Raw genomic sequence first — 57,671 nt, forward strand, 5'->3', positions numbered from 1 at the left:
GATCAAGCTGACCCATCAAAACATGATAATCGCCAAACTGCAGTAAATTTTGTTCCAATTGATCCGAGAAGGATTCTTTTTTGGGTAAGGGCTTTATTAATTCAACTAAACGATTTGATGTAGCGTTATAGACATAAATTAGATAACCTGCAGCAATAGCACCCGCAAAATACCAAACACCTAGATACTCCCATCTCCGCTTATTACGTTGTTTAATTTCGGAGTTTAATAAAGACATGGGTCGGATGAGAGAGAGTTGTATTTGATCTATAAAATCATAATAAAAAACACTTTCTTCTTTGCCATTGTGCTGATATTCACCCAGCAAATAAACCCCATGCAGTACTGCGGGCTCTGTATAGGGTGAGGAAGCAAAAAATAAACTGGTAAATCTTGAATAGTTTTCTTCAAGTTTTCTTAAAGTTGAGGGAAAGTTAAATACCGTTACATCGATTGGCTTTTGAGTATCAAATAAAACAATATCAATCACCTCATCCGCACGATTGCTGATGTAATTAAGTGGCTCTACTGAAGTTGAATCTTTTAATGGATTGGTAACAATATAACCCATGGCTTGACTCCACAAGTTGTCAGGCATGAGTTCTACGTATTCATCAAAGCCGTTCAAGTCATTGCATTGGGTAATGCAAAAAAGTACTTGCTGGCGATAACCAGTCATAAGACTGACTTGATCCACTCTATCTTTCAATGTTCGAGCATGATGGGCAATATCTGATTTATCGTCATTTAAGAGCTTGGTGGCGGGTAGTTCGATAACAATTTGATCAATAGGTGTAATTGTTTTCTTTTGACTCTTAATGTACTTAAGGAAATCAAGCCATTGTTTTTCTACTTTCTTTGATGTGTTGGATTCTAGGAGTTCTGCATCAACACACCATATGGCAAAATTATCGAGAACATAAACTTGATTGCGTTGCAGGGCTTCGTCTTCAGCATCACCTACCATAAAGTGGGTATGTAATTTCAATCCATTAGAAAGAAGAATTGTTGTTTTACCAAAAAAAATAATCCAGGGCATTTGCCAAAAACGCTTTGCTCCACCGGCGATATGATTTGTTTCTATATGATTCAGCGCATTTTCCAGGGTTAAGCGTAATCCTTCCGTCTCAATTTTTTCGCCGCTTTCTTTTGCTTTCGTAGCTTTTCTATTTTTATACCATTTTCTAATAGCCCAGGTAATGCTATCGAGTATTATAAATCCCAAAAGCATTGCCAAGAAAATGAGTACTCCTACCCAAATTGGATAATCAAGATGAAATGTTATAAAAGTGGCATAGGCCCCCAAAATAACCACAAGCAAGATCCAAAAAATGATATGTCCTAATCGTCCCATTTGACTCTCTTGCTTACTTAATTAAATGTAAATAATTAGTTACTGTATTATTAATTACAAAATAAAAAAAGAAATAAATGATTAAAATCACTGGAATAGGTAACAACCACCAAAGTACACTTCGATACTGATCTAATTTTGGAGGGATAATTTGTAAATTATCATTCTTATAAGCCAAAGGAAATGCAACAAATTCAGAAGGGTAGTTTGTCATGTTTAACCCATGACTTAGTTGTTCTAATGCAAAATTTTTATATTTTAATAAATCAGGTTTATCCAGGGGTTTATGATAAACACCTTCAAATCCTAGGACCAAACATCGGTAATAAATTCTAACCAGGTCTTCTTGTTTGCTTGGGATCTTGCTTAAGCGGACAAAAAACTCCTCCCCGGCGCTTGTTGTATTAAAATACTCAGCTTGTAATAATTTGTCTTGCCACTGTCTAACACCGGACCAACTTGTTTTTTGTACCAATTCATCAATCCAGGCACAAACCGCAAATAAAGCGGAATTCAGATTATGCTTATCAACTTCATTTTCTTTTAATTTAATCTGAGCAATTAAAGAAGTAACTTTGCCCCTGAATTCATCATAGCTCACTGTCGCGAACTGATTTGTATTTAAACCCCAGACGTATTTAAATAATTCATAAAAAATAGTTTGAAGATTCACCTTACCCTCCTACCGCGACAATATCGATCACGATGTCTACAGGTGTTTTTCCAAGGTAAAAGGCAACTTTGCGTTCCAACTCGATTTTGGACCACATTACCGAATTATGATCAATATGATAATAAAGGCAGTTCGCACCTTTAGGTACTCCCTCTGGAGCTGAGATAAGTCTGGAAATCGGTGCTCCAGGTAAAGCAAAGTCTATATAATTTTCAATTTCTGAATGAGCACATAACTTACCAAAATCTTTTATCATTTCAGCAATTTCCTCTTGATCATTTTGTGCATACATAACTAAGAAATAATTTCTGTTTTTTTGGATAAAATTATTACCCAGATCGGCCCAATAATGATTTTTCTCTTTAACCATGCGTCGGATGCGATCGGGATCAGCCGTAATGGCGATTAATAGCTTATTCATTAACTCGATAATCAGGTTAAAACTTTTACTCAAATTACTGTGATCGTAGATAGGTATAGCCGATACATTACCACTCCCACCTTCGAAAAAGTTAATCTCCGTAGAATAAAAACTTAATTCACCAATCATATGCTGAAGCAGACCGAACACTTGCCATGGGTGAACCGTTTTGGCATTGAGATAATGTTCCATAACCGGGACATTTCGTAATAAAGAACGTAAAGAAAATAAACGTCCGAAGTTACTTTTATCTACTTGGGTACTGTATGAATCAAGTGGCTGTTTAAATTTTTCTAATTTACTCGTTGTCTTAACTAAATCACTTAGAAGATGATTCATTAATGAATTGAGATTTTTGTGTGCGGTGAGACTGACACAGGAAGGATAAAAATTAGGATCATAAACAACTTCATCTTTTGTTGTGCGTCTCAATTCTGCTACTTGGATGATCGAGTAATTATGGGTATTTTCAATTTCGAATTCCCAAAATAATTTGACAACATAGTATAAGCATCTCAGATGAGCTTGTGCTCCTTGATGATAGTAGTCTGGAAGTTCATCACCCGCATTCCAACTAATAAAACGAGTATTCACATTGCTTAAATTGTCCAGATTCTCTACAACAGTTACGTTGCCTATATTTTTCGAAAGCTCTTTCACACCGATATACACTTTCAGTGAGTTTGCATTCGCTGGCCATTCCGACATAAAAGAACGAGGTAAAAATTTAGCATTAACATCAATTTCGACAAACTCGCCAGAGGGTAAAAAAAAGGCCATTTTTTCCACGTCGAAAATGCCGCTCTTTAGTGATTTTTCATTAACTACTAAATCAGTAAATCCCCAAAAAAAGGGGGTTATATAGCGTAAAAATTGAGAGTGTATATAATGTTGATTGAGTTCAGTATATTGAAAATGTTGGGGCTGTAAAAAAAGTCCATGTTCCCAATCAATTGGTGTATTCCAAATCATATTTATTTATCCCAATATTTTTTTAAGGATTCACGATTCTTCTGTTTCGTGATTATTGTCTTTTTCGAAGAACTTTCAGTATAGTTAATTCCTTGTGACCCAAATTCAAGATAAATGGCAATTCGTCCCATTTGTTTTGTTTTTTTCCAAAAAGTAAGTGGATTCCATTTTTTAAATACAGGAATTTCATAGACGCGTACTGCATTTGCAGGAGTTAGGTTGAAGTATCCTGCAACAACAACAATTTTCTTGACCGCTGCCATGCGAGCAAGTGTAAAGGTTTGTGTCATACCTGGCGCAATAAAAAAGGTTTGAATATGGACTTTCTTGTTCGTTTGCGTGCTGTTATCTGCTTCCGTATCACCATCAAGCAATTGGCTGATACCTTCGGCATTCACTATTTGATTTTGTACATCTTCTATTTTCTCGACCTGGACTACAGCAAACTTCAACGTGTGCTTTCTATGGTCATACTGGTTCAAGTCCTTACTGGCTACAGCCCGAATAAGGATGGCATTATCTTGGTAGCTGCTTGCTAACTGCGGCTCTTTTTCCTTTCCACCTGTAGTGCATCCACCGATCATCAGAAATAAAATACAAAATATTATTCTTAGCATGACGTTAATTTTATTATCCTTAACATAAGATGAGCGTTAATTAGTAACAAAATGAATATTTATTCCATAGTATCAGAACTCTATAGGAAACAATAGATCCTCTATACGCTTTCCCAAAGTGAAAAAATTATAATTCAATCAATGCAATGAAATCATATATTACAATTCTAAGTTTGATTATTTTAGCCAGTAACGTATTTTAAACATGTCTATTTCTTTCTGTGGTGACAACCAACTGACAACCCCTAAAATACTTGTGGTTTCACAGGTCAACCGTATTGGTTTGAAGCAACCTTTATCTAAAATGACTTCAATAAAATAAGAGAATGGTTCTTTCACATAGAGCTGCAGGAGTAATTTTAATCGAGTTATATTTTCGGTATTTGCTAAAAATGTAGGAAAAATATCCGCGCTTAACGGACCTATAGAAATGAGTAGACTATTACTGTTCGATTTATACTGACTACCTAGATATGCTGTTTTGCTTAAGCAATGATTTTCTTTACCTATAAGACAATATTGCTCTTCAGGTATATCTTGCATTGACCGGAAAAATGAATAGACATTGAATGGTACTTTGAAGTAATCAGTTAATAGATTCTGTAAACTCCAAATTGACTTGGTATCAGAAACCCAATGACTGGCATACCGTAATAGGTAATTGTAATCAGGTATTTTTTCGCGTACCTCTTTGACTGCTAATCCAATAAATCCATAAAGTGCGTCTTTATAGAATTCATTATTTTGTTCAGAAAACTGTTCGAATAATCTGTTTTTTGACCATGCATCGTACAGCAGCTTGTAAAGTCTTTTATGAAGAATATCTAGTAAGCATTTCATTTCATCAGAATCCAGATCATTATCTTGGATTAATTGTTCCGTATAAAATGTAGGTAAGGGAGAGGTTGTTCCATAAAGACTAAAAAAAGTGGCTGTCAGTGTAAATTGATTATCTTTTTGATTTTTTTGGATCTCATGAATATCTGTTTTAGGGAAGGCTAAACTTAATAAAGGAATGATATCTAATGATCCTTTAAGCCCTTTTTTCGCTTCATAAGCCAAGAGATGGCTAATTAAGCGAATTGCCTGGTAAAAATTAAAACTTTTAGGCTCAGTGAGTAGTTTATCTAAGATATTAAGCTCGGGTTGTTCAACCTCGGTTGCCATTTCCATACCTCTTTAGTTCTTGCATTTTGCAAATGTAGTAGAGTAAATGTGTTGAAAGGCGCATTTGATCCAAAAAAAGCATCCATAATGCAGCCAAATAAATACATATCTCCAATGCATCTAAAGCAATCAGGGTCACAGATTAGGGTAATATGTGATCCTGGGATCATTTCTCCATAATAGAGGCGACGTGCTTTATCAACAATTATATTTTCGATCCCTTTTATCCGGCTCATATTCAGTTGATAATTTTCTCCTTTTTCATAGATGTATAAATTAAAAATATGCTTCAGGTGATTTTTATCTAAGAGTTGAAGTAAATTAAGCGCCAATAGGGACTGAAAGTTCCAGATTAAACCGCGATCATAAGTTGGGACCAAAAACGATGATGGCGGAATAAGATTGGTGTAAGTCAGATTCTCAGGTGAGCTGTCCGTAGGTAATATAATATCACCTTTATCCAGGAGCCTGGTTAAAGCGCCATTACTACATACGAGTTCAATTGATAGAGTTTCATCAACAGGAAACTCCTTCTCAAAATCATAAAAAAAACTAATATAGGTATTTCGACCCGGCCCAGTAACAGAAGGTCTGTGGTGATAAATATATTTATAATTTAGATTGAGTTCTTGATTAAAATTTAATAAGTGATCGTATTCGATCCGTTTCCTTTCCTGTTGGCGATAACCGGTAACCTGCTTTACATCATAGACTGAATAGTTTTCATTGAAATCATTACTGGGAATAATTTGATAGTCGGGCTGCTTATGATCAAGGTAAATGGGTTCTGCATGATGAGAAAACAAATTAATTATGGGTACGGCATGCAAGACCAATTGAAAATTATCTAAATTAGCCGCCCATGGAGGCGCTTCGCCTAACTCAAAGTTGATTTTAAAATCAAACCCATCCGTTTCTTTTTGCCATTGTTCCAAGCCGATTAAACGAAGAAATAGAAATTTATAGGGTTGATGGAGATACTCATATAAAACCCGATGAGGATGATGAATGTTAGGAGGTGCTGGGTATAAAGTTTCTTCATTTTCGAATGCACACGGTTGTAGATGCTCAGGTGATAAAACCAGTTTATCTTCTCCAGGTGCTTCAATGGTAATTCTGCGTACATATCGCTGAAGTAAATAAAAGGTATTGCTGGCATCATGCCAATTCTGATTAATAAAAAAGCGTAGGGAAGATGCTTGCCAATTTTTCAAGGTGATGCCGCAAAGATGACAATTAATTTCGATCTGACTTACGCCACTTATTGTGTCTTGAAAATTAATGTCTGTAATTATTACAGGTTCAACGGTGATGGGTACTGCAGTGCGAAAGAGGCACTTTACATCATTAATCGGGATTGATGCTAACTCAGTCCCTTTAGGCACCATGAGGGCCTCTCCCAAGTTGGCCTTAGGAATAAACTGGATCACTGACGTGCTTGGTACTGGTTTTGAGTACTGAGAAAAAAATAACTGTGTTAAATCATCTACCATGCCTGGTAGTTTTTCATCAATTACCATCCGTACCTGGCTCGTAAGAAAAGCAACTCCTTCCAGGATGCGTTCAACATCGGGATCAGTACTTTGCTCTCTGAGCAGAGGGGCAATTGCAGGATAATGCTCGGCATATTCTCTGGCGAGCTTTCTTATTTTATTTAATTCATTCTGGTAGTAATCGATTATCATGTCTCTACCTTGATTTACAACGTAACAAGTACGCGACCTTTACTTGTTAAAATAGTAGTAAAGAAAACCTTGAGGCCATCATATGACTTGTTCAAATGCGCTAAAATATCACAGGTAATGATTTGCTTGCCTGGATCAATTAAGATTTTAGACACTTGTACAGACTCCAGGCGCGGTTCATAACGAAGAATGGTTTCCTCCAAATGAGTCCTCAGCTCTTCTTGATAAGCAAACGAATAATCCTCAACTAGAGTTGGTAATTCGGATAATCCATATTCCCTGTCAATCGGGGCACTACCTTGTCTCGTAGATAGTATTTTTTCAATATGGTCGCGTATGGATTCAAGTAATATCGATGAATCCATTTTGGCTGACAAAGGAGATCCTTGACGAGCATAACGACGTACTCGTTCAGTTAAACGCTCTGCTCTCATTAACCAACCCGCATTAATTTAGTTAAATCCCAACCGAATTCTTGATTATTCTTTTTATCCATTACTTTATAAATTGTTGGACGCATGTCCACAATAAATAATGGGCCTGCTGGATGCGAGTAGGCATAATCTACCTCGAGTACTTTGGCATTTTCCAAGGTGATCTCGACAGCTACTTCAACCTCGCCTGAAGCACTGGAACGCAGGCAATGGATGAGGGCTGTATTTATATTTTCACCTGTGAATATACTTTGAGTATGAGGAACAACGCCTGCTTGATCCCATAATCCAGTAAGGCGAAAATATTTGCAATCGGGAACGCCGATCAGTTGGTTTTGCGCATCGAATGCTCGAGTGATGCGTTGTTTGAAGTCCAGGAGAGCGACCCAACCCTCATATCCTTTTACAGTACTGCCTCCTTTGACAACGCCTGAGGCTTGAGTGGTTATTTTTGCCATTAACTTATACTGAGTTCTGGCAACTTCACTGTCTGGGAGTATAGGTAACATGGCTATGTCATGTCCATCACTTTCTCTTGAAGCCACTTTTATTCTCCTTGTATAAGATCTAGACTACCAGTTAATTGGAGTGTGATATACGCCCCCATGAATTTGAAATGAGGACGAACAATTAATACACATTTATACCATCCAGGTTCGCCAGGAACATCCTCTACATTGACTTTGGCAAGCCTCAATGGTTTTTTTGCTCTGACTTCGGGGACTGGATTATCCATATCAACAACATAACCATTAATCCAGGTATTCAATTCACGTTCTATATCATCACGTTCTTTGGCTAGACCAATTTTTTCACGTTGTATTACTTTTAAGTAATGAGCAAGTCGGCAAATTATAAACATATAAGGAAATTGGGTTCCTAAACTATAATTCGTTTGTGCTGTTTTACCTTCAGGGGTATCTGGAAAATGCTTTGCTTTTTGGATTGAGTTAGCAGAGAAAAATGCAGCATTATCTGCACCCTTACGCATGGTGAGTGGAATAAATCCTTGTTCAGACAATTCATATTCACGTCGTTCTGAAATGAGTAATTCTGTTGGGATTTTTAATTGAATTTCACCCATTGCTTCAAAAAAGTATGAAGGTAAATTCTCAACAGCCCCTCCGCCTTGGGGACCAATAATATTGACGCACCAACGATATTTAGCGAAACTCTGAGATAAGCATCCAGCAAAAGCAAAAGCACTGTTTCCCCAACAAAAAGCATTTTCACCGGAACTTACATTTTCCTCGTAATTAAACGTACGAACACCATAAGTGTCTTTACCATAAGGCATCCGCAACATAAACCGAGGTAGAACCAGACCTATATAACGAGCATCTTCAGATTCACGCAGGCTGTGCCAGGGAATGTAAACAGGGCTTTCAAATATTGCTTCAATGTCATTCAAATGTGGCAACTCAGACATAGATTTGATGTTGAAAAACTCCGGGCTTGCTGCGGCAATAAAAGGAGCATGTGCCATGGCGCAAACTGCAGCGATATTTCTGAGTAAGGTTACATCTTTGTAACTTGGGCCAAATGAATAATTTCCGATGATGGCACCATAAGGCCTACCACCAAACTGTCCATACTCTTTCGTATAAACTTGTTTATATAAGCCGGACTTAGGTATTTCAGGTGCATCAATAAAATCATCAAAAAGCTCATCTTTTGATACATGAATGAACTCCACCAGGCTGTTTTCGCGGAAATCTGTGCGATCAACCAAGTACTTCAAGCTACGCCATGTTGATTCAAGTTTTTGAAATTCGGGATTATGGAGAATCTCATCCATTTGAGCAGATAACTGTTTATCCAGACTTGCGATAATGTCATCAACCAAAGCAGGAGTTACTGTTTCATCAGTAAGTTTGCTTTCGACAATATTGTCTATAAAAGCGAGCAATCCTTTCTGAGTGAGGGCATACTGTTCCTCATCATCAGTAATATTCGTTCCAGCAAATAATTTTTGCAGAGATTTTTCTTCTTTCTTCTTAGCGTTATCTTGTGCATCAGCCATGGCTGTCTCCTTGATTCAGCGACTCGATACTGCTTATTTTTTGTCTTTAATTTCTTTGACCAGTTCTTCGCGTGCTGCGGAATCTTTAACGATCGCATCCAATCTGCGTCGAAATTCTGGAATATTACCAAGAGGTCCCTTCAGTGCTTTTAGCGCTTCGCGTATCTCAAACAGTTTTTGTAACTGAGGGACTTGATGTAGAATCCCATCCGGATCGAAATCTCTCATCGTTTCAAACTTAAGATCAACACTTACGGTGTCGTCTTTGTTTTTACTAAAACGATTCGGTACGCGAACGGATAATTTGATGTTGTGTTCTTTTAGCACATCATTAAAATTATCTTTATTGATATTTACTGTTCGTCGTTTTTCTAAAGGGGTATTTATTCCACCAGGATAGAACTCTCCCAGAACGAGTTGGCGTAAAGGAAGTTCAATTTCCTCTTCAACACCTTCAATGAGGGCTTTATAAACAATATTAATGCGTTCTTTAGGAGCGACAGACTGTTCCTTATTAGTCATTTTTTATTTCCTTATCAAAGGGATGATAAAATAAAAAAAACTTCTCATATATAATTTAAGCTAGCATAAATCCCCAAATTTGCAAAATTATTCGATGTAATTATTAATTAAGTGGCTGAAATTGATAATAAATCTCGAGCATGTCAAATAGGTCCTTACATATCTATTAGTCCTCGTCATATTTAGCTTCATATTTAGGGATTGACATTCCTTGGCCTAATAGTTGGTACTTCGCCGCCAATGATGTAAAATAACCCCCATAAGATATTGTTGGGTAAATAGCCGATTGTTTTGCTATCGCTATGCCTCCCTTGACTTTCCCCACCCCGGTCTTTATTTTCTCAGTTATGGGCTCCGTTTTCTCAACTAAGGAAGATGCTTTGCCAATGAGTGGCTCTATTTCTGATTTAAATGCGCTACCCATGTCAACAAACGCGTCCGCTGCCGCTGTAAATCCTTGTTTGGCAGAACTCCATGTGGCTATCCCCGCCGCGTATAGAGGCGAACTTTTTGCTGCCTTCATAGCTGCATCTGCCATAACTTGAGCCATTGCGACAGCTTTTAAGGGGCCTGCAGGTTCTCCACCTGTAGCACCTAATTCCATCATAGGGCCACCCGATATATTGCCCAATATATTGACGTCAGCACTTGCTAAATTTATTGTCGCGTTAGTAGCCAACGTGATCGCCGCTTCTGATACAAGATCAATAGTAGGGGCGGTGATGGTAATTCCCTCTTCAGTGATGGTAATTGAAGAGGCTCCCACGGTAAGTGAAATAGATACCTCTGCTTCCTGCATAATATCGGGTGCTGTTTTCAAACTTGTCGAGGTATCTTGTTCATATCGCCAACCACCGCCTAATTTTACTTGAAAACCCGATGTAGAGTCGATTATTGCACCAGTTCTTGAAACAAAATCGAGTCCAAGCACGGAAACGGAACGAGCGCCATAGCAAGAGTAATAGTCAGCGCCATAAATGGTGTTCGACGAGGTGCCCGAAACACTCATCATATGATCTCCCCCAACACTCACCGCGTGATGATTAGCTATATCAGTAACCGAGTTTTTTCCAATACTCTGATATATGTTATTGTCTGTTCTGAGACAATAGCCGGCATCTAATTGTGAGTTAAATACATTATCAGTACCGAGTACCATCGTCGTATTATTGTTCGTTGTGGAAAATTGTATTCCTTTTGTCTTACCATCCTGTTCGTTTATGATGAATACATTGTTTTCTTTTGTGTACAGCCCCATATAATTTTGGCTATTAGAGGTAATGATGTTTCGATGAGTGGAGTTGCTCACTGCCCCAAGTATAATCGGCAAGTCTGGATTACCAAATTGAAAACCGATTACCACCTCATCGCCTTTACGAAGCGGCATATCAAATGCGTATTGATCGCCAATGTATGACTCCATTTTCCGCACCCAGGCAGAGCCTTTTCCTGGACTGTCATCACTCATTGCAAAGCGAAATTTATACATTCCTTTGCTATTAATTTGTACCGTATCATCATTTCCTTCATGATCAATAAACGCAGGAAATAAGCCATGAATACGGGGGATACTCTCCTGTAGGGCAGTCCTGTAAGCAATCGATTTATCAATGGCTCGATATTCGCATTTGAAATAATCCTCGGGAGAATGCTCTTCTCCTGAATGAAGGGATAAAAATGAACCTTTTTGTGAGCCTCTGTAGGTACTTTCAATAATCAACATTGGAATATTTAATGAGGCAATTTTGAAATTTTGGTGATGAATTATAGTACCTGGAATGATGAGCGAACCTGAAGAAATGCCTGTTAGAATTTCTTTTGTACATTTATAACTTTCACTAATAAAATTCGCGATTTGCTGGTTTTCTTTATTACTTTTAATGTTTTCTGTCCAAAACGATACTTCACCAGAACCTTGTGGATCGATTATCGCTTTCGAGGTATAGGGTTTGGATGATTGTGCATGATTGTATGATTTTACAGTGACTTTCTGTGGAAGAGCCTTGGTGGTAAGTTGAAAATTATAAACTAGATTTGCAGTGGGGTTCTTTTCACTGGCCAAGGTGTAGGACTGATAATAAATTTCGTTAATATCCTGGTTGTTTTTTAGCGTTGAGTTGCTGTCTGTAATCACCAGTATTTCGCCACTTTTATCTTGACTAAAATAATAAAATAGACCCTCACGCTCCATCCAGCGTGAAATAAAATTCCAGTCCGCTTCATTATACTGAAAAATAAACGCTTTGGGCTGGTGCTCCATCATCAAATCTAATTCAACTTGTGTAATTCCATTTTTATCTAATATCTTTTTAATAATCTGGGGAATCGATTTCTTAAGAAAAATTTCATTTTGTTTTGTATGTTGCAAGCGATTAACTTTGGGCATTAGGCTAATTTTGTACCTATAGTACTCATCGATCCCATCAAGCTGTGTAAAGGATACAACCTCTCCATGCAGAGGAGTCGTTCCACTTATTTTTTTAGGGAAGATTAATTGTGCTTTTTGATTGATTACTTGTTTTGCCAGAATTAAGCTTTTGCTCACAAATTCTATATTAAACTGATATAACTCAGAAATAGCCTGTTTGCCTTCGAATTCTAAAACAATGATTTCGGACGTGTTAGCTCCTGGAATTTCTAGTTGAGGCATCACTATTTGGGTTTTCATTAACACTCCTGTGCCTTGAAATGGTTAGGACTTCTAATGATGATGACAATATCGAAGTACTCTTGCGCCTGTCAAGCGGCATACTTTTGTTAATCCAGCTGATTCATTAATATCACTTTTTTTAATTTTACAACATTGACAATAAATTTTTCATCCATCATATTGTCATCAACTTGTTAAAGTTGATGTGCCGCATCAGGATTACTCTTCAAAGATGAAGATACTTAAAGATAAACCACACACTCTCATTACGTTCAACCACCGCCACAAGGGTAAACCGCAGTTAGCAGTTACGATTATGGCCATGTTTTCCTTTTCAAGAAGTGGTGAATTTCTGAGTTATGCAGATTTTTGGAAGGTTGCCAAAAAATCATTTAACTCCAGCCAGGGCGAATTTATCGATTTATACATGCCCAAAAAAAAAGCGGAGTTTTTTGTTAAAGGGTCTTGTTATGCCTATGACGACGATACCAGCACAAGTTTTGTGAAGGTAACGCTCGATGGCATGCAAAAGCAATTAACTGTTTTTGGCGATAGGCAATGGGTAGAAGTAGATTCAAACTACCATTTATCCAAACCAGCTTGCTTTCGCAGTATACCGATTAGCTTAACGAACGCTTACGGTGGTAAGGGACATGATATCAATCCTGATGGTAAAGGATTTATAACAACCAGTTCCTTCAAAGAAATAAAAGTGCCAAATGTTGAAGTACCGACACAACTGATAAAACAACCATCTGATACCCCTCAGCCGGCCTTATTGCTACCGCACTCACCTACGTGCAAGTACCAACTGGATAAATTTGGAACGTTTAACGAGGATTGGTTGTTAAACGAACGTCCTTATTATCCTACTGACATTGATTGGCTTTATTTTAATCTTGCAGAAGCAGATCAGCAAAATGAGCATTACTTTAATGGTGATGAAGCATTTACTTGTACCAATATGCATGCTGAACAATCAATAATTAACGGTCAGCTGCCTGGTTTGCGTGTACGTTGTTTTTATAAACGCATTGACAGTCCGGAGAGTTTGAGCGAATTAAATCTAAATTTGGATACAATCTGGTTATTGCCTGATGAAGAAAAAGGAGTCCTCATTTGGCATGGTATGCTTGATACTCAGGATATAGCCGCCAATGATATCGATTTTATCTACAGCGTTAGTGAATCTTTAAATGAACCGAAAAAGGATATCGATTATTACGTTAAACTCCGCAATAAACCCAAAGAAATGGCTATGCAAGCCAAGCCCAGAGAATCAAGAACCAAGGCTCGATCAGCTCCTCCGATTGGACTCGGTTTGGATTTAGATAAGGAGTTCCAAGACATTGCTAAAATTTTTCATCCGGACAAGAGCCTGGAAGAAATTGAAGCAGCAAAGATTTTTAAAGGAAAAACCCCACAGGAAATACTACAGGAAGTAGCACAGTTTTATAAAAATCAAAATCAACCAGTACCCGTATTTGATAAATTTACTTTTGCAAACGCTCAAAAGAACATAAACCCACAGCATATAAATCATTTAGACTATCTTAAAAAACAAATCATCAACAATGAGCTGCCGGAAGCGAAACAATCAGAAATATTAAAGAAGCTTGAACCATTTAAACAACAATTTACACGGCTAGATAAAGTCAGTGCTTTTACTCAATTTCGCACTGGGAGAGCTGGAAAATCAGCTTATTCCCGAGAAGATATTATTCGAGCGTTTCAAGAGGGAAAAGAATTTTCCAGTGAAAATTTGGCGGGTATCGATTTATCCGACTTGGATTTATCAGGTATCAATTTATCAGGCTGTAATTTAAGCGAATGCAATTTCACCCGCACCCGATTGGTCAAAGCGAATTTATCAACAACAACCCTGATTAATACCAATTTATCCGAAGCAATATTGGCTGATGCCGATTTATCGCAGGCTTTAATAAAAAATGCTGCTTTAAATCGGACTGATTTTAAAGAATGCGATATGCATAAAACACAGCTTGAAGGGTGTTCAGGGACGGAATGCAATTTTTCTGCAGCTTTTTTAAATTACGCCAAACTTAAAAATTGCCAGCTTGATGGAAGCGTATTTATCAGTCTAAAAGCCAATTTTCTTGATATTTCAGACAGTAGCTTTGATTCGTGTAATTTTTCTGAAGCAAGGCTGCAATTTGCCAATATTAATAGATGCGTTTGGATAAATCCCAATTTTGTTCAAGCCGATTTATCTCATGCACACTTTGATGACACAAAATTATCCAATGTGAGCGGGAACAATGTCCTTGCCCCTAAACTCTCACTAACTAAATGTACTATCGATAATCTAATGATGGAAGATAGCAATTTGGAGCATTTGAACTGTAAAGGAACAATTATTTCTAAGTGTCGCTTTTCCAACTGCTCATTGCCTGGTTTAAACCTGATGAATGCTCAATTAACTCGCGGCGATTTTATAAAATGTGTGATAACGAATTTGCGGGGTAATGATCATACTCACATATCAACTACCAATTTCGAGCAGTGTAATCTGAGCAAAGGGGCAATATTGGGCGGCGGTTATGAACAAATTTCTATTCGCGATTGTGATATCAACTCATCACAGTTTATTAATGGCACTGTAAAAAAATCAAATTTCAGCAAATGTAATGCTAAAAAGTTCAGGTTTGTTAATTGTAAAGTGGACTCCTGCCTCTTTCAGGACATCAATTTTTTTCAAGGCATTTTTCACAGTTCAACTTTTGCAAATACTGAATTCAATCATTGTAATTTATACAGCATACCATTTACCGATTGTCAGAAAAATGATGTGAAAATACTGGATTGCTTGGTGAGAAATATTTCGTTAAAACAAGAAGAGTCCTTATGAACGCCGAAGAGTTAGCAACTAAACTATCCAAAAGAGAGCTAATTAAAAACGTGTCGCTGGACTCCATAACCATTGAACATATTGAATCACACCGTGCTATATTTTTGGATGTTGTATTTAAAAATGTGGTGTTTAAAAATGTCCGGTTCGTTGCATCCGTCTTTGAAAAATGCCGGTTTGAACGGGTTACCTTTGAATCATGCACAATGCAGTTATGTACGATAATTTCCTCTACAATAAGTCAACTAAAAAGCCACAAGTCCAGCTGGATTGCTACGGATCTCCACTCCAATGAGGGCTCTATTGAAATTCGTGCCACCGAATCAGATTTTTCTAACAGCAAATTTCGTGGCCAGGATCTTAAAAATTGTGAGTTCATAAACTGTAATCTGACAAAAATCAATCTTTCAAAATGCGATTTATCCAAGGGTAAATTTATTGATAGTACTATGGAAAAAATAACTGCAAAAAATGCAAAATTTTTTTCAGTCCTCTTTGAACAGGTTAACTTGACTGCGGCAAATTTTGAAGCAAGCGAATTTAATCAAATTCAATTTGACCGTTGCAATCTCCATAGAAGTTTATTTATTGAGGCGAAAATTCAAGAAACAGATTTTTCAATCGCATCTGAAACAAAACACATCAATTTATTTAAAACGACTATAAAACAAACTACGTTTAAAGGAATGAACTTGTCCGCAGTATGTCTTCAGGAGGCTCAATTAGAGGGTGTTGATTTTTCTCAATGTCAATTAAACCCAAGTAATTTTAATCAGTCCAGGATAATAAATTGTCTCTTTGATTCTGCTAACTTAACGCAATCATTATTTGAAGAGTCGGAAATCAGTGATAGCTCATTTATACAAGCTGAACTCAGTTACGCTCGATTTAATAACAGTTTATTAACGACTTGCAATTTCGCTAAGGCAAATTTAAATTTAACCTCGTTGCATCATATTACCGAAGTTCGAGTCAATTGGGAGCATGCAGCTCTTGATACCGTACTGAAAACAAATCCTGAATTATTGGAAGCAGAACAATGGTCATAAAATTAAGGAATTCACCATGCTTGAATCTGATGTCGCCAGTATAAGTACCAACGGCGAGTTGCTGAAGGGAAAGATTAAATTCTTTTCAGATGATACCTACCATATCCTTCTCCAAGGACAATTGGTTAGTGCTCAGCCAGCTTTTTCCTGTTTAATAACCCCTTTAGTTGATGACGAAGTATTACTATTTAAAGACGCAAGTAATTATTATATTTTAGCGATTATTCAACGTTATCAATCAACTGCTTTATCGATTAAATTGGGAGATAATTTAAGTCTGGTTGGCGAGAATAACAATTTAAAACTTAATGCACCTACGATTAGCCTGACGGCAGATGACACTATTAATTTAAGTGCATCATCACAAAATATTGATTGTGATACGGGAAAGTTTTCGATAATACATGCTCACTTTCGAGGGGAAGAGTTAAAATTTTCCTATCAATCACTCAAGATGATTTGTCAGTATATACAAACAATTAGTGACACAATTAATACCCAGGCATTACGTGTTTATCACTGGGTAAATGAACTGGAACATCAATTCCTCGGTCGATTACGAACCATAGTAAAACACAATTACCGAATTGATTGTGATGAAATGGAAATTCATGCTGAAGGTGATACTAAAATTGCTGCAAAACAAATTCAATTAGGGTGAACAAATGACAATGGCGTGTATGATGGGGGGCGAAGTGCTCACTCCCGGTCCAATTGATATATGCAAAATGCCTCCTCGAGGTGTTCCTAATCCTTTTATGAATATTGGTACTTGGCTTATGAGTGTGGATTTCGTCCCAGTCGTATTAATCAATTCATCGCCAAGCTGTAATACAGGAACCATTATTCCCGAATCAAATGGGGATCAGGCTGGAACTATGGGCGGAGTGATTTCAGGGACGTTTATGCTTATAGTCACGCCCTTAACCGGTGCTTTTAATGTACTTATAGATGGTTTACCTGCAAATAACTTGGGTATGACTCTTACTTTTTCAAATGATACAAACACAACGGGGCTCTATTCCATACCTTCACAAACAGATGTGATTGCGCTTTGATGTAGAATGATTAGGTGATGCATAGCTCATGTCGCTTAAATGAAATGTAGTGAGACCCGGGAGCACTGTGCATCGTCCCTACATCACGCGGCTACCCTCGGGATGTAGGATAGGGAACAAGGCAATTAAAAACGCAGATTTAACTGTTTTTAATTGTGAATAGCTGTGGGGCTATGCTATTAAGATTGTTGTCGCTGGGTTTAAAGAATTGTTGTCCAGAAGATGTCGCTTGCTTATTTAAAACCTCTAAAAACTCATTCATTAGCGTTAATTGATTTTTAAAATCTTCTTCCAACTGAGGATTTGCTACACGCTTTTCTTCAAATATCTTAATTGAGAGTTTTAGCGCCTCTGCTGGCTCAAGCGGACCATTTTTATCTTGATAGGCACTCAATTCAGAAGAAATTTCACTTTGCAGGGCAATAAAAGGTAAGTGATTCTCTATGGCGGTATAAAGGTAGAGGGTAAATAATTGTTCTAATTGTTCTTTGAGTTCAGGTTGATCTTGGGCAAACTGGTTGAGAAATGCATTTTTTAGTGTCATAAAGCCCGTTAATATTTGTCCCATAGAATGTTGTTTGGAGATTAATGGCCGATGACCAAATTGTTTTAGATTTTGAGCAACGTAAGGATAATAATCGGCACTTTGACCGCCACGAAATTGCATTACTCCGTCACTATAAAGCCATGTAGTCAATTGCTCTTGGTCTAAAGACGTGGTATCGACAACCTTTTTTATGAATGCTCGCATTTCATTTTCATAAATGCTGAACGTAGAGAATTTTGTCATGAATAATCCTTATTCATCAAATTGAAAAAACGAAGACTATATAAAATACCAATAGTGGTAAAGAATTATTTTCAGGACTTCTAAATTTCAAGTAGACATTGGGAGTTATTTAGAAGTCCTAATTTTATAAAAAGCAGGATACTTTATATGCTGTTTAGATTGAGTTGGATTCATAATTAATTACTTTCAATCGCTTTTAAAATCCAAAAATCATGAACAAAACGATTAATAAAAGGGATTGGCAGCCGAAACATGGCTGCTTGAATACAATATCCTTGCATAAAGCGCTCCCAAGTAAACTGGCCTATACTCCCATTTTAGTATAGGCGCTACGCTACATTTTAGTATCGTCAGTTGCTAGTTAACGTAAAATGGATGGTTTAGTTAAATCAACGGATACAGAAGAGGGATCTTGTATGGTATTTGTTTTAAAAAAACCATGTTTTTTTAATGATATTCCGACTTCAATATCAACGTTCGGTTCAGATTCAGAGCTGTTATCGATTACTGCATCGTGCTCAAAAGTTAGGTTGCAATCTGTTTCTTCGTCAATTCCGGAGAAGCTGTCTATTTCTGAAATAGTATCAATTTCTGAATCGTTGTCAGTTCCTGAACTTACATCCATTTCCGGATCTATTTTTTTATGGCTTATTTTATTGTGTAATTGCTCATTTAAGTAGTTAGCAATTTCAGTTTGACCACTGGCAAGGGCCTTCCTATACGCTAATTTTAGTGATTCTTTTTGCGGTGAGTTGACAGAAAGTTCACATAAATATCGAACAATTTCTGGTTGTTTAGATTTAACTGCTGATTTTAACGCTTCTTCGATAGCACGCTGATTGAGTGAATTCATTTCATGACTACACAAATAGGCAACGATGCTCTGTTTGCCCCCTTTAACCGCGAGTAGCAACGCATCTCTTATAGCTGCTTTAGTCGGCGGATTCAATGATGAACGACATAGAGTAATCAATGTTTCCAGTTGATTGCATTTAACCGTCCAATTTAATGCTTGATTCACCGCATTATGGGTCGGTTTGATCTTGGTTGTCATGGAACAAAAAAACTCGACAAGCGCTGACTTTCCATTTTTTGCTGAGGTTATCAGTCCATGGTTTACCAAATTTTGATTTGAGGAATATGTAGGAGAATTATATAAGAAGGTAACAATTTCCATATGATCGTTTATGATGGCCTGGTCAACTGCATCTTCAAACCCTGCTCGCACTAATTTTCCAGGTAGCTCATTAAGGCATTGAACTACGGGTAAATGACCTGCCTGACACGCTTTTAAAAAAGCTTTCTGGATGACATGGGGCCGAGGTGCATTTATTGATAAATTACAAAGCCGTTGTATTGCCTCTACATGTATACTACTTGCTGCTTGATTCATTGCTTTTTCAATAGCAGCGAGAGAGGGGGCATATTGCTCTGAATCCGCCATAAACAGAGCAATATCCCAAAATCCCAATTCGATTGCCGAATGAAACAACTTATTGATTGTTGATTGGTTTGGCATATTGTCGGCAGAATTATAAAAATATTTAACAACATTTAGCTTGTCATTATTAATGGCCTGATTAAGAATTTTACTAATTTCTGTAGTAGAGGGCTCATAATCGTAAATGCTTAAGAGGCACTTTATAAGGTTTAACTGACCTTGCTCTGCTGCTAAAAGTATGATTTGTTCGAGTTCGTCCTCATTCAATTGCACTACATCGATTTGACACAGATGAGATACAACGTTCCATTGGTTTGCTTTTGCTGCTGTAATTATCGCTTTGTTAAAATCCTCCGGGGCAATTTGCTTTTCCAAAAGAGCGATTAAACCAAGATTGCCATATTTTGCTGCCTTAAGAACAATTGTTTTCCCTTCGTATTCTTTTTCTGCCCAGTTAAGTCGTTGTACTGGGGGGCTTTCCAGCTTTTCAATGATTTGTTTTCTGATTAATTCATTATCAATGGCCGCGAGAATTTCAATAAGAACACGCTCGAATTCACTTACCCCATTTTCTGGTATTATTGGAGGTAAAGAGAGCGCATCAATAAAGGCATCCAAATCAAACTGGGTCCTATGATAAAGAAAAGCAGTTTCAGCGATTTTTGCTTGCAATGCATACTTATGATTGAGATTGTATTTTGCTTGTGGTTTGATGAGCGTAAATACGTTAAGTTTGCGAGTTGCTTCAAGCCAAACATCTTCAATAATCTGATAATTGCGAGCGCTAAATGTAAGGTCGGCAGTTTGTTCTACTATGCAATCAGCGACACGCTGTTTTATTTGTACACTTTGTTGGGAAAGTATGGCCTCGCAATCCGGGTATCTTCTTAGCTGACGCAATAATTTTTCATCTTCAAATAGAAGGGGATGTTGCACAAGATTATCGATAATTGCTTGGAATACGAGTTGGGTTACAGGACCTTTTTTCTTTGAAAGTAGCGAGAATAATGCCGTTAATTGGAAAATAAGTTCAGGGTCAGAAGTATGCTTTTGGGTGATTTGATGAATAAACTCAGTAACATTTTTTTCGTTGATGTATTCAGAGAGTTTTGGTTTATAGGGTAATAGATAAAATACAGCTCCTTCATTATTGGATAAAAGCTCTTGTGCATTTCGATCGTCAATTAAATGAGCTAAATTTTCCAAGATTGTGGGGGAGGACTCGCGGGCAATAACATTAATAAGACTGGGTAGTTTCTTTGAGAGCGTTTCGGATTCATTCAGACTGTGGCGTAAGGCATCTAGCCATTTTGAATTGCTATGCTCTTCACAAGTAATTACTGCTGCGATTAGGAATTTTTGTCCAAACAGTTCGTATAAGGCTGAAAAATTCGTTGCAGTTGAGGAAAATTGTAAAGGCCATTCCTTTCTAGGAATATTCTGAAGTTGTTGCTCACTCAAGACTCCATCGAGTGCATAGTTCTGGAATCCTCGTTCATCACTACCCGTTTTTTGAGCCTCTTCCAAAAGTAACTTGGCTTGAGGAAAATGATTGAGCAAAGCATATAAGTAAAAAACTTCATTGTCTTCGGAATGTAGCGTAAATAAATTGTATTTCAAGAAATCATGAAGTAAATAGGTTTTTAGAATTTGTTCAGGGCTTACATTGAGCTGTAATAACCAGAGTATTAATGCGGCAAATTGCTCTGTATCACCAATCCAATCTCTGCATAATCCAATGATTCCCAAAGGATTCTTTTGATTGGATAACTTGTTGCTTAAGTGGTCTAAATAGTGTTCAACTCGTTTGGTTGCGTCATTATATTTCTGTTGACGCAACTCAGATTCAACGCGTTTTTGAATTTCTGGGAGATCTTTGAATAATGCTTCATTTTGTTGATAAAAAGCAAGCGTATTGTCCTTGTTATCCTGCAATAAAGCCTCAAATAACTCATTCAATTTAGCACTTGGAAATGGGTTTTCTTCATTAGATTTGGACAGCAGATATTTTAGCGTAATTAAGTATAACGAGTCTTGCGAAGCCTCATCAAATCTTTCTCTGCAAAATTGAAGATAATCCATGAATAAGATGTGTTGTTCTAACTTACTGGTCTCATCGCGTGGATCATGGCCTTGTAACTTGGCAAGACGGACATTACTCAGAAGCATACGGTTTGTCTGATTTGCTTGAAGTTGTTCCAATTCGAGAAGATCTCGAGACAGGATTTGATTGGATAGATGAAAAATTTTTTCATCGCTTTGAAGCCAGTTAAATAGCTTAGTGATCATCTTTTGGCTCGAAAGGATAACGTAAATATAAGATCTACTACAAACGATCTTGAGTCAAGATATTATTTATACTTTTGGCTCTCAATTTGATCTCAATGGCATTTGAATATCAGTGTTGAGAAAAAAACATTAATGGCTTAAAAATAAGGCAAATGGGGCAATATTGCGCTGTTAAACAAAGCGATTGGATTGAGTATATTTTTCTTGGCTGGATTTTTGATAGAAAGAAATTTTTACTTAAGTATCATGCCAAATAATTGAATTAAAAATAAGAAAAATGGAATAAGTCTGATTAATGGGCTCATAATCAGACTTATATGCAGACTAATACGAGGAGGGTAACCACAATCCTTGTGGTAATAGCGTCTTCCATGATGCTATAAATTCCTTTTAAGACATCCACTGTCATTCCTCGTTTAATTAAGCATAACAAAATGTTTTAAATTATCATCGCCTTTTTATCTCATATTCGTGTAAGAAATTTCTCAAACTGAGATAAACCCGCAAAAGAACAGAATGTGCTGATCGTCAAAATGTAAGTCTTAAGCTTTTTTCCATTTCGCTCAATTCAAATTGCTCCATGGAAAATTAATTACCCAGGTTGTACGGTAAAAAGGGTAGAACTAATATTTTCTTAATGAGAAAGGTGTATAATCCGGCATCAGTTCACCAACAATTTGATAAAAGTGCGCGACAAATTATTTTATACGCTCGAAGAAGAACAATCTATTACTCGTATTCAAAGTACAATCCGGGGAAGACTACATCGAAAAAAATTAGGTATTTATCATGCGCGAGATGTGGGTATGACTTATGAATCCACATGGTTGGTAGGCAATGATCCTAAAATCGAAGGCTTAGAGCCCTATGTAACTCCAACAGGAAAAATTGCTTTAGTAGGAACTTCTGGCTTACGTTCGCTTGGTTTAATCTGCGAGCTTGCTAATCAAGAGAATATACCTAAGCTTATTATTGTTGATAATAGTCTCAAAGTTATTCGTTTTTGGAGGCTACTGAGGGACTTGGCAGAACGCGTCGCCCCCCCAAATTTTCAAGTGTCTTTTGAGTCTTTTTTGCAAGAACATTCCTCTTTATTTAGAACCATTTCTGAAATAATTGACCCCAATATTAAGTATGAAAATCAAGATCCAGTAAGTTATATGAATAGCTTGATAGCTCAGTATGGTTTGGATTATGTCTTGTCTGTAATCAAAAACATGGTAATAATTGGTCAATCATGGGCAGAATCAAGTTTATTTATAGCCCTAAATAATATCTTAAAATTACATGGAATTGAAAAAACCTATACCTATCCTTCAAATATTGAAGCTTGCGTAGATGCCACTACAAGAGCTCAAGTTGCGACTAGCATAAAACTATTTAAACCTTGTTTATCCATTGCTTCGAATAATCAAGGTGGGATGCCAACCAAGGTTTTTCTTAAAATACCTGAGACACTAGAACAATCTCAGTTATCTCAAATTTCATTCGCTGCGATTCAAGAAATTATTGATGAAGAGCCTTACCGTGATTTGATAGCATCTAGTGCTAATTTGACGGTTAATATTCAGGAACTACTTAAGAAGCTTTTTTCTGCTATTCCTGGGCACGATAACAAATTATCCATGATATCAAATATAATATTGAGAAATATGAACGCAGCATTCTCAAACATTAAGGGAATAATTCATCCTGATAAACAAAAGCAAATGGTTTGCTTGTTTTTAGGAGGCGTTATTTTTGCCATGGCCTGTGACAACTTAAAATACGGTTATCGTTGTAACGATGAATTTAAAAAATATATTGTACACCTTGTTTCATCTGTGCGAGAAGAACCAGTATCTAATTTACATTGTATTCTTGGCGACAAATTGTTCTTTGGCGAAGACCCTTCTTTTTTACAAGAAGTTGGTAATAAAGTCCTCTCAAATTTGTCTGGGGCGTTTCTTTGGAATCTCTTTACTCAGACTTTAAATATGGGCTTTGGTACACCAAGAGCTTTTTTGCCTAAGCTTGATGCGACTAATCTAGCGTTGTTACTTAATTTTTGTGAACAACATTCGGATAATTTAGAGCGCGTTGATTTTGAAGTCAAACCTTTGGGTACAGAATTAGGATGCCGCATATAGTACGGTGATAGCTAAGATCATCCTGATAGTAAAACCTACTGACTAATCTGATGTATAAATTAGTTGAAGATGAATAGAAAGCAGGCCTAAACAATTAGGCCGCAATTATATTATAAAATCGTAATAGGTTGGATTGGTGTAGTAAAAATCAAAGATTTTTGCCCGGAAAAATGGATTCAAATTTTTTTTCAACTTACTTTTTGAAATCCTGCGTTGGGGGGGGGATGAATTTGATAAATTATTATTTAAAAGGCGAAAAGAATTATATTAAATGTATTTAAAATCAGTTGGTTATTTCTTATTTTTTCCTTCTTTCTTTCAAAAATTGTCCGGCACAAAGGATTTTTTAGGTGAAATTTCTCTTTGTTAATCAATCCTTAAGCTTCTTTGTTTTACACTGGAGAAAAGTCAAGAGGAGACTAGCATGTCAAACAAGAAACTATCTGAACGTTTAAATCAAGAGCTTGATGAGCTTGGTGTTCCTGCCCTAATGACCGAGCGAGTCCACGTATGCTCTAAACTGTTCCAATTACCTAAATTTAAAATTGAGGCACTATTACATGGTGTCGTTGCTGTGGATTCTAACTCCATGCAAAAAATTGCCAATGAGCTTGAGGTAAGTATGGATTGGTTGTTTGGTGAGGCTAAAGGAGAAACAACGCACTAGTCATATTTTAGAGTAGCCTGGAGACATGCAAAACCCAGGTTGCTCACTAGAGCTCTATTGATTAAGGTTTGAACAAGAGCGACTCATTATGCAATACCCCTACATTGGCAACACCTTGCTCAGATAACCAACGGTTTACTTTTTTATAGTCGGTGTAAACAGGTAAATCGGTACGCATTGCAGCTTCATGTATTTCTTTTATTACTTCATTAGATAGAAAATACTCAGGATAATATTTTTGGAGATGATTTTTCAGTTTTTTTCCTTTGTCGGATAACCAAAATCCACCATCAAGGGATGCTGAAATACAAATTTTTTGAATGTCTCCAAAACGTGAAAAACTAATAAGCTTATGCATAGAGTGCTTTCGTATGTAATGAGCAGTATTTTTGCCAAAAAATTGAGTTTTGCTATAGCGCTCCTTAACAAGCGCATTAGGTTTTATTAGCCAACTCCATGAATGTCGATTGTTTTTCTTTTCTAATATCCCGCCAAAAAAAAACCAGGTTCCTGAATACCCTGAGTTTCTGCCAGTGGATTGGTACCATGGAGTGTTATTAATTACCGTGATCAGGCGATAATGATCTTTTTTCCATAAGTTTACTGCGATCATATTGTTTCGCGAGTGTCGGTTTTTTTTTGTGCTGTTCTCTACAGATTTCATTGAAAATGAACTAGGTGAGTCATGAATATAACAATAAGCCAGACAGCATGTAGATTTCAATCGCTACCACCCAATCTACACTCAAATCTGGCTTTTCCCCAAGATTCTTCACTTGCGACTAAGAGACAAAACACGCATGGGCGAGGGGGTAATGACACACCCTAGGATAATCGATGATAAATATTAACCCCATGGTTGAATACGTCAGTAACATTAGCGACGCTGGGAATAGTTGAGTTACCTGAAAAAAAGGCGAGTCCTGCTTGTATACCGCGAGCAAAATTGGCACCTGCGGCTAAATTATTTAATGCATTAGGAGCAATTGCCTCGAATGCATGAATTGCGACATCGGGAAGATATTCTATTGCTGCGGCTTCTGGGTTATTGACGTATTGAAACATAACAAGTGTGGCCACCAGTGCATTGTAACCACGATATATTGTGCTCCAATTTAAAAGATTGTGCATAGTTACTGGTTTTGAGGTTGTTTGAAGTTGTTTTTCATAAGCCATTTTTAGTACTCCTTGTTTTTGTAAAAACCAAAAATCATACTTTCGCTCACCGTATTATAAGGTAAATTATAAATTTTAAAATGAACTAAATTTTTTGATTGATCTCTCTTTGATTCTTTTTTACTCATGACATTGAAGTAGAAAAAAAACAAGTTAAAATAATAAGTTACTTATGGAAAACCTTAATTCAAATATTTGAAGAGTTTTCATTAGTTACAATCAACTCACGATTAAATTCTAATTTGATCCAATCTATTTTATCTTTTAAAAGGATTTTAAAAATGCCACAAGGAACAACTTATTCTACTGTATTAGAGCGTCTTCAGGCGCGGGCGCCACAGTCCTCATCTGCCCATAGAAACGCACAACGTGGTAACGCTGGACTGGCTGTGACTCAACTCTCAGTACAAGCCGGCATGCAAATTGTTAACGCAACCAGCCCTATTCCTTTAATCCCTATATCTTTTGCCCAGGTACTCAATTCCGGTTATGCTCTATGTCGCGAGGATACCCATCTTAATGAAAAAGTAATTCAAGGGCTTCAAGCGATTTTTTCTGCCGTTATCTTGGGTTTAGCGATAACTTTGGTGTTTGATGATGAGCAGATAGTTGGACAAGTCATGTACTTATTTCAACTTCTCTATAGTTCTCTACTTCTGGTTTCATGGGGGGGGAGTGAAGTTTCAAAAGAGCCCACCCCAACGTCTACAGCTAACGCAGTTGCTCCTCGTATGCTTAAAAGCATAATTAAGAATCCCATTGAAGATGATGAAGAAATGGGCAAACAAAGTGAGCATGAAGATGATGCAGAAAACGATGAGGAGATGCAGTTAAGTAACAGAAAAAATACTTCTTCGCGATAACAGGAAAAAATGTATGCTTGGAGGCAAACGCAAACTGTTTCCTATCTGAATAGTCCCAAGAAAATACTGGGCCTATTTTAAGGCGAGGGAGTATGTGATTTAGCGTCGCCAAGCGGCATGTCATTAAGTGTTTTTTCGAATACGTCGTAATTATTGGAGTTTGACTCGGTATTAAGTATGGGAAAAAGAAGGTGTTGAAAAAAAACGGCTCTTTTTTCAATTTCTTCGGCATAGATTTCTGCTACAAGTTCGGGCTCATTTTTAAAAGCGCCACAACCCCAGGCGCCAAGGACTGCATGTGATTGTCCTGCAAGAATTAATGTATCGAGTTGGGCCGCAATTCGTCGGCGTAGATCTTCCCTGTGTTCTTTTAATACCTGAGGGTCTGTTGATTGGGACTCAGCAAAGTGCTCGGGAGCCGCTGACCTTAATTCATAAAAAGGAAAAATACTGTCCGCCGGAAGAAGTGCATAACTCAAATCTGGACTTACAACGTGTCCAGATGCCCCAAAGTCCTCCATCGTCGAAGGCAGCATTATTTCCGGGCCTCTAAAACATATTCTAGGTTCTGTGTCATGGAGGGTTTTATAGATTTCCTCAGGATAAATTATGGGGCAACGTTCCTTTAGAATGTCACGCTCTTTGGCGGTCATTTTTTTTCTGGCTTCTACTAACGCGGTTCCCTCCTCAGTATATACAAACAGGTTAGTCTCCTTATCCAATGTGACTATTTTATCCACTAACGAAAGTATGCATGTACTTCGATGCCATATATTTTCTTCTAGAGCGCTGCCACCTTCTAATGCTGCCCCCCCGGGATAGCGTTTATTTGATGGATTTAATAAGGTATAAGTTACGGCATTGTCCTTAGTTGCTTTTAAAGTTGCATCACCCCAATCTTGATATTTGACTTCAACTCTCGGGACAAATGCAGAGGTTGTTGCAGAGTTTAATTCTTTCCAACGCTTCATATTACTTATGGCAGTTTTCTGTAAGTATTGATATTCATCGGCATTGGTTACCTTAACTATTGTTTTATAGATACTATCATGACGCCAAAGATCCCCAGATAAGCTTCCTTTGAGAAAGCTGGGTCTATGTGATTCGTGAACTGTATAAATGGAAGAATATACTTCATTTGAAGGCATGCGACCTCTGAAAAATCTTATCCTACCGAGCATAATTTAAATCCTCAATGTAACTAGCAGCCGCTTGAATTCGATTTACATCGGCCTATTACTTTAAATGTCCTTTAGTCAAAAGCACAATAATGGCAATTAAAATAATCAATTAGAGCATATATTTATCATAGTGTATCTAGGTTGGAATTCAAGAATGCCCATAGCTATTCAGCGTATTTCATTAAACGATATGAAAATTTGTTTAGTTTTTGGGACGGTTATTTAATTGGAAAAAGGCATGAAAGAGAATCCATAATATATTATCTATAATTTAATTCATTAAATGAGGTATATTAAAAGTTCATAAAACAAGGAGTGTTTATTATGAGAAGAAATTCCATAAAGAATTTGAGTGGTTTCGTCATCCTTTCTTTTTCAATTCAAGCCGTAGCTAATGATACGATTCGAGTGCATGTCAAAACAAATGAAAAAACAGCGGCCGCATTAGGATATACTGTGGATGGTAAAAAATCAGGGTCTCGCGGAAAATCCTATGAAGGAAAAGGGCCTATAAATAAAGAATATGTATTTGGATATAGAAAAAACTCGGCATTTGGTCCCGATGTTTTATGCGGTTCACACGTTCTAACCAAAGACAGTATTGTAACGTTAATCACTAAAGGTGAACATTGCTCTATTGTAGTAAATAAAATAGGAACCTAAAGAAGCACTTTTATTGTGCATGATGGGTGCGTTTGAACTTTGTCGAAATGGAGCCTATCGGACAGATAGTGCTGCATCCTCCATCATTTGTTCATAAATCAAAACTAAAACGGAACCGTGCTGAACCTCCAAAAAGATTTCCGGCAAGTGAGTTCGATTAAAACACGAGGTTTTTCCTGGAAAGGAAAGATGTGCGTCATTGAGCTCCCATTGCAGACCAATTGAAGATAGGGTTGCCTCAGGTATTCCCATTAATGAAATTTTTGTCTGTACTGGCAATGAAAGATTCATTCTGGAGTGTTCATTAAGCACAAAACCTCTTATAGGTGGAGCATACAAAAGACAGTTTGTTTCCATAAAGATATTCATGTTATTCAGTATATGATCCAAATGCCCACCATTTATGCCAACGATAATAGCTGGCAATAAATCATTATCTTTTAAATAACACAGAGCTTTTTGGTAATCACTGCTGTTTTGATCCGGTGTATGAAGAAAAGGGTGATTTTCCAGAAGAGTTGGGTGTACAGAATCTAAATCTCCGGTAATTAATTGAGGACGAATTCCAAGCTCATATAAACTGTTTGCGGCGCCATCAGCTGCGATAATGGGCAAATTCATCGTCACAAAAAAAGATGAATCGGGTAATTCTCCATTGAGGCATAAAATAGATTGATAGCCGCTTAAATTAATTACATCGTGCATCATAATATCTTTTTAACAAAATAAGCAGCAAACTGACAATCAAACCCACCACATTAGAACTGATTACAAAGAAGGAGTCCGTGCTACTCCCATAAATAATCCAAGCTAAAGAACAAATGAGGTAATTGACTAGCATGATCATGGAAAGATCTTGGGTTGATCGCGTTTTTAATGATTTGATAATTTGTGGTAATAAACCAATAAACGAAGTAACAAAAGCAACACAGCCTGAAAACAAAACAATAGACACATTTTCCTCCGCTCAGACGAATGAGATCAGGTTCAAAGGGTTGGTTTAATCCTCTCAGCCATATAACAGGCACCCCCAATGTACAAATATTATTCTAGCATGAAAGAGCCTAACGACAAAGGTATATTTAGGAATGGCGGGCTATTTTTCACAATTAATTATATATAAAAACAACATATTGTTAATATTTTGTTAAGGTTAAGGATTTAAAATTTGCTCATAGAGTGTTCAATTAGGTAGTGCTTATGGGCAAAGTTATTCTTATTCATGCTAATTGCTGCAATCCTACTGCTAAAGGTGATTTTGCTTTTGCAGCGAATATCGCAAAGGACCTTATTCACGAACTTCAAAATAGAAGTGTAAAAGATATTGATGTCGTTTTAGTGAGTACTCTTGATGGAATAGGTAAATTTACAAGCATGTATGGTGCTGCTGTTAACAGACGTATATCCGTAGAAGATTGCAGCGTTGGATTTTCTTCTTTGGAAGAGTTTGATGCAGTTGAAAATACAGTTGTAGCCTTTATTGATGCGAATCGATGTAAAATTCCGGCAGCAGACCTAGTCAAACGAGTTCTTTCTCCTGAGAGTAAAATATTATTTGTAGGGAATGTCAACCAGCCTCGCCTTGCAGATTCAAATTCACAAACTGGATATCGTATGCAAGCCAGGCTGGAACAACCAGGCCTTTACGAATCGTTTAATGACCGAGATATGATGGTTGGTAGTGCTGGTCTTGGTCAAGATCGATTAGGAGTACCCACTATTGCTAAAGCGGAAGATTTACCAGCGTTAACTAATAATGAGCAGGTTGTCCAGGCATCTCTTCCCAAAAAAAACTATGGATTTATGTATCTTGCAGCGGTAGCTCCTTCTAAAGATTACAAATTAATCGCGCAATACATTAAATTAAGTGGTCAAGACACATATGTTCTGGTTGGGGATTTCACGAGCAAAAAATATGATATTAAATACGCATATGAACATGATACAACTTTAGCCACTCCTAAGCCTTTACCACAAATTGAATACCATCAATCATTACCCTATAAAGTGATGCGTCAAGCAGTGGCTCACGCAGAAAGCCCATTGGTTTTATCAACTGGAGCTACAAGCACTCTGGAAGCCATGCGCGACAAAAAGCTGACTTATTATCAAGATATTTCGAACAACACGGAGTTTGTTGCAGATTATTTACTTGTGTTGAAGTCAATGGTTGCAAGTGATACTTCCCTGTTTGGAGCAATGCCCGATATGATTATTGAGTTATCTGGCTTGCTTTTTGCTAACAAACCCCTTAACCGTCAGGAGATGGAACGAACCCATGAGCTGTTGGAAATATCTCCTGTAAGTTCAAGATTGGCCGATATGAATCAGGCCATTATCGAGCAGGCGAGTGGAAAAATCGCGCCAAAACTTCTTGGTTTTTTAGGTAATTCACGGAAAACCCAAGATCCCATTCAACTGGCTACGGTTTGTGCCTCATTACGTAAATCAGGTGAAATGAGCAACCCAGTGTATGATCAAGCTTTAAGAAGAGCAGCTACATGGGGGCGATTATTTGAACTCAAGGTATTGATTAAATCGATGTCGCTCTCGGAAATGGACAAAGTAGATCCAGCTCATGAGCGTACGGCACTTCATTGGGCCGTTACAAGCAAGAATTATGATTGTGCCAAGGCATTGGTCAAAGCAGGGGTATCTTTAGATCGTCAAGACAAAGAGGGACAAACTCCATTACACAAAGCGGTAAAAAATGGCGATAGAAAGATGATTAAAATGCTTATGGAAGCTGGTGCGTCTGTAGATATTGCTGATAAACATAAAAGCAGTCCTCAAGACTGTGCTCCTGATAGTGGCACCTTATTATTTTTCAAGGATTGCCATGCTCATCTCTATCAACAGACTACTAATGTAGGGTCATTGTAAGTTTTTAACATCGATCTTTTCGATAAGAATGGGAGTACTTAAAAGCCAGTTTTAAGTACTCCCTATATCACGTTGTAATCTACCTTTTTCCCGGATTTATACCCTGGCGATTTTCAATAGGAACTAACTTCTTATCATTGGGTCAATTTGTTTTTATTCTGATCAAATGGTAATGTTTTTTAATCTGTTCAAATGGATTTTTTCTTAGGATAATGGGACCGCGATGTCAGTTTGGTAAAAATTTTTCCTCCGGATTGACATTAGAGTAGGTTATCGATCCTTAAAGACACGTTCCTTGAGGATGTTTTTTTCAGATAAGGAATAAAAAATGAAAAGAATTACTTTATTAATCATTGGATTGACTCTAACTGGTTTAGCAGTTGCGAAAAGTGGGCCCAAAGAGGAGGTACGCCATATTGTGACACTCAATGGCCTAACTCAAGGTGATGGACGATATATTCGAACTGATGTTACTGAGAATGGCCAATATAAATATGGCTATTATTTTTGCGGAACCCGCCATACTGTTGTATATGGTGATATGGTGTTTGCTGATGAGGTGGGTGAATCTTATCGTGTGGAACGAGCTATTAAATTTTCGATTTGTCAGGATGAAACCTTAACTGAGTGTCAAGAATTTGCATCGGATCAGTTCACTATTTTTAAGAATAAAGATGGATATTTAGAAACCGATAGTCGTCCAGTTTTACCTATAAGTGTTGCATCAGTAAAAGATGCGTTTAAAGCATGTCAACCTAATCCAGAAGAAGATAATCGGATGAAAAAAATAATTCATGCGGGGAGCAATTATCTGATTCGTAAAGGTTAATTGGATGTAATCTGGGTTATACACGGCCGCACTGCGACTATGTTGAGAATTTTTGCCATTCCCGAGAAGGCGAGAATCTATTCTTAAATTGGCGCTACGCCTTGCTAGAAATGGGTTCCGCCTTCGCGGGAACGACAGTTTTCCCTTAACTTAATGGTCATGAAGCGCAGCCATAACCCGGTTTTTTTACCGCCAGTCCCGAGTGTAAAGAGGGGCTCTACGTTGTGGCTCTTCACCCTGTCTACAAAAAAATCGATGAAGGCTCCAAATTTTTTCCTAAATCTAGAGCAAAAATAAACAGATTTCACTATAATGCTCCACTGCTTTTTATAGAATGAATATTATGTCCCAACCAAGAACTTCGATTTTGCTTATTGGCTTATTATCTGCCTTTTCATTACTCACATTTGATCTTTATCAACCTTCGTTGCCTTACATCACCAATTTGTTTGGTACAACGCATAGTTTAAGTCAATTAACCTTAAGTATTTATCTGTTTGTTTTTGGTGTGACTCAATTAGTTTGGGGGCCGTTAATTGATCATTTTGGACGACGTCGTTTGTTACCTGGCAGTTTAGTTCTTGCTGTTCTTGCCAGTTTAATTTGTGCTTTTGCGCCGAATATCTTTGTACTCATACTCGGTCGGGCATTACAGGGATTTGCTTTATGCTGTGCAAACCTGATTGCTTTTTCAATCTCGCGAGACTTTGATGATACAGTAGAGCGTGCCAAGGTTCTGTCGTATGTTTCGATGATTGTTTCAATATCGCCTATTCTTGCTCCTGTAGTGGGTTCTCTTATCTTTACTTATTACGGTTGGCAAGCTAATTTCATATTAATGGCGGTGATTGGGATAATACTCTTGCTACAGTCGCGTAAAGGATTATTTGAATCACCATTTTGGACGCAACCCCGGGAACCCTTGATTGTTAAAAAAGTAATTAAAGCCTATCAAGAGATCATTCCATCTCCTACCCTACGGAGTGGTTCTTTCATTATGATGTTTAGTTTTGCAGCCGTAATGCTTTCAGTGATTAATTCGTCCTATATTATTATTGACCAATTTGGTTTTTCACCGTTGGTGTACGGTATTATTTTTATTATTAATGGATTAAATATTATTGTTGGCAATTATTTAGGTATTTGGCTGCGTAAATATTTCAGCATGGCATCGACCATTTATCTTGGGAGTTGGTTTATTATAAGTGGTGGTTTTGCGATGTTAGTATGCGCAGTTTTTTACGAATTCAATTTGTATGCCCTATCTTTTGCTTTAATTTGTAATTTAGGCATTAGTTTAACTGCACCAGCGACTATGTCGATCATGCTTGCAGATTATAAAGAGAATACCGGTCTTGCATTGGCTGTAATTCATACCGTTCGGATGTTTGGTTCATCTGTTTTAACAATCTTAAGTGCCTATTTACTGATGCAAACGCTTAACGCGTTGCCTTTGGGGCTAATTGCTTGTGGTCTTGGTGCGCTTTATAGTTCCTGGCACTTTAACCGTATAACAGCAGAGTCTAATGACTCAGAATTGGGTGAGGTGGAAGCCGCCTAGTGCCTAGCTCAAGCTATTTACCAAAAGTAACGCTGTTTTTTGTATTCCTAAACTAGGTAAATAGCTTCCAAAATTCTTGTCATCAGGGATGAATGATTCCCTTCTATATGTAATTTTTAGAATTTCAGCAGACGCATGTGATATCATTTTGTTTTCACATGTAATTAGTGTAAGCAATGAAAATAAAAATTTTCTTTTATGGATTATTAATAAGTCTTCAGGCTTTTGCAGCTCCTCGCTTTGTACCTGCTGAACCATCTCCAGCTTCTCAATATCAGATCAATGGTCCTGCATTATGCGCAACCGCTAAAGAAACTCTGGCTTATTTAAATAAGGGTAACCGTTATGATCCCCATGTTATTCATGAGGGGAGCGTTTTTCCAGTACCTTTAGCGCGAGTCAAAGCAACTTTGATATTCATTTGCCAACACCAAAACGAATTGAACAATCCTGCATTTATAAAAAAACACTTTGATTTTGTTCGCTGGTATCCCGATCTGGAACAAGTTAAGCCCCTAAAGATGAAAAAACCGCTTCTTGCTCATTTACCTCAAGATAAAATTTTAATGACCAAATATTATGTACATCGTGCAAAGGCGTCAATGAAACGCAGTGCGGCTTATCCGTTTGCTCTTTATGGGCTTCCTCGAGATGAAGAATCACTCACACTCGAAGAAGCAGATGCAAAACCCGAACTGCTACGTTTCCACTATGGTAAGCAAGCCATATTAAAAGGTGCATTGGCGAATAAAAATGTTCCAGTCTTAGCTTATCTCAATCGAGATGACCTGGAGGCGGCATTAATGCAGGGTACGCTTATCGCAGATTTTGGCCCGAATCATCAGACAAAAATCTTTAATGTTCATCGTTGTAACAATATTGCATACGACAAAGCGAAAAACCCCTATCAACAAGAACGTTACTGGTATTTTAAACCGGTAGCAGGGATCAAAGGATATGGAAAAGATGCAGATCATAAAATTACGGTAAATACAGAAGTCACTTTTGCCGCAGATCTCGAGCATTTTGGTTTAGGAAAACTTTTGTTGGTACAATACCCAGATCGAACAGGAAAAATGGTGTCGCGCGCCGGTATTTTTGCTGATACAGGTGGTGCGTTCCAGAATAATTTGTATCAAGTTGATTTTCTAGCGGGGAGTTATTCAGGCAGAGAAGCATTTATCCAAGCGACTCGTTATTTGCCCGATTATGTGGCTGCCTATTTTATGGTATTAAAAAAATGAAAATGGTCCTATTCTGCATATTTTTTATGAGTTCTCTGGCGCATGCATTTTCTTGTTATGATTCACAGAAAATTCATCAGAAACCGATCCAGTTTGATAAACAACGGATTACTTTAACACGGCAGTATCAATTAGCTCATTATGGCATTGACTCAAAGTCAATTGACATTGAACCCAAAATGATCGTCTTGCATTGGACTTGTATTCCTACGCTCAAGGCAACTTTTCGTGTATTTGACCCACCTACATTTCCGCAAAATTCACCGCGGATTAAAGAATTGCCAGGTACTTTGAATGTCTCAAGCCATTTTTTAGTAGATCGCGATGGTAGTATTTACCAGCTCATGCCTGAACACTGGATGGCAAGGCATGTTATCGGGTTGAACCATTATGCAATTGGTATTGAAAATATAGGGGGAATAGATGGTAAGGATGATCTAACCGAAGCGCAAACAAAAGCAAATGCATTTTTAGTGTGTTATCTCAAAAAGAAATATCCTGAAATAAAATATGTTATTGGCCACAATCAATATTTGAATTTTAAAAACACTCCTCTTTGGCTTGAACGAGATCCGAATTATCAAACCGATAAAGAGGATCCTGGCCCCGATTTTCTTAATCGAGTCATGAAATTAGTTTATGGTAGTAAAAATATGCCACGCTGACATGGACTATCGACTTAGCAAAAGAATCAAAAACGTAACCTGGGATCAGCACCATAAAATCCGGGTTTAATGACATAAAATCAATTAATGAGAAAAAATTTATAGGTCACCGTTATGGTAAATCATCCTAACCCCCCTTGTTTTTTTATCTTTGGCTTTGGTTATACCGCCGAATTTCTAGCAAGAGAACTCGCTCAATTGAATTTTAAAGTGGTTGGTACGACGCGAGATAAGCATAAAATTCTAAACAGCACCCAAAAGGAGTACAAACTTATTGATTTTGATGGGGATGAAGTAGCATTCTACTTAAGTAAGACAACCCACATTTTAGTCAGCATACCCCCATCAGAACGAGGAGAGCCCGTCCTTTCCCGCTTTAGCGATTTAATCATACAAAGCAAAGCGCAGATTCAATGGTTGGGGTATCTTTCCTCTACGGGTGTCTATGGAGATCATCATGGTGCGTGGGTAACGGAAGAATCTGATTCTATAGCGGCTGGACCCCAAGCTAAATTAAGGTTGGTTGCTGAGAATAATTGGATGGATTTTGCTAGAACGCAGGGAATTCCACTGCATATTTTGAGATTGGCAGGAATTTATGGACCTCATCGAAATGCAATAGAACGGATCATCGGCGGAAAAAAAGTCAGTATTTATAAAGAGGGACAGGTTTTCTCAAGGATACATGTTGCGGATATTGCTGCAGTAATTCGAGCATCGATAAAGAATCCGCGTCCTTATTCGATTTACAATGTTGCTGATGATGAACCCACGCCGGCACATATTGTGGATGCTTTCGCTGCATCATTACTTAATCGAGCGCCTTTGCCGCTCCTATCCTATGAAACAGCAACCATGTCCCCAATGGAGCAACAATTTTATGCAAGTAATCGTCGAGTTTCTAATGCTAAAATTAAAGAAGAATTAAAGATAAACTTGCTTTATCCTTCTTATCGTGAAGGATTAACTCAACTTTTTAAAGATAGTTATAAGGGAAAAAATTCAGACCTGCGAACTTGGGATGAATAAAATTGCTACAATAAATAAGTAATGCTTATTTGAGTCTGATTCAATGCATGGAGCGATTATGTCTGATGAATTATTGGATGTACTGATAATTGGGGCTGGACCAGTAGGTTTATTTTGTGCAAATGAACTAACTCGTCAGGGTTTGAATTGTCGGATTATTGATAAAAAATCAACAACTAGTGATAAATCCAAGGCATTAGCTATTCATATTCGCACACTCGATCTTCTTAGAGATTGCGGTTTTATCGAAGGAATTCTTATTCAAGGACAAAAGGTACATGGAGTCTTGTTTAAATCCAAAGGGAATGAGTTAATCCATGCAACCTATGCAAATGTTGAAGCAGATTATCATTTTGTTATCGATCTTCCACAAAGTAAAACAGAACAGATTTTCAATCAAGGGTTAATTGATAGAGGATTGCACGTTGAATGGCAAACAGAGCTTACGGAAATAGAACAAAAGTCCAATCAGATTATGTCTACTCTAAAGCATGTTGATGGCCGTATCGAAAAAGTTCAGGCGAGCTGGGTTATTGCGTGCGATGGTTCACACAGTACTTTGAGAAAGCAAGTGAATGCTGAATTTATAGGCTCTTCTTACAAACAAACATGGTGGCTTGCTGATGTGCTGATTGATTGGGAATTACCTGAAGATAAATTTATTCTTTATGTAAGTGACAAAGGTCCCGCTGCGTGTTTTCCAATGGGTGAAAAACGATACCGTATCGTCATGACTGCACCAGAAAAAATTATGAGCCAGGAACCTACAATGGAAGATATAGTGCATACTTTTAAATTGCGATGCACGGATCAAGCCATACTTCATGATCCTGTGTGGATCAGCCAATTCGGTATCGATCATAAACAAATCCAAAAGTATCGTTATGGGCGGGTATTTTTTGCAGGTGATGCAGCTCATGTTCATAGTCCTATGGGGGGACAAGGTTTAAACACTGGGCTACAAGATATCTATAATTTGGCTTGGAAACTGGCACTCGTACACAAAGGATTGGCGCATGACACGTTACTCGATAGTTACCACAGTGAACGTCATCCCATTGCAGCAGGAGTATTAAAAAAAACGGGAGTAATGACTCATTTAATCATGATGACCAATCCATTGCTGATTGCTTTACGCAATTTTATCTTTCGTACAGCCATGTCGTTTGATGTCATGAAAAATTTGATCCTTAACGATCTGGCTGAGTTGACAGTGAATTATGCTAAGAGTCCTATAGTAAATGTTCTGGGTCAAAAGACACAGTTCAAAGTAGGTGAGTTTCTTATTGATTTTCCTCTGATTGATGCCCAAAGTAAGGAGAAAAAGGAGTTACACCAAATAACCCAGGGAACACGACATCATTTATTTTTGTTTACTGGACTTGCCCCTAATAAATCATCTCTCTTATTTGAAATAGCAGTCGCAATGGAGCAGCGATTTAAAGGTTTAATCAAAACGCACATTGTATGCTCCAATCCTGAAATGACATTACCTGCTGAAGATATGTCGCTATTAATTGATGAAAATCAAAAAATGCATCAGTACTTTAAAATCAAACAAGCCACTGCGGTACTGATTCGTCCTGATAAATATATTGGCTTAACCCAGCTGCCAGTAAATAAGGAGGCGTTATTGGGGTATATGGATCATTCTTATTTGCACGTAGGCGGTGGGGATGAATTGTAAACACGCCCTAGTCCTATCGAAGATATTTTATTAAGGTTATTATCTCGGTCGTGAATGTGATTACTTTTAAAGAAAAAATAATGAACAGATTGTGCTTAATGAGCATAATGGGTTGTAATCAACCTAAAAATAGAATAAAAATTGACATGATGCTTTGTATAATTTATTGCATAGGCTGTGACAATCAGTCAAAAGTGCAGTACAAAAGAATTTAACTCCCTTATCAAGGTCACAGACCCTCATAGAACTATGGACTGTTACATGCTGATAGGGAAATGTCTAAACATACATTGAACATATGAGTTGAAATATGCCGTATGAAACATATTTACTGATATGTACGCTAAAAATATTGAATAAAAATAATCAGAAATGGATTAAATACTTTATGAAAATAAAATTACTGGCGCAATGCGTCAATATTTTAAGGAAAAAAAGTACCTTACTATGTTGGCTTTTGGGTTTTGTGTTTTCAGTGAATGGCTTTGCTACTCCAAGTGATGCAGAGCTGATTAAAAAATTACGAGCTATCGAAAAAAACTCGAATACCGTAATGGGGCTTACTGCCATTTATATAGAGAAAAATAAGATCATTGAACATAATAGCTCAGAGCGTTTTTTCATGGCGAGCACCATCAAATTACCCATTGCGATGGCTTTTTTACATCGGGTTGATGAGAAGAAAGATTCATTAGATCGTGTGATTAAAATGGATTCACGTAATTCGGTTCCGGGTTCTGGAGCATTGCATTATTTATTTGAAAAGAAAAAACTGAACATTTCCTTGAAACAAATATTGATGTATACCCTCAAAAATAGTGATAACAGTGCAAGTGATGCATTATTGCAGGCAGCTAGTGGACCTAAATATGTAGCAAAACGAATGAGCGCATTAGGATTCAAGAATACTTATATCAATCGATCGATTATGGAAATGTTTTTGGATACAAATCACGTCGATCATTCATTTTTAAAAAATCGTCAACCGGTCTATTCCTGGCAAAAAATATCGAATCGTGTGCCTCTTAAAGAAAAGCAACAAGCATGGCAACGTTTTCAAAAAGATATACGTGACACCACAACACCGGATGACATGGCAAAATTACTCGTAAAATTATATAAAAAGCAAGCACTCTCAGAATCGAGTACCGATCTTCTAATGAAAATTATGGAGCAATGCCGCACGGGCCGCAGTAGAATAAAAGGGTTACTGCCACCCAATGTGAAGGTAGCTCATAAAACAGGAACTTGGTCAATTTATGAACGGGATTATTTAAGATATCCCGGATCTAAAAAACTGTATCGTTTTGTCAGTGATGTTGGGATTATTACTTTGCCCAAAAATAAAGGACATATTGCAATTGCCGTGTATGTCAAATCAAAATCAGCCAGTGATTACCCACGCAGCCGGGCGATTGCCCTTGCAAGTCGTGCTATTTATGATCATTTTATGAAGTCATAATCTTAATCACTTCAATGCCGTCATCCCTTGTTCCGCTCGGGATGACGGACGCCTGATGCGTTGCACCCAAGCCACAAACTGCTCAAAAAAATATTAGAAAAGCTTCCTTATTTCGTATACTCTGTCACAAAAATAAACTTTGATGGCAAGGAGGTTAGGATGCGCCGTTGTTTGACTTTGGTATTAAATGGACTCATTTTTTTGCTCATGAGTTTTGGTTTATATGCGCAGTTACCCTGTAATTATCAGGATTTATCTGCTGCAGAAAAGCAAAATTTACTATGGAATGAAATCATCTTAAGTAATGCAGAAGACTCATTACCTCCATTAACGGGCAGTAGCTTTAATGAAGTACTCGAAAAATTAAAAGGTCTGTTTAACTTAAAGCCTACATTTGATTATGCCAGTGATGAGCTGCCTGAAGGGCGAGTAAAAATTATTCATGCGAATGGTTCGGTAGGGAAAATCGCTTTGATTCCTGCAGAGGGCCATCCATTCACCGGCATTTATCAATCCGGTGGAATTGGGGTTGCGCGCCTTTCTCTGGCAACTCCGCCCGCTGATGATAATTACATTCCTGGAATGGCAATTAAAATTTTAATCTCCAAGCATTCTTCTCTTAATTTGCATGTAATGAATTTGCTTGAAGGACAAAAAGAGAATTGGAATTATTTTGCAAAAGATTTTTCCAATCAAATCCCGCATCCTACCAGTTGGACTTTGACTGCCATTGAGAAAATTTTTGAATTTACTCGTGACCCGGCGAATAATCTGCCTCTATGGCATTTAGCGGCTTGGACAAGTGAAGGTAAATATAATGGCATTCCAGTTTTTCCTGAGCGACTTTATTTCAGACCAACTGGCTTAGTCAAAGATTTGATTCCTGAAACCTCCAGGGAAGATTTCAGAGTCTCTTTATTACAAGTACCTATGGGACCAATCTATGAAGTATATGGCGAATATCAAGGTACAGAGTACCATATAGGAACATTAATGTTAGAAAGCCCTTTATTGGCATCAAATTATGGTGATAAGACATTATTTTTTCAACACCAACGATAATTTGGTATAGGTCTTGATCTGTATCGACCACAGATCAAGACTTATCCCCTTTAAATAAATACGGTTTTTCATCCTTCACACCTTATTTTGATTTAACAAAAATCATTATCAGTTAATGATCAAACCATTTCTAGAAAGAATGACTTCCAAAGACGAAGCGCAGCGGCCAACAGCCCAGGAATGCAAAGATTTTTTTTTGCAAATTGAACAAAAAATGAAGTTGGATATTGAGCAACCAGAAAATAAAACTCGTTTGGAGTTAAGTAAAAAAATAATTAATCTGGAAGTTTATGCAAATGACTTACAAACAGAAATCAATAAGGAAAGCTCGTTCAGCTCCAAACTGTCTGCAACAGGTTTAATTGCAGATAAACATAAAAAATATGAGGAGACACTGAAAACAATTGCCCTCTTAACTCAAATGTTATCTGCCCCTAAAATTGATGCAAAAGCGCTACAGAGGCAGCAGGACGCATTGTATGAAACAAATAAAAGTGCAAGCGGATTCTTTAATTTTAAAGATCGTTTTCAGCAGATTATTGAAGATATAATGGATGTGACAAAAGAAGAAGGCGATGAGCATATAAGCAATAAAGGCAAACAGATTTGATAGTTGACTCTTAATTCAAAAAGAAAATAACCTTACCTTCTTGTCCTCCTTCCTCATTAAAAGAAAAATAATGATTTCAATCAACGAAATCAAATCAAGACGATTCTCAGCGAGTAATCGGGAACAAGGTAATTATCTTGAAAATTGGGCTTGTCATGAGTGTAATAGGCTTGTTTCGTCAAGCCCACACAAGGGATATAAATCCCTATACATCAGGACTTACGCCCCCCCCCAATCTCTTCGTTAAAAAATGTTTCTAATTCGGTCATTTAGTATATCTTAACCCCCTCATTAAAAACATTTTTTGCCTCGACCTTGGTTTTTTTCGTAAGTACTGTACATGTCATTTTAGAACGAGCATACCTAAATTTAAAAATGAAAGGCAGCCTATCACGCCAAAGGTTAAAGTCATTCCACGGACACGAAATTTAAAATGATGCTTTTCCTGAAGAAACGCATATGCATGGAAAAATCGCCCCAAGACAAAGAAAAAAACCAGGATGGATAGGAGTATCCAATTTGCTTTATTTATTTCTGCACAAAGAAGCAATATTAACGTAAGCGGCACATACTCGCCAAAATTGCCATGCGCTCTTATTGCTTTTTCCAAATCATTACATTCTTTACTGCCAATAGAAATTTTATGTTTTCGACGCAGGGTCACAACATAGATTGAGAGATAAACATAGGCTAGAGCCAACAATGAAGCACTTATGGTTGTTACCGGATACATTTTATTCCTCCAATAAAAATGAAAATAACACGTTCTATAAATCCGTTGTTGCAGAATTTAGGTTTATTATAAAATCATCAAAACACTGCTGAACTTGTTCAAAAGCAAGTAACCATGGCAAATGGCCGACTTTAGTAATTATTTTATTGATATTGTTTTTTCCTTGGAAGCTTTGGTTTTCAACGAATATTTTGGGCGGACAAATAAAGTCATTTTCGCTGGCAATCGTCATTGTTGGTATTGATTCTGGAACCCATTTGCAGGAATAATCCGGATAAAAATGTTCAATAGCATGATAATAAGCCGCATTATTAAAGGCAAAAAGAGCAATGAGTTTCTCTCCTTCCTTCAATTCATCGGCTGTAAAGCAATAATATTTATAAGTCTTCCAAAATTCTTTATAGGTATCATTTGAGGGAGTCAAATGATATTGACTGGCAGCTGGAACCAAATCGGGTAACTGATGCAGCTGTTGCATGGTACTTACATGCTGGAAAAAACTGTTTTTGGTCGTGGTATTCATTAATACCAATCCTGTCAGATGGTGTTTTAGCTCGGGTACGTTTAACGCCAACATTCCTGAAAAACTATGGGTGACCAATACCGGTTTGGGAAAGGATTTTAATAAATCAATTAAACCGCCTTGCCAATATTGAATATCCAGTTCACCTTGAGTATTGGTGCCATCTTTGGGGAAGTCTAAAAGAAAAATAGACCCAGGCAAATGCAATTTGTTACATAAATCAGTGAGGTATTCCGATCCCAAGCCTGGACCTCCAGGTAAGAAGAGCCAGGAATAGCCCAAACCGTTCGTCAATTGCTTTATCCTATACCCGAATTTAGTGTAGTTCATGTATTGCATTACCTCTATTTATCAAGGTGTTATCATAACATATAGATTAGTTGAATTAATGTTGCATTAGCATTTATAGTGAGTTTAAGGAGTTCCATCAACTCGACAGAAGTACGGAGCCATCCATTAAAACAGGGAGTGTATTGTGAAAAAAACATCTCATATCGTTTTTTTATTTCTTTTTTTAATTTCGGCTCATGTACATGCAACTTATCTTAGATACAGTGGTAAATGTCAGTTTACTCTTACTCGCGACAGGTATGCCTATTGCTTGGAGAAAGAAATGGTTTTTTATGACAATAAATTTAGCCAGCTCTATAGTCATTTAACTCCCCATGAATCCCTCGCCGCATCAGAAGCACTGGCAACACAGGTTGTAGAACCCGATTGTGATGCTATAGCAAAGAAAATTGGTGCCGGTTTGGAATATCATATTGCGTTTCGAACCTGCATGATTTACATCACCAAAGAAAAAATTGCCTGCATTAAGAGATTTATCCCCTGCCAAATGTGTTGGGGGAGAAAGTGGGTTAACTCACTAAAAAAACCTTATTTATTCTTAGAGAACGTTTCGATTAATGTATCTGACCCTACTTGATTGATGAGCAAAAGGAAAAGCAATGAGAAAAATTGTGGCCCGGGTTTGGCTACGCTTCACCCAGGCAATTTACCCGCTACTTAATTTGCAGGTGCAGGTTTGGAAGAAGAGGCTGTACTTTCGGCACAAGTATCAGCAACACCATCAATTTCTGCATAATATTGTTTGTCCGTCATATCATTGGATTTTTTGAGCAAATCTACTAATTTGGGTTTAGCACAATCACAAAAAGTATTTATTAATTTTTTATCGTCATCAGTTTGTTTGGGGATGACCAGTGCCCATCGGTTCTGACAATAATCCGCTATATCACTATCTTTTGCTTTATCTAAGCCAACATCCTCTTCTATAGAGTCCATCGCATCATGAAGCAATGTTCTTGATATACAAAGCTGAGCTGCTTTTTGAATGGCGGCTTCATTATCTAATGCTTGTTTTGCTGCACAACCACAATATTTTTCACCAAAATTCTTAAAATCTACTTTGTCTTTTACTTCATCTGCTTTTTTCATCCAGGCATTTGTACAACGAGATTGAAAGTCTTCTGCAGTGTCAGCATAAGTTGATAAGGAACACAGCATTGCAAAAACGGAAATACCGATTCCTTTTAAAAAGAAACGATTCATAGTGAGACACTCCTTGTGATTGTAAATGGTATTATTTCCCTATTGAGAATAGCCAATGTCTTGTAGGTAATCTATATAATTTTTATAAATTTAGTTTTTTATCTTTTTTAGATAGAATTATTTTTTTAAATAAAAAGACAATAAGCATGATGCAAACGGAAGATAAACACTGGTCTCGAGTAGAGTACCTACACGAAAACGTAAAAAATCCCAATATTCACATAAAAGGTTCGCACAGTTACTACAGTGATGCCTGGACAGGTAGTTTTGAAGAAACGGTGGTGAGGTACCTCTATGGGGATGAATTCAGTTTAAGAAGTTGGCAGCCCCAATGGAATATTGATCAGCTCTACATAGGTGATTATGTTTGCATAGCCGCTGAGGTGATTATTATGTTGGGAGGAAATCATAATCACCGAGCCGATTGGTTTTGTCTGTATCCATTTGCAGACAATTATGTCCAGGCATACCAAGGCAGGGGTAATACAATTATTAAAGATGGAGTTTGGCTTGGTATGCGCTCGATGATTATGCCGGGTATTACTATTGGGGAAGGCGCAATTATTGCTGCCAATAGCGTGGTGACAAAAGATGTTGAACCGTACAGCGTTGTTGCGGGTAGTCCGGCTAAACTGGTAAAAAAACGATTTTCAGACGATGTGATTCAACGTCTTCTCAATCTAGATATCTACTCGTGGCCTGAAGAAAAATTTAATCACTTAAAACAGTATATTTGTAGCAATGATATAGCCACTCTGGAAGACCAAAGTCGCGGGTACGATGCGTTAGCCCAGAGGTAAGTGATAATTCGCTTGGAGAAAATAGGCACATTAAACTTGGGCTGGAGTATTCCAGCCCGTATTTAAGCTAATTATTCGAATTACAGATTGCTCTTATTGGATAAGCGCCTAAATTGTTAACCTGTGCTTGAGTGCCAGCTTCTGCCAAGACCGGAATTTGTTGCAGGTTGCTTAGCGTTGAGACTAAAAAATCTCCTTGTTTAAATGTAGTTCCATTGAATGTGCCTTTTCCATGAATTATCTGAATGGAAATTTGGCTTTTTGCGCTTGAAACGGCATGTACCTCACAGAGCATAAAGATTTTTTGATTATTGGTATTCGTTAAAATAGTTGATTGATGAGGGGCAAGATTGATTTCAATTGGGGAAGCAAAAACAGAGGCGCTCACTAAAAACAGGATGTTACATAAAACTTTATTCATAAATCGGTGCATAATCGTCCTTATTACTTACAGGACTTACGAAAAACCCCAATCTCTTTGTTAAAAAATGTTTTTACTTCGGTCATTTAGTCTATCTAAACTCCCTCATTAAAAACATTTTTTGCCCCGACCTTGAGATTTTTCGTAAGTCCTGACTTAATCGAAAATAAAGCTCTTGCCTAAATGGAATTGTTCCATTCATTGCTGCGGTATCTACAAATTGTGCTAGAGCTTTAATTAGTATCCAGAATATATCGTAATTTTGAATATGGGGAAATTAAAAACTTAAATGCTCTTTCCTCGAGTGTTTTTTGAAAAGTTGGTGGTTCAGACTCGATATTTTTGATGCATTCTGCTATCGATTCTGGCTCGGTCTTGTATGAATCAATTTTAAACCTGCAATTGCAGATTTTGTTTCCGTTGCAGCGCATCCAAAAAATCTCTAACAGTATGAACTTCCTTACTAACGAGTTCATCGGCTTTACCCGCTTTAATAAATGCCCTTAATTCTTTACCTAAATTACCGTTTCTTAAAACTGAACAATGATTGGGTTTATTGTACATCGGTCGAGCTTACTAGTCGATTTGAATTTTTATCGAGGAGCGTGAATTAATAAATCAAGAAGATTGAAAAGTTGAATATCTCATGTAAGAATTCGGTGTGAAAATTTTGGACTTAAATTGATAAAGGATGATCAAATGCTAAAAAAACTTCTTATCATTACTTCTTTTTTCTTATTATCCTGCTCAGCCTATAGTATGCCTGAAGAAGAAAAAGCCTATCTTGCCAATCAATGTCATGACGTGTCTCAAACAATCGAAGCGTTAAGCGTTGATCAAACAAACTCTTGTTCATCCATAATCCACGAATCTGCGAAGCTAGTTGATCGCAGTGGGCAGTTCATATTAAAAGAATATTGGTTTAACGCAAGAACGGATTTGCATCGCTCCTATAGATTGTTAACGGATACAACTAAAATGAATTGTAAATCAGCTACAGAACTTTCTAATGCACAAAGAGATATCGATGACATCTTAGAACAATTATATGGGCTAGAATGAGATCTTATTGAAAAGGGTATCTGTATATTATTTAATGTTTTTGATGGCTCGATTTTTAGCAAAGGAAAAGCAAATGAAAATTATTGTAGTCGGTGGAACTGGCATAATAGGAGAAGCAGTTTGTAAAGAGCTGGCACAGCGTCACACAGTAGTCATCGTAGGACATACACATGGCGATTTTCAAGTGGACATTAGAGATACCCATTCAATCGAGACGCTCTACCAATCAGTAGGCTCGTTCGATGCAGTTGTTTCGGTAACCGGGGAAGTGTACTTTGAAACATTAACGAATTTTACTGAAGAACAATATGCTGTCGGCCTGAATAGTAAATTGATGGGACAAATCAGACTGGTATTAGTTGGTCTTAAATACATCAATAAGAGCGGTTCATTTACTTTAACAAGCGGTATTTTAAGTCATGATCCAATTTTGATGGGCACATCTGGCTCTATGGTCAATGGTGCAATCAATTCTTTTGTTAAAAGTGCCGCGATTGAAATGCCACATCATCTTCGTATTAACGCAGTAAGTCCCACGGTCATCACGGAATCAATGAGTCGATATGCACCTTTTTTTCCTGGTTTTGAATCAGTGCCAGCAAGTCGCGTTGCGCTGGCTTTTTGCAAAAGTGTCGAAGGTGCGCAAACAGGGAGGGTTTATTCTGTAAAATAAAATTCAAGAACGTACCACATGATTGCTTTTGTGGGCCGAGAGGCTTAATTGATTGAGGAATAATTTTAAAATGCTGCTTAGAACATTTGGTTTCTTTTTATTTTCATATCTATTTACTGTAAAAATTTGGGCAGCTGTTCCTGCTGATTTTATGTTTCATGACAAGCCTATCGACGCTTTGTGTTTCTTTAATATGGAAGGAACTGTAATTGATCTGAATCAATGCGGGCTAGCAAAAGAAAAATATGTGATGAAAGGACAAAATTCCAAGCTCATTGCAAACGGTTATATAGGTTATGATTGGCAAGATCCCGAATTTTCAGACTCATCACAAGGCTACAGCTATTATAAATTCTTTAATGCTGGAGAGAGAACATATTGGCTTTACACTGTTAATAGTGGTGGCGGCACAGGACACTTTACTGCCATCCATCGAGTAAAGAGAAAAAATGCAGATATTTTGGATCTTGAAACTTTGGCTGGCGGCGATCGTTGTAATGGAGGCTTGCAAGACGTGTCAGAAGTCAATAATCACTTAATCTTTAGTCAAAATCTTACCGCCTATGATCTGGTTGCATTATCTAAAGGGGCTGATCCTAGTGTTAAAGCATATGATGATTTGGCCGCATGTGCCATTTGCTGTGTTGCTAAAGCATATTATAACGTGGACTCAAATGCACAGCTGAAATTGGATTATATTGATTTAGGGACTATTGCTGATACCAAAGAAATGCCTGATCAGGGGGCGCTCCAGTCATGCTTTAACCAATTATTCATTTCTTATGTCGCTGCAGGTAACACCAAGTTGAAACAAAATATGTTGGATGAATTTGCAGCAAAATTTAATCAAACTTGTAAAAAATCTGATTAAAAGCAAGAGAAAAAGTTTTTTAGGAAGATAGGATCTCTAATGAATTAGTTGAGCACTTTGCCCTTGGGATCCTTAACAATTTCCTTGCCATTAGGATTAATTTGTACTGATGAACCGTCTGCATTGGTAATAATCTTGGTTCCATCTGGTTTATAGACTACGGAGGAATGATCCACATTAGTGATAATTTTGGTGCCATCAGGATTTTTTTGTACCATAGACCCATCAGTATTAGTAATAATTTTGGTACCATCTTTTTTCTCTACCACGGAAGAATGGTCTGCATTGGTAATAATTTTGGTGCCGTCAGCCTTAATTTCTACTGAAGAACCGTCAGGATTTTTTATTACCTTAGCTTGATCTGCGAACGATGTTGCACTCAAGAGACCTAAAAACAAAAAAATTACCATCACTTTGAAAAGAAACCTGATTAATTCTGGAAAGTCCAAACGATGAGTGTTCATATGCTATCCATTTCTTGACTTAAAGTACTATTAAGTATAGCCATAAAACTCTGTTGGAGTATTTTGGGGACATGATGGTTTCAATTTAATCTAAACGGGGTGGTACATTAAAAGCGTATGACTTTTCAGCACTCTCTTTAATTCTTAATTTGAGCTATGCTTAGTTCAAATAGGTCAGTGCGCAATATTGAGGTCTAGAGTCATCCAGGGGGAATACCAAGAATGAGTTATTTTAATGCAAAGGACCCGGTATGTGAAACTCAAGGATGTCCGCAGCAAATTAGTGTAGCGTTGCTCCCGCGAGCGGTTGATCTGGGTGGATTTAAAGTGGATCGCATAATTCCCTCTAAGGAGAAAAAGACAGTAGGTCCCTTTGTCTTTTGGGATCAAGCAGGCCCCGAAGAACTGCTTCCGGGCAAGGGAATTGATATACTTCCACATCCACATATTGGTTTATCAACCATGACTTATCTATTTTCTGGGAAACTGGAACATCGGGATACACTTGGCAGTCATCGAATTATTATTCCTGGTGAAGTGAACATAATGACTGCTGGACGAGGGATTGCTCATTCAGAGCGTACACCACAAGAAGCTCGTTTTTATCCACATCATTTTTTTGGAATTCAATGCTGGCTAGCATTGGCTCTTCACAAAGAAGAAACCAATCCTTCATTTACGCATTATGATAAAAGTGCCATTCCTACATATAATGATGATAAAAATATGAGTTTGCGGGTTGTTACTGGGGAATGGATGGGATTGAAATCATCAGTTATCACTCCCAATGACGCACTTTTTGTGGAATGCAAACTAAAACCTGCTACTCAATTTAGCATTCCATCCACAGTAGAAGAGCGAGCAATTCATCTTTTAAGTGGCACGATAACTGTAGAAAATACTCAATTATAACGCTACAAGAATGCTTATCCTTAAAACAGGAGTTGAAGTCAAAATAACCGCTACCTCTGATGTACATATGATTATCCTGGGTGGCGCGACACTTGAACAACGGCGATATCTTTGGTGGAATTTTGTAGCCAGTTCTAAAGAACGAATTGAGCAAGCAAAATTGGATTGGAAAGAAGGAAGATTTGGGAAAATACCTGGCGATGATAGAGAATCGATACCTTTGCCAGAATAAACAGTTTTTTGCAGTTCCAGTTATAGATACTTCATTAAAAAGGACCTTGAAAAATGAAAAAATCAGATCAGGAAACTCAATATCTCAAAGAAGGAATCATTAAAACCAAATTGACAGGTTATAATTTGCTGAATAATTCCAGATTAAATAAGGGGACTGCATTTACAGAAAAGGAACGGGATGACTTTTCTCTTCACGGTTTATTACCACCCCAAGTGAGTACTTTGCAAGAGCAGCAAAAACGTCGCTACGATGGATTGACTGAGTTGTCCACTTCATTAGAAAAATACAGTTTCCTACGCGGTCTCCAAGATAATAATGAAACACTTTTTTACTCGTTGATTATTAATAATATCGAGGAAATGCTGCCTATTGTTTATACTCCTGTGGTAGGAGAGGGATGTCAAAAGTTCAGCGAAATATTTCGCAAACCTCGAGGTCTTTTTCTTAGCTATCCAAACAAGAATTTGATTGAAAAAATTTTATCTCATCCACGTTATGATTTAATTAAGTGCATTGTTGTGAGTGATGGTGAGCGTATTCTGGGTCTTGGTGATCAAGGCGCCGGAGGTATGGGAATACCCATTGGTAAAATGGCACTTTATACGGCGTTGGCTGGCATTCCACCACAATATTGTTTGCCTATTTTACTGGACGTAGGAACGGACAATGAAGAACGATTGGCGGATCCTCTTTATGTTGGATGGCGACACAATCGTGTTCGTGGCGCAGAGTATGATGAATTTGTGGATACATTTGTATCTGCAGTGAAACGTCGTTGGCCGCATGTTCTTCTACAATGGGAAGATTTTGCTGGCGTGAATGCGGCACGATTATTGGCGCGTTATCGAGATCAATTATGTACGTTTAATGATGACATTCAGGGAACTGCAGCGATGGCAACAGGGACCTTACTTTCTGCTATTAATGTCACTGGAATTCCGCTGATAGAGCAAAAAATCGTTTTTGTTGGTTTTGGTGGCACGGGGCATGGAATTGCTCAATTAATACGTGGCGCCCTTAGAGATGCTGGATTAAGTGATCAGGAAGCCGGTGATCGCATCTATGCAGTGGATAGATATGGACTTCTTGTTGAGGGGGGGATGGGATTGACTGCAGATCAGGCCGCTTTTGCGCGCAAACGCTCTGAAGTGACTGGATGGCAGGTGACCAATTCTGAGGAAATCGGATTACTCGATGTGGTTCGCAATGTTAAACCCACGGCCCTTATTGGCGTTTCAGCACAACACGGTGCATTTACTGAAGAAGTAGTGCGTACTATGGCGAAGTATACAGATCGCCCTGTTATTTTCCCACTTTCCAATCCAACCTCTCATAGCGAGGCAGTGCCACAAGATCTGCTTAATTGGACGGAAGGTCGTGCTTTAATTGGGACAGGAAGTCCTTTTGAGCCAGTGAAGTACAATGGGAAAGAATTTCATATTGACCAAACAAATAATTCATACATTTTTCCCGGTTTAGCTTTAGGTATTATCTCCTCTAAGGCAAAACGAGTTTCCGATGGCATGATTAAGGCTGCCGCACTAGCTCTTGCCGAATGCTCTCCAGCGCGGGAACATAAATCAACTAATTTATTACCTCCGTTGGCAAATCTCCGCTCAATTAGTCTTGCTGTAGCAAAGGCGGTAGGGAGGCAGGCGATATTGGAAGGTCTTGCTGGAGTTAATGAAGCAGGATTTGAGGAGGAGCTTGCTGACAATGTATGGGAGCCAGTTTATAAACCCTACCAGCTTGCCGATTAAATAGTCCCTCCATGATGGTTTGGGTTAACCTAAATCATCATTGAATCACTTTCGCATGCGCTAAATTAAAAATTTCTATAAAAATCATTGTGTTAAATATTAATTCATATTTTTGCACTTATATGATAAAAATACTGTGGTATTATTTTCAAAATTGAAGAAATAGTTTCCTTGTTTGATACAAAATAGAGCAGGCTCCACTCAAGTTCATAGGGGATACATCATGATGAATTCCAAGTTGTCTTTGGATTTAAAAAGGAAATATTTTGAGGATCTATTTTCAAACAATCTCACCTATGAAATCTCCCATACGTACTTAATGGAATTATTGGATGTAGGCAAATTAAATGTATGGCAATGGGATTTGAGTACAAATGAAATAATTGATTTTGGTTATTCTGAGTCGTTATCCGTTTTAAAATTAGACAACAAAGTAGGCCATATTGATCATTTCATAAAACGGCTTCATCCGGAGGATCGCGAAAAAATAGCCAATGCATTAATTAATTCTTTAACCCATTTTGAGGATCATTACTCAGATTTTCGCATTCTATCTTCTAAAGGACATTATGAATGGGTATCGGCTCGTGGTCGTTATATTCGTGATGCAGAGAATAATCCAGTTAAAATGATTGGTACCTGGCATTTTATTACCGAACAAAAACAAAATCAGGAGTTGATTAAGCTGCAACAAACAACGCTTGATCGTATATCAAGATGTTATTTTTCAGGAGAAGCTGCCTCTTCATTATCTCATGAAATTTCTCAACCCTTATTAGCCCTGAACTCCTATCTTCTTGGTAGTATTTTGCGTTTACAGCAAGAGGATAAAGGCTCAAATGAGTTCATTGACGTACTCCAAAAAGCATTAGAACAAGTTGAACTAATAAGTACTCTTGTTAAGCGAATGAAACGGTTTGTTACCCATGGAGAATTACACTTTGAGCGAGTTAATTTGGCTTCATTGGCAAAACAGTCTGTTATCTTGTCAAAATTTTATTCGAGTTTTTCCGGAGTAGTTCAATATGAGTTTGATGAGCATTTGACCGAAGTTTATTTGGATCGCAATCAAATGCGACAGGTATTCTTAAACCTTATTAATAATGCCTTTGAAGCAATGTTCGATGCCCAAACCAAGAATCCTTCATTACTGATTAAGATAGCAAATCTTGATACGGACGTACTGGTTTCTATTATTGATAATGGACCTGGTGTGTCACAAGGTGTACTCGATAATCTATTTACTTCATGTTATAGCACCAAGGAGTATGGCTTGGGTCTTGGGTTAAGCATTTGTAAAAAAATTATAGAAGCTCATGGCGGGAGCATTAAGATAGAACAAAATATTGCTGGCAAGGGAACCGTAAGTTCTTTTAGATTGCCTAATCATATTTGGGAGTCACACCATGAATAAGACAATTTATATTGTTGACGATGATGAACATGTATTGCGTGCTTTGAAATGGCTTTTTGACTCAATGAGTTTTGAAGTAAATGTTTACTTAGATGCAACAAGTTTTTTAGAACAATATGATCCCAAACATATGGGATGTTTGATTACCGATGTGCGCATGCCTGATATGGATGGTCTAGAGCTCCTCGAAAAATTAAAAAGACAAAATAGCTTACTCAAAGTCATTATTATTACTGCTTATGGTGATATCCCCATGGCTGTAAGAGCAATAAAAGCAGGAGCAATTGATTTCATAACCAAGCCTATAAATGAGCAAGATTTGTTGAAATTAATTAAAAGATGCCTTGAGCACTATCCAAATCATGTCACCCGTGCAATGGATCAATATGAACTTTTAACAGAGAGCGAGTTGCGGGCTCTTGATCATATTTGGAATAAAAATTAATCCTATGCTTCTTTGTGGGGATATCAATAGCCCCTAGTATCCAAGCAACTCTCTGATTTTATTGATGTAATTTTTTAACGGAGTTTGCATTATAAAATCCTTAAGTGGCGTTTCAATTTCAAAATAGAGAATATTGGCTAAAAATCCATAGCAACAAGCATCCAGTGTATGTACTTTATTTCCAAATATATAATCTTTATCTCCTAAAATATTAAGTATCGCTCGCAGATCATCAATTCCCGATTGATAAATATCCTTAGTGGAATATCTACCAATCCCCTGGTAATGATATTTTTCAATATTATATTTTCTTACTTGTTCAAGAGAGGCATCTGATAATTCGGAAAGTTGTTTTAAGAATTCAGCTTTGAATAAAGGCCAACATTGTTCATCTTGCCAACGCGAATAGGACATAACCCAATATAAATGATTATCCAACATACGAGTAATTAAAAAATGGATGTTTTTTTGTTCCTCTGTTAAATCTTGATCTAAATTCACATATTTTTGTGAAAGGTATTGCAGAATATTATTACTATCTGTAATGGTTTGCTCGTCGTCAATTAGATAGGGTAGTTGTCCTCGTGGGGCATTTTGAGTGTTAATAATATGTTCATGCTGGTAATTGATTTGCGTTAATCTAAGAAAAGTTTCCACTTTTAGGCCAAAAGGATTGTTATCAGGTAGACCAAAGAGCTCTGGGTACGAATATAAAATTATCATTGAAAATCTCCTTAACTTAAGAAAGTAATTCAGGAACTTTGATTAATTTTTTGGGCATGATTATTCCTTTATCGTAGCGGTGTCACATTCCTCTTAACTATCCGAATCCATCGGTAGGAAAAGGTCCAAGTTTTTATATGTTCTCACAAACAGCTCAAATCAGCGAATAAAAATAATGACTCCTTATTTCCTTTGGTGAACGCATAAATGTGTTTAAATTGCGCTTTTTTAACAAAATAAATACTTATTACTGCATTTACTTATACCATTTAATATTTGGTTAATAAATAGCCAGTATTATATATGCTATTCCCTTATCGCTTGGGAAAAACAAATAAGCCCAGAAATTTAGGGGGAGGCGATATGACCGGTCCAGTTAAACTGAATCAAACGATACTAAATTTAATAGTACAATTAGGAGCAATCAATCCAACTCTCGTTACAGTATTTGCAAACAAAACAGATATTGATGTACAGACTATAATTGATTGGTTTGCACAAACTCGATTTATTAAGAGTGATGAGAATACCTTTTTTTTAGTCACTTCCTTACGGGCCTCCTTATTAAAAGAACTGAATAAGTCATTAAATCCAGGGACAAAGGAAGAAGAAACTACAAATACCCCAATCTCTGCAAAAGCTAAATATGCCTTACTTGCTCTTGCGGGAACTATTTATTTCGGCTGTGAGGGGTTTGATGGTATCACCGCATTCATGGGAATTTTTTCCTCTATTCCTACGATCGCAATTTTGGTGGGAGGCCTGGCATTTTCAATTGTTTCCATGATTGTATTTTGCAGTTTTGATTTAGTTGAAATTTCCAAGAATCTGGGGGTTAAATCTTCAGAAACGCCCCAGTTAATTGATGCGGCACTCGAAGAGTTCAAAGAAATAAAAGCGATTCGGGCACGCCTTACCCGCCTTGCTAAACAAGATAATAAAACACAAGAAGAGCTTGAAGAATATCGCAAGCTCGCACTTATGTTACTCCAAAGACATGTGGAGTTAAATAAAGTCCGTGGGGATCTAACTTTAGCCTCCGATAATCCATACTTGGCCACTGCGAAAAAGTTAACGGCAATTTTTGCAGGTTTTATCTTTTTCAGTGGGGGTTTTTTTGCCGGTCAAACTGTATCCTTGGCAATTGCCAGTTTATTCGTCGCTACAATGTCTGCAACAGCATGGCCTATTGTTGTTGCAGCTGTTGGTGTAGGTTTAGCAGCACTGGCTGTGTACTGGTATGTTGAGCGCCCGGGGATTGAAAATCTGATTAGCCGTTGGAAGGGACTGGATAAAGAAAAAATTGATGAATTATGCAAATCAACTGTTGTGAATAAAGAGACAGAAAAACTGGGCGAATTAATTCATGACATTAATACTCAGATAAATGCGCTTGAGGAGAAGGCAGCAGATAAAGCGCAAATTAATACAATGCAAGAAAAAATAGATCGTTTGGAACAAGAGAAGAAAGAGTTAAGTTCGAAACTAGCAGCAGCAGAAGAAAAAGTAACTCAAGTAAGTGAACAATTAAAGCTCAAAGAAACACAACCAATACAACAAACTCTCCCAGCTGGAGTTGGAAAGAATGTTGAGCCAATTGATGAACTACAAGTTAGTAATCCATTACATATTCATGGAAATGAAGGGGCGATGTCTGCTCATAGTCAACTCTCTTTGTTTGGTATGAAAAAATCAGCATCCACCGGAAATCTTATTGGCTTGATGCAAAAAGATATTTTAAGAGGAAATAGCGGCCTGTATTAATGCTTCTTAATACAGGCTTGCCCTGTTTATAGTGAAGAAGGAGTTAATGTAGCTTCGATGTCCAAAGAGATATCTTGTTCTAATGAACTTCCTTTTTTCTCTGAAGTAGCTAATAAACCATTCCTCATAAGCCCCTGTGTTACCATGTGCTTGGTCGCAGGTTGTTGCCAGACCGGTGCTGTAACCGGTATTTGTCCAAGAGCAATTGGTGGCTGGGGTATCGGCCTTCTTTCTGGATTAAGTTCATGTTCCTCTGCTTCCAGTAATTTAAGTTGCTCGGCGGTAGGCGTTTCGATTTGGCTTGTATAGATAAAAGGTAACATACGAAGTTTTAAAACCAACATAAATGCCTCGAATTTATTACTTAACTCACTATATCCATGTCGGGATGGAGCAGCAGATGTTGCCTGTAGTTGAGATGGTGATAAGATCTCTATGTGATTAAGATCGGTACGGTAATAAATTTTATTGTCGTCGCCTAACAAAAGTAAGGGCTGTGGTTGTCGGTATTCTTCATCAATATCAGGCATTTGTTCCAGGCCGCCATATTGTGTCTGTTGGGGCAATTTACTTCCGTTAAACACAAAGTTTAAATCTTGTAGTGAACATGCCATACCTGCCAAACAGGCTTGTTTATTAAAATAATTTTTTGCAACATCAAAATCATCATCACCACCTGCGGTAACCGGCGGCTCGCTTTTATCGGGTGATGGATCATAAATGCGTTTGGTGTAAACGGTTATTTTGTTTAATTCATCATGCAAACTGTTGACTAAAATACTTCCCCAAACCCCAAAGCGCTGTGGAAGCAGGGCACGTAAATCACCCACAAATGAAATATGACCAGCAGCAAAGTGGTCGGTATAATAGTGAAAACAGAAAAACTCCATACCCAATGCCAAAGCCTGATATCGATGGGCCAGATCCTGCAATTTGTCTCGATCCAAACCATGAGGAGTGTGTTTGAGAACCCTAAGAAGTGCATTGAATTCACTGTTCTTTGATTGATAATTTGTATGAGTAATATACTGTTTTAACTCATAATAAATGCGTGCATATTTGAGGGCTATAAGATGACCTATAGTGTAAACACGGACAGACCATGGGGTAAAATGTGATAAATTTCTATTCAAAATGTCACTGTAATTTTTTACCCGTAGAGCAAACATAAGTTGTTGCGCGTAGAAATTTAAAGTACTTGAAAATGGGATGTAATTACCATTATTTATAGTATAAATAGTATCAATATCACTTTGTTGTACGTTTTTATTTGCCAGCCTTTTATAAGAACTAATTAATTTTTGTTCCTCGCTCTCGGTAACTGGTTTTTTAATTAAATACTTCCCTAGCGTTTCACTGGTCCCTTTGCGATCAAAAGCTCTTCGATTAGCTTTAAACTCACCAATGCTTGGTAAATCAAGGGATACTTCTTTTCCACCAAAATAGTCGCCAGACATGGCGATAATGACGCCTGGAGATACGTTTAATCCAATGGGTTCAGGAAGCCCAATTTCATTAAACCCTTGGATCTGCAAATGCATGCTTCCTTGTACATCGAGCGTGATATATGGATTGCCTTGTAAGCTATCCCA

General features: G+C 37.5%; 55 protein-coding genes and 1 riboswitch (2 of these 56 cut by a window edge). Of the genes, 29 read left to right on the top strand and 26 right to left on the bottom strand.

The window, feature by feature from the left end; translation table 11 throughout:
* From DGG96_RS04795 to DGG96_RS04845, 11 genes are all read right to left on the bottom strand, one after another.
* Positions 1 to 1,354 carry the 5' end (the start) of a type VI secretion protein IcmF/TssM N-terminal domain-containing protein gene (locus DGG96_RS04795; protein WP_110141819.1) on the bottom strand. 2,138 nt of this gene lie to the left of the window's left edge, so only the first 1,354 of its 3,492 coding nucleotides appear in the window; its start codon is at positions 1,352 to 1,354; the stop codon falls past the left edge of the window.
* Positions 1,355 to 1,367: 13 nt separating this feature from the next.
* Positions 1,368 to 2,027, bottom strand: coding sequence for a DotU family type IV/VI secretion system protein (locus DGG96_RS04800; RefSeq protein ID WP_110141820.1), 660 nt, complete (start codon positions 2,025 to 2,027; stop codon positions 1,368 to 1,370).
* A gap of 1 nt (position 2,028) precedes the next feature.
* Positions 2,029 to 3,420 (bottom strand): type VI secretion system baseplate subunit TssK, encoded by a 1,392-nt coding sequence (tssK, locus tag DGG96_RS04805; protein ID WP_110141821.1) that lies wholly within the window; start codon positions 3,418 to 3,420, stop codon positions 2,029 to 2,031.
* Between the two features lie 2 nt (positions 3,421 to 3,422).
* Positions 3,423 to 4,037 (bottom strand): type VI secretion lipoprotein TssJ, encoded by a 615-nt coding sequence (locus DGG96_RS04810; RefSeq protein WP_110141822.1) that lies wholly within the window; start codon positions 4,035 to 4,037, stop codon positions 3,423 to 3,425.
* A gap of 177 nt (positions 4,038 to 4,214) precedes the next feature.
* Complete coding sequence (gene tssG / locus DGG96_RS04815; protein WP_158618868.1) at positions 4,215 to 5,204, bottom strand: type VI secretion system baseplate subunit TssG; 990 nt, start codon at positions 5,202 to 5,204, stop codon at positions 4,215 to 4,217.
* Entirely contained in the window at positions 5,165 to 6,889 is a 1,725-nt protein-coding gene (gene tssF, locus DGG96_RS04820; protein WP_110141824.1) for a type VI secretion system baseplate subunit TssF, read from the bottom strand. Before tssF ends, tssG begins: the two co-directional genes overlap by 40 nt.
* Before the next feature lie 14 nt (positions 6,890 to 6,903).
* Positions 6,904 to 7,323, bottom strand: a complete 420-nt coding sequence (gene tssE / locus DGG96_RS04825; RefSeq protein WP_110141825.1) for a type VI secretion system baseplate subunit TssE — start codon at positions 7,321 to 7,323, stop codon at positions 6,904 to 6,906.
* Positions 7,323 to 7,868 (bottom strand): type VI secretion system tube protein Hcp, encoded by a 546-nt coding sequence (locus DGG96_RS04830; protein ID WP_110141826.1) that lies wholly within the window; start codon positions 7,866 to 7,868, stop codon positions 7,323 to 7,325. The genes tssE and DGG96_RS04830 overlap by 1 nt, the downstream gene beginning before the upstream one ends.
* Positions 7,869 to 7,870: 2 nt before the next feature.
* Positions 7,871 to 9,346 carry a type VI secretion system contractile sheath large subunit gene (gene tssC, locus DGG96_RS04835; protein WP_110141827.1) on the bottom strand — a complete coding sequence of 492 codons (1,476 nt, stop codon included), beginning with the start codon at positions 9,344 to 9,346 and terminating at the stop codon, positions 7,871 to 7,873.
* A gap of 33 nt (positions 9,347 to 9,379) precedes the next feature.
* Positions 9,380 to 9,868: a type VI secretion system contractile sheath small subunit gene (gene tssB / locus DGG96_RS04840; RefSeq protein WP_110141828.1), complete on the bottom strand. Its 489-nt coding sequence runs from the start codon at positions 9,866 to 9,868 to the stop codon at positions 9,380 to 9,382.
* A 166-nt stretch (positions 9,869 to 10,034) separates the two neighbouring features.
* Positions 10,035 to 12,536, bottom strand: a complete 2,502-nt coding sequence (locus DGG96_RS04845; protein WP_110141829.1) for a type VI secretion system Vgr family protein — start codon at positions 12,534 to 12,536, stop codon at positions 10,035 to 10,037.
* A 214-nt stretch (positions 12,537 to 12,750) separates the two neighbouring features.
* Between DGG96_RS04845 and DGG96_RS04850 the strand changes: the two genes are divergently transcribed.
* Genes DGG96_RS04850 through DGG96_RS04865 form a run of 4 tightly spaced genes read left to right on the top strand, consistent with a single transcriptional unit; the run spans position 12,751 to position 17,494 of the window.
* Complete coding sequence (locus DGG96_RS04850; protein WP_110141830.1) at positions 12,751 to 15,387, top strand: DUF2169 family type VI secretion system accessory protein; 2,637 nt, start codon at positions 12,751 to 12,753, stop codon at positions 15,385 to 15,387.
* A complete protein-coding gene (locus DGG96_RS04855) occupies positions 15,384 to 16,436 on the top strand; it encodes a pentapeptide repeat-containing protein (protein ID WP_110141831.1) in 1,053 nt (350 codons plus the stop codon). Before DGG96_RS04850 ends, DGG96_RS04855 begins: the two co-directional genes overlap by 4 nt.
* 16 nt (positions 16,437 to 16,452) lie before the next feature.
* Positions 16,453 to 17,097 (top strand): DUF3540 domain-containing protein, encoded by a 645-nt coding sequence (locus tag DGG96_RS04860; protein ID WP_110141832.1) that lies wholly within the window; start codon positions 16,453 to 16,455, stop codon positions 17,095 to 17,097.
* A gap of 4 nt (positions 17,098 to 17,101) precedes the next feature.
* Positions 17,102 to 17,494 (top strand): PAAR-like domain-containing protein, encoded by a 393-nt coding sequence (locus DGG96_RS04865; RefSeq protein WP_110141833.1) that lies wholly within the window; start codon positions 17,102 to 17,104, stop codon positions 17,492 to 17,494.
* A gap of 139 nt (positions 17,495 to 17,633) precedes the next feature.
* Here the strand turns inward: DGG96_RS04865 and DGG96_RS04870 are convergent, their stop codons facing one another.
* Positions 17,634 to 18,284 carry a hypothetical protein gene (locus tag DGG96_RS04870; protein WP_110141834.1) on the bottom strand — a complete coding sequence of 217 codons (651 nt, stop codon included), beginning with the start codon at positions 18,282 to 18,284 and terminating at the stop codon, positions 17,634 to 17,636.
* Between the two features lie 361 nt (positions 18,285 to 18,645).
* A complete protein-coding gene (locus tag DGG96_RS04875) occupies positions 18,646 to 22,014 on the bottom strand; it encodes an ankyrin repeat domain-containing protein (RefSeq protein ID WP_110141835.1) in 3,369 nt (1,122 codons plus the stop codon).
* Positions 22,015 to 22,700: 686 nt separating this feature from the next.
* Here DGG96_RS04875 and DGG96_RS04880 point away from each other — a divergent pair.
* Both DGG96_RS04880 and DGG96_RS04885 read left to right on the top strand, forming a co-directional pair.
* On the top strand, positions 22,701 to 24,143 hold the full coding sequence (locus DGG96_RS04880) for a hypothetical protein (protein ID WP_126955502.1): 1,443 nt from the start codon (positions 22,701 to 22,703) through the stop codon (positions 24,141 to 24,143).
* Between the two features lie 424 nt (positions 24,144 to 24,567).
* Entirely contained in the window at positions 24,568 to 24,810 is a 243-nt protein-coding gene (locus tag DGG96_RS04885; protein WP_110141837.1) for a hypothetical protein, read from the top strand.
* A gap of 61 nt (positions 24,811 to 24,871) precedes the next feature.
* Here DGG96_RS04885 and DGG96_RS04890 read toward each other — a convergent pair whose 3' ends face one another.
* Together DGG96_RS04890 and DGG96_RS04895 are read right to left on the bottom strand one after the other, a co-directional pair.
* Positions 24,872 to 25,423 (bottom strand): hypothetical protein, encoded by a 552-nt coding sequence (locus tag DGG96_RS04890; protein WP_110141838.1) that lies wholly within the window; start codon positions 25,421 to 25,423, stop codon positions 24,872 to 24,874.
* Positions 25,424 to 25,635: 212 nt separating this feature from the next.
* Positions 25,636 to 25,986 carry a hypothetical protein gene (locus DGG96_RS04895; protein ID WP_110141839.1) on the bottom strand — a complete coding sequence of 117 codons (351 nt, stop codon included), beginning with the start codon at positions 25,984 to 25,986 and terminating at the stop codon, positions 25,636 to 25,638.
* Positions 25,987 to 26,267: 281 nt separating this feature from the next.
* On the opposite strand from DGG96_RS04895, the gene DGG96_RS04900 reads away from it, so the two are divergent.
* Complete coding sequence (locus DGG96_RS04900; RefSeq protein WP_110141840.1) at positions 26,268 to 26,849, top strand: hypothetical protein; 582 nt, start codon at positions 26,268 to 26,270, stop codon at positions 26,847 to 26,849.
* A 77-nt stretch (positions 26,850 to 26,926) separates the two neighbouring features.
* Here DGG96_RS04900 and DGG96_RS04905 read toward each other — a convergent pair whose 3' ends face one another.
* A complete protein-coding gene (locus DGG96_RS04905) occupies positions 26,927 to 27,997 on the bottom strand; it encodes a poly(ADP-ribose) glycohydrolase domain-containing protein (protein ID WP_233590514.1) in 1,071 nt (356 codons plus the stop codon).
* A gap of 357 nt (positions 27,998 to 28,354) precedes the next feature.
* Between DGG96_RS04905 and DGG96_RS04910 the strand changes: the two genes are divergently transcribed.
* A complete protein-coding gene (locus DGG96_RS04910; protein ID WP_110141842.1) occupies positions 28,355 to 28,693 on the top strand; it encodes a hypothetical protein in 339 nt (112 codons plus the stop codon).
* Positions 28,694 to 28,747: 54 nt separating this feature from the next.
* Here DGG96_RS04910 and DGG96_RS04915 read toward each other — a convergent pair whose 3' ends face one another.
* Positions 28,748 to 29,398, bottom strand: a complete 651-nt coding sequence (locus DGG96_RS04915) for a thiamine diphosphokinase (RefSeq protein ID WP_110141843.1) — start codon at positions 29,396 to 29,398, stop codon at positions 28,748 to 28,750.
* Positions 29,382 to 29,648 (bottom strand): SemiSWEET family sugar transporter, encoded by a 267-nt coding sequence (locus DGG96_RS04920; protein ID WP_110141844.1) that lies wholly within the window; start codon positions 29,646 to 29,648, stop codon positions 29,382 to 29,384. Before DGG96_RS04920 ends, DGG96_RS04915 begins: the two co-directional genes overlap by 17 nt.
* A riboswitch (TPP riboswitch) is annotated at positions 29,635 to 29,735 on the bottom strand. Its footprint overlaps the gene before it by 14 nt.
* Before the next feature lie 158 nt (positions 29,736 to 29,893).
* On the opposite strand from DGG96_RS04920, the gene ankY reads away from it, so the two are divergent.
* The 10 genes from ankY (at position 29,894) to DGG96_RS04970 (ending at position 41,725) form a co-directional block, all read left to right on the top strand.
* Positions 29,894 to 31,576 carry a Dot/Icm T4SS effector AnkY/LegA9 gene (gene ankY / locus DGG96_RS04925; protein WP_110141845.1) on the top strand — a complete coding sequence of 561 codons (1,683 nt, stop codon included), beginning with the start codon at positions 29,894 to 29,896 and terminating at the stop codon, positions 31,574 to 31,576.
* 328 nt (positions 31,577 to 31,904) lie between these two features.
* Positions 31,905 to 32,405, top strand: coding sequence for a hypothetical protein (locus DGG96_RS04930; protein WP_110141846.1), 501 nt, complete (start codon positions 31,905 to 31,907; stop codon positions 32,403 to 32,405).
* Positions 32,406 to 32,748: 343 nt separating this feature from the next.
* On the top strand, positions 32,749 to 33,966 hold the full coding sequence (locus DGG96_RS04935; RefSeq protein ID WP_110141847.1) for a multidrug effflux MFS transporter: 1,218 nt from the start codon (positions 32,749 to 32,751) through the stop codon (positions 33,964 to 33,966).
* 176 nt (positions 33,967 to 34,142) lie between these two features.
* On the top strand, positions 34,143 to 35,210 hold the full coding sequence (locus tag DGG96_RS04940; RefSeq protein WP_110141848.1) for a hypothetical protein: 1,068 nt from the start codon (positions 34,143 to 34,145) through the stop codon (positions 35,208 to 35,210).
* A complete protein-coding gene (locus DGG96_RS04945) occupies positions 35,207 to 35,875 on the top strand; it encodes a peptidoglycan recognition protein family protein (RefSeq protein ID WP_110141849.1) in 669 nt (222 codons plus the stop codon). The genes DGG96_RS04940 and DGG96_RS04945 overlap by 4 nt, the downstream gene beginning before the upstream one ends.
* A 114-nt stretch (positions 35,876 to 35,989) precedes the next feature.
* The gene (locus tag DGG96_RS04950) at positions 35,990 to 36,904 is read left to right on the top strand and encodes an SDR family oxidoreductase (protein WP_110141850.1); all 915 of its coding nucleotides are present in this window, start codon (positions 35,990 to 35,992) and stop codon (positions 36,902 to 36,904) included.
* 58 nt (positions 36,905 to 36,962) lie between these two features.
* The gene (locus DGG96_RS04955; protein ID WP_110141851.1) at positions 36,963 to 38,591 is read left to right on the top strand and encodes an FAD-dependent monooxygenase; all 1,629 of its coding nucleotides are present in this window, start codon (positions 36,963 to 36,965) and stop codon (positions 38,589 to 38,591) included.
* Between the two features lie 388 nt (positions 38,592 to 38,979).
* The gene (gene bla / locus DGG96_RS04960) at positions 38,980 to 40,053 is read left to right on the top strand and encodes a class A beta-lactamase (RefSeq protein ID WP_110141921.1); all 1,074 of its coding nucleotides are present in this window, start codon (positions 38,980 to 38,982) and stop codon (positions 40,051 to 40,053) included.
* A gap of 159 nt (positions 40,054 to 40,212) precedes the next feature.
* Positions 40,213 to 41,115: a hypothetical protein gene (locus DGG96_RS04965; RefSeq protein ID WP_110141852.1), complete on the top strand. Its 903-nt coding sequence runs from the start codon at positions 40,213 to 40,215 to the stop codon at positions 41,113 to 41,115.
* A 139-nt stretch (positions 41,116 to 41,254) separates the two neighbouring features.
* Positions 41,255 to 41,725 (top strand): hypothetical protein, encoded by a 471-nt coding sequence (locus DGG96_RS04970; protein ID WP_110141853.1) that lies wholly within the window; start codon positions 41,255 to 41,257, stop codon positions 41,723 to 41,725.
* Positions 41,726 to 42,068: 343 nt separating this feature from the next.
* Here DGG96_RS04970 and DGG96_RS04975 read toward each other — a convergent pair whose 3' ends face one another.
* Entirely contained in the window at positions 42,069 to 42,458 is a 390-nt protein-coding gene (locus DGG96_RS04975) for an MAPEG family protein (RefSeq protein ID WP_110141854.1), read from the bottom strand.
* Positions 42,459 to 42,492: 34 nt separating this feature from the next.
* Complete coding sequence (locus DGG96_RS04980; protein WP_165831580.1) at positions 42,493 to 43,320, bottom strand: alpha/beta fold hydrolase; 828 nt, start codon at positions 43,318 to 43,320, stop codon at positions 42,493 to 42,495.
* 136 nt (positions 43,321 to 43,456) lie between these two features.
* Here DGG96_RS04980 and DGG96_RS04985 point away from each other — a divergent pair, with 136 nt between their 5' ends.
* Positions 43,457 to 43,909 carry a lysozyme inhibitor LprI family protein gene (locus DGG96_RS04985; RefSeq protein ID WP_233590513.1) on the top strand — a complete coding sequence of 151 codons (453 nt, stop codon included), beginning with the start codon at positions 43,457 to 43,459 and terminating at the stop codon, positions 43,907 to 43,909.
* 80 nt (positions 43,910 to 43,989) lie between these two features.
* Here DGG96_RS04985 and DGG96_RS04990 read toward each other — a convergent pair whose 3' ends face one another.
* On the bottom strand, positions 43,990 to 44,535 hold the full coding sequence (locus tag DGG96_RS04990) for a hypothetical protein (protein ID WP_110141857.1): 546 nt from the start codon (positions 44,533 to 44,535) through the stop codon (positions 43,990 to 43,992).
* Between the two features lie 281 nt (positions 44,536 to 44,816).
* On the opposite strand from DGG96_RS04990, the gene DGG96_RS04995 reads away from it, so the two are divergent.
* Positions 44,817 to 45,335: a CatB-related O-acetyltransferase gene (locus DGG96_RS04995; RefSeq protein ID WP_240610434.1), complete on the top strand. Its 519-nt coding sequence runs from the start codon at positions 44,817 to 44,819 to the stop codon at positions 45,333 to 45,335.
* 67 nt (positions 45,336 to 45,402) lie between these two features.
* Here the strand turns inward: DGG96_RS04995 and DGG96_RS05000 are convergent, their stop codons facing one another.
* Both DGG96_RS05000 and DGG96_RS20755 read right to left on the bottom strand, forming a co-directional pair.
* The gene (locus tag DGG96_RS05000) at positions 45,403 to 45,768 is read right to left on the bottom strand and encodes a hypothetical protein (RefSeq protein ID WP_110141859.1); all 366 of its coding nucleotides are present in this window, start codon (positions 45,766 to 45,768) and stop codon (positions 45,403 to 45,405) included.
* 378 nt (positions 45,769 to 46,146) lie between these two features.
* On the bottom strand, positions 46,147 to 46,320 hold the full coding sequence (locus DGG96_RS20755; protein ID WP_158618867.1) for a hypothetical protein: 174 nt from the start codon (positions 46,318 to 46,320) through the stop codon (positions 46,147 to 46,149).
* Between the two features lie 135 nt (positions 46,321 to 46,455).
* Between DGG96_RS20755 and DGG96_RS05005 the strand changes: the two genes are divergently transcribed.
* The 3 genes from DGG96_RS05005 to DGG96_RS05015 all read left to right on the top strand — a co-directional run bounded on the left by DGG96_RS05005 (position 46,456) and on the right by DGG96_RS05015 (position 48,362).
* Positions 46,456 to 46,818, top strand: a complete 363-nt coding sequence (locus DGG96_RS05005) for a hypothetical protein (protein WP_110141860.1) — start codon at positions 46,456 to 46,458, stop codon at positions 46,816 to 46,818.
* A gap of 73 nt (positions 46,819 to 46,891) precedes the next feature.
* The gene (locus DGG96_RS05010) at positions 46,892 to 47,491 is read left to right on the top strand and encodes a short chain dehydrogenase (RefSeq protein ID WP_110141922.1); all 600 of its coding nucleotides are present in this window, start codon (positions 46,892 to 46,894) and stop codon (positions 47,489 to 47,491) included.
* A 70-nt stretch (positions 47,492 to 47,561) separates the two neighbouring features.
* Positions 47,562 to 48,362: a hypothetical protein gene (locus DGG96_RS05015; protein WP_110141861.1), complete on the top strand. Its 801-nt coding sequence runs from the start codon at positions 47,562 to 47,564 to the stop codon at positions 48,360 to 48,362.
* 44 nt (positions 48,363 to 48,406) lie between these two features.
* Here the strand turns inward: DGG96_RS05015 and DGG96_RS05020 are convergent, their stop codons facing one another.
* Positions 48,407 to 48,826 carry a hypothetical protein gene (locus DGG96_RS05020; RefSeq protein ID WP_110141862.1) on the bottom strand — a complete coding sequence of 140 codons (420 nt, stop codon included), beginning with the start codon at positions 48,824 to 48,826 and terminating at the stop codon, positions 48,407 to 48,409.
* Positions 48,827 to 49,048: 222 nt separating this feature from the next.
* On the opposite strand from DGG96_RS05020, the gene DGG96_RS05025 reads away from it, so the two are divergent.
* From DGG96_RS05025 to DGG96_RS05040, 5 genes are all read left to right on the top strand, one after another.
* The gene (locus DGG96_RS05025; protein ID WP_240610436.1) at positions 49,049 to 49,738 is read left to right on the top strand and encodes a pirin family protein; all 690 of its coding nucleotides are present in this window, start codon (positions 49,049 to 49,051) and stop codon (positions 49,736 to 49,738) included.
* A 10-nt stretch (positions 49,739 to 49,748) separates the two neighbouring features.
* Positions 49,749 to 49,970 carry a pirin-like C-terminal cupin domain-containing protein gene (locus DGG96_RS21155; RefSeq protein WP_240610437.1) on the top strand — a complete coding sequence of 74 codons (222 nt, stop codon included), beginning with the start codon at positions 49,749 to 49,751 and terminating at the stop codon, positions 49,968 to 49,970.
* Positions 49,971 to 50,023: 53 nt separating this feature from the next.
* A complete protein-coding gene (locus tag DGG96_RS05030; protein WP_110141863.1) occupies positions 50,024 to 51,733 on the top strand; it encodes an NAD-dependent malic enzyme in 1,710 nt (569 codons plus the stop codon).
* A 223-nt stretch (positions 51,734 to 51,956) separates the two neighbouring features.
* Entirely contained in the window at positions 51,957 to 53,147 is a 1,191-nt protein-coding gene (locus DGG96_RS05035) for a sensor histidine kinase (protein WP_110141864.1), read from the top strand.
* Positions 53,140 to 53,592 (top strand): response regulator transcription factor, encoded by a 453-nt coding sequence (locus DGG96_RS05040; protein ID WP_110141865.1) that lies wholly within the window; start codon positions 53,140 to 53,142, stop codon positions 53,590 to 53,592. The genes DGG96_RS05035 and DGG96_RS05040 overlap by 8 nt, the downstream gene beginning before the upstream one ends.
* A 33-nt stretch (positions 53,593 to 53,625) precedes the next feature.
* On the opposite strand, the gene DGG96_RS05045 is transcribed toward DGG96_RS05040, so the two are convergent.
* A complete protein-coding gene (locus tag DGG96_RS05045) occupies positions 53,626 to 54,315 on the bottom strand; it encodes a glutathione S-transferase family protein (RefSeq protein ID WP_110141866.1) in 690 nt (229 codons plus the stop codon).
* Positions 54,316 to 54,678: 363 nt separating this feature from the next.
* Here DGG96_RS05045 and DGG96_RS05050 point away from each other — a divergent pair, with 363 nt between their 5' ends.
* Positions 54,679 to 56,079 (top strand): coiled-coil domain-containing protein, encoded by a 1,401-nt coding sequence (locus tag DGG96_RS05050; RefSeq protein WP_110141867.1) that lies wholly within the window; start codon positions 54,679 to 54,681, stop codon positions 56,077 to 56,079.
* Positions 56,080 to 56,105: 26 nt separating this feature from the next.
* On the opposite strand, the gene DGG96_RS05055 is transcribed toward DGG96_RS05050, so the two are convergent.
* Positions 56,106 to 57,671: the 3' portion of a hypothetical protein gene (locus DGG96_RS05055; protein WP_110141868.1), read on the bottom strand. The gene runs 51 nt beyond the window's last position; only the last 1,566 of its 1,617 coding nucleotides appear in the window; the start codon falls outside the window, past its right edge; the stop codon is at positions 56,106 to 56,108.

Source organism: Legionella qingyii (assembly GCF_003184185.1).

Coding starts and splice junctions, on each gene's coding strand:
- ankY (WP_110141845.1), top strand. CDS start 29,894: ATGGGCAAAGTTATTCTTATTCATGCTAATTGCTGCAATCCTACTGCT.
- DGG96_RS04860 (WP_110141832.1), top strand. CDS start 16,453: ATGCTTGAATCTGATGTCGCCAGTATAAGTACCAACGGCGAGTTGCTG.
- DGG96_RS05040 (WP_110141865.1), top strand. CDS start 53,140: ATGAATAAGACAATTTATATTGTTGACGATGATGAACATGTATTGCGT.
- DGG96_RS05025 (WP_240610436.1), top strand. CDS start 49,049: ATGAGTTATTTTAATGCAAAGGACCCGGTATGTGAAACTCAAGGATGT.
- DGG96_RS05045 (WP_110141866.1), bottom strand. CDS start 54,315: ATGATAATTTTATATTCGTACCCAGAGCTCTTTGGTCTACCTGATAAC.
- DGG96_RS04895 (WP_110141839.1), bottom strand. CDS start 25,986: ATGGCTTATGAAAAACAACTTCAAACAACCTCAAAACCAGTAACTATG.
- tssE (WP_110141825.1), bottom strand. CDS start 7,323: ATGAGAGCAGAGCGTTTAACTGAACGAGTACGTCGTTATGCTCGTCAA.
- DGG96_RS04865 (WP_110141833.1), top strand. CDS start 17,102: ATGACAATGGCGTGTATGATGGGGGGCGAAGTGCTCACTCCCGGTCCA.
- DGG96_RS05020 (WP_110141862.1), bottom strand. CDS start 48,826: ATGAACACTCATCGTTTGGACTTTCCAGAATTAATCAGGTTTCTTTTC.
- DGG96_RS05035 (WP_110141864.1), top strand. CDS start 51,957: ATGATGAATTCCAAGTTGTCTTTGGATTTAAAAAGGAAATATTTTGAG.
- DGG96_RS04870 (WP_110141834.1), bottom strand. CDS start 18,284: ATGACAAAATTCTCTACGTTCAGCATTTATGAAAATGAAATGCGAGCA.
- DGG96_RS04890 (WP_110141838.1), bottom strand. CDS start 25,423: ATGATCGCAGTAAACTTATGGAAAAAAGATCATTATCGCCTGATCACG.
- tssG (WP_158618868.1), bottom strand. CDS start 5,204: ATGGCAACCGAGGTTGAACAACCCGAGCTTAATATCTTAGATAAACTA.
- DGG96_RS04945 (WP_110141849.1), top strand. CDS start 35,207: ATGAAAATGGTCCTATTCTGCATATTTTTTATGAGTTCTCTGGCGCAT.
- DGG96_RS04980 (WP_165831580.1), bottom strand. CDS start 43,320: ATGCAATACATGAACTACACTAAATTCGGGTATAGGATAAAGCAATTG.
- DGG96_RS04885 (WP_110141837.1), top strand. CDS start 24,568: ATGTCAAACAAGAAACTATCTGAACGTTTAAATCAAGAGCTTGATGAG.
- DGG96_RS04970 (WP_110141853.1), top strand. CDS start 41,255: ATGACTTCCAAAGACGAAGCGCAGCGGCCAACAGCCCAGGAATGCAAA.
- DGG96_RS04810 (WP_110141822.1), bottom strand. CDS start 4,037: ATGCTAAGAATAATATTTTGTATTTTATTTCTGATGATCGGTGGATGC.
- DGG96_RS21155 (WP_240610437.1), top strand. CDS start 49,749: ATGCTTATCCTTAAAACAGGAGTTGAAGTCAAAATAACCGCTACCTCT.
- DGG96_RS05000 (WP_110141859.1), bottom strand. CDS start 45,768: ATGCACCGATTTATGAATAAAGTTTTATGTAACATCCTGTTTTTAGTG.
- DGG96_RS04965 (WP_110141852.1), top strand. CDS start 40,213: ATGCGCCGTTGTTTGACTTTGGTATTAAATGGACTCATTTTTTTGCTC.
- DGG96_RS04975 (WP_110141854.1), bottom strand. CDS start 42,458: ATGTATCCGGTAACAACCATAAGTGCTTCATTGTTGGCTCTAGCCTAT.
- DGG96_RS05050 (WP_110141867.1), top strand. CDS start 54,679: ATGACCGGTCCAGTTAAACTGAATCAAACGATACTAAATTTAATAGTA.
- DGG96_RS04990 (WP_110141857.1), bottom strand. CDS start 44,535: ATGAATCGTTTCTTTTTAAAAGGAATCGGTATTTCCGTTTTTGCAATG.
- DGG96_RS04875 (WP_110141835.1), bottom strand. CDS start 22,014: ATGATCACTAAGCTATTTAACTGGCTTCAAAGCGATGAAAAAATTTTT.
- tssF (WP_110141824.1), bottom strand. CDS start 6,889: ATGATAATCGATTACTACCAGAATGAATTAAATAAAATAAGAAAGCTC.
- DGG96_RS04855 (WP_110141831.1), top strand. CDS start 15,384: ATGAACGCCGAAGAGTTAGCAACTAAACTATCCAAAAGAGAGCTAATT.
- DGG96_RS04930 (WP_110141846.1), top strand. CDS start 31,905: ATGAAAAGAATTACTTTATTAATCATTGGATTGACTCTAACTGGTTTA.
- bla (WP_110141921.1), top strand. CDS start 38,980: ATGAAAATAAAATTACTGGCGCAATGCGTCAATATTTTAAGGAAAAAA.
- DGG96_RS05015 (WP_110141861.1), top strand. CDS start 47,562: ATGCTGCTTAGAACATTTGGTTTCTTTTTATTTTCATATCTATTTACT.
- DGG96_RS04940 (WP_110141848.1), top strand. CDS start 34,143: ATGAAAATAAAAATTTTCTTTTATGGATTATTAATAAGTCTTCAGGCT.
- tssK (WP_110141821.1), bottom strand. CDS start 3,420: ATGATTTGGAATACACCAATTGATTGGGAACATGGACTTTTTTTACAG.
- DGG96_RS04955 (WP_110141851.1), top strand. CDS start 36,963: ATGTCTGATGAATTATTGGATGTACTGATAATTGGGGCTGGACCAGTA.
- DGG96_RS04850 (WP_110141830.1), top strand. CDS start 12,751: ATGAAGATACTTAAAGATAAACCACACACTCTCATTACGTTCAACCAC.
- DGG96_RS05010 (WP_110141922.1), top strand. CDS start 46,892: ATGAAAATTATTGTAGTCGGTGGAACTGGCATAATAGGAGAAGCAGTT.
- DGG96_RS04935 (WP_110141847.1), top strand. CDS start 32,749: ATGTCCCAACCAAGAACTTCGATTTTGCTTATTGGCTTATTATCTGCC.
- tssB (WP_110141828.1), bottom strand. CDS start 9,868: ATGACTAATAAGGAACAGTCTGTCGCTCCTAAAGAACGCATTAATATT.
- DGG96_RS04845 (WP_110141829.1), bottom strand. CDS start 12,536: ATGAAAACCCAAATAGTGATGCCTCAACTAGAAATTCCAGGAGCTAAC.
- tssC (WP_110141827.1), bottom strand. CDS start 9,346: ATGGCTGATGCACAAGATAACGCTAAGAAGAAAGAAGAAAAATCTCTG.
- DGG96_RS20755 (WP_158618867.1), bottom strand. CDS start 46,320: ATGTACAATAAACCCAATCATTGTTCAGTTTTAAGAAACGGTAATTTA.
- DGG96_RS04900 (WP_110141840.1), top strand. CDS start 26,268: ATGCCACAAGGAACAACTTATTCTACTGTATTAGAGCGTCTTCAGGCG.
- DGG96_RS04905 (WP_233590514.1), bottom strand. CDS start 27,997: ATGCCTTCAAATGAAGTATATTCTTCCATTTATACAGTTCACGAATCA.
- DGG96_RS05005 (WP_110141860.1), top strand. CDS start 46,456: ATGCTAAAAAAACTTCTTATCATTACTTCTTTTTTCTTATTATCCTGC.
- DGG96_RS04910 (WP_110141842.1), top strand. CDS start 28,355: ATGAGAAGAAATTCCATAAAGAATTTGAGTGGTTTCGTCATCCTTTCT.
- DGG96_RS05030 (WP_110141863.1), top strand. CDS start 50,024: ATGAAAAAATCAGATCAGGAAACTCAATATCTCAAAGAAGGAATCATT.
- DGG96_RS04915 (WP_110141843.1), bottom strand. CDS start 29,398: ATGCACGATGTAATTAATTTAAGCGGCTATCAATCTATTTTATGCCTC.
- DGG96_RS04950 (WP_110141850.1), top strand. CDS start 35,990: ATGGTAAATCATCCTAACCCCCCTTGTTTTTTTATCTTTGGCTTTGGT.